This is a genomic window from Thauera carbonicopians (assembly GCF_025699485.1).
GTDB lineage: Bacteria > Pseudomonadota > Gammaproteobacteria > Burkholderiales > Rhodocyclaceae > Thauera.
The window spans coordinates 56,916-105,332 of sequence record NZ_JANUXN010000015.1 but is presented as its reverse complement, the minus strand read 5'-3'; the positions used below and the strand labels follow the sequence as shown (position 1 = coordinate 105,332).

The 48,417-nt window shown below is 66.9% G+C and carries 42 protein-coding genes (1 of these 42 cut by a window edge); 16 read left to right on the top strand and 26 right to left on the bottom strand.

Annotation, left to right across the window (positions count from 1 at the left end; genetic code table 11):
- Positions 1-450: 450 nt before the first annotated feature.
- Genes NX068_RS16585 through ahbB (NX068_RS16565) form a run of 5 tightly spaced genes read left to right on the top strand, consistent with a single transcriptional unit; the run spans position 451 to position 4,233 of the window.
- The gene (locus tag NX068_RS16585) at positions 451-837 is read left to right on the top strand and encodes a c-type cytochrome (RefSeq protein ID WP_263462367.1); all 387 of its coding nucleotides are present in this window, start codon (positions 451-453) and stop codon (positions 835-837) included.
- Positions 838-892: 55 nt separating this feature from the next.
- The gene (locus NX068_RS16580; protein ID WP_263462366.1) at positions 893-2,134 is read left to right on the top strand and encodes a cytochrome D1 domain-containing protein; all 1,242 of its coding nucleotides are present in this window, start codon (positions 893-895) and stop codon (positions 2,132-2,134) included.
- A complete protein-coding gene (gene ahbB, locus NX068_RS16575) occupies positions 2,134-3,168 on the top strand; it encodes a siroheme decarboxylase subunit beta (RefSeq protein ID WP_263462365.1) in 1,035 nt (344 codons plus the stop codon). The genes NX068_RS16580 and ahbB (NX068_RS16575) overlap by 1 nt, the downstream gene beginning before the upstream one ends.
- The gene (locus tag NX068_RS16570; protein ID WP_263462364.1) at positions 3,161-3,667 is read left to right on the top strand and encodes an Lrp/AsnC family transcriptional regulator; all 507 of its coding nucleotides are present in this window, start codon (positions 3,161-3,163) and stop codon (positions 3,665-3,667) included. Before ahbB (NX068_RS16575) ends, NX068_RS16570 begins: the two co-directional genes overlap by 8 nt.
- 44 nt (positions 3,668-3,711) lie before the next feature.
- Entirely contained in the window at positions 3,712-4,233 is a 522-nt protein-coding gene (gene ahbB, locus NX068_RS16565; RefSeq protein WP_263462363.1) for a siroheme decarboxylase subunit beta, read from the top strand.
- Between the two features lie 52 nt (positions 4,234-4,285).
- On the opposite strand, the gene NX068_RS16560 is transcribed toward ahbB (NX068_RS16565), so the two are convergent.
- The 7 genes from NX068_RS16560 to NX068_RS16530 form a co-directional block, all read right to left on the bottom strand.
- The gene (locus tag NX068_RS16560; protein WP_263462362.1) at positions 4,286-5,182 is read right to left on the bottom strand and encodes a DUF364 domain-containing protein; all 897 of its coding nucleotides are present in this window, start codon (positions 5,180-5,182) and stop codon (positions 4,286-4,288) included.
- 24 nt (positions 5,183-5,206) lie between these two features.
- Entirely contained in the window at positions 5,207-6,241 is a 1,035-nt protein-coding gene (locus NX068_RS16555) for a class I SAM-dependent methyltransferase (RefSeq protein WP_263462361.1), read from the bottom strand.
- A 38-nt stretch (positions 6,242-6,279) separates the two neighbouring features.
- Positions 6,280-7,353, bottom strand: coding sequence for an ABC transporter substrate-binding protein (locus tag NX068_RS16550; RefSeq protein WP_263462360.1), 1,074 nt, complete (start codon positions 7,351-7,353; stop codon positions 6,280-6,282).
- Between the two features lie 80 nt (positions 7,354-7,433).
- Positions 7,434-9,590: a TonB-dependent receptor gene (locus NX068_RS16545; RefSeq protein ID WP_263462359.1), complete on the bottom strand. Its 2,157-nt coding sequence runs from the start codon at positions 9,588-9,590 to the stop codon at positions 7,434-7,436.
- Positions 9,591-9,605: 15 nt separating this feature from the next.
- Complete coding sequence (locus NX068_RS16540; protein WP_263462358.1) at positions 9,606-10,397, bottom strand: ABC transporter ATP-binding protein; 792 nt, start codon at positions 10,395-10,397, stop codon at positions 9,606-9,608.
- Positions 10,394-11,440, bottom strand: a complete 1,047-nt coding sequence (locus NX068_RS16535; RefSeq protein ID WP_263462357.1) for a FecCD family ABC transporter permease — start codon at positions 11,438-11,440, stop codon at positions 10,394-10,396. Before NX068_RS16535 ends, NX068_RS16540 begins: the two co-directional genes overlap by 4 nt.
- Before the next feature lie 61 nt (positions 11,441-11,501).
- Positions 11,502-12,068 (bottom strand): DUF2478 domain-containing protein, encoded by a 567-nt coding sequence (locus NX068_RS16530; protein ID WP_263462356.1) that lies wholly within the window; start codon positions 12,066-12,068, stop codon positions 11,502-11,504.
- A gap of 330 nt (positions 12,069-12,398) precedes the next feature.
- On the opposite strand from NX068_RS16530, the gene NX068_RS16525 reads away from it, so the two are divergent.
- Positions 12,399-13,589 (top strand): MFS transporter, encoded by a 1,191-nt coding sequence (locus NX068_RS16525; protein WP_263462355.1) that lies wholly within the window; start codon positions 12,399-12,401, stop codon positions 13,587-13,589.
- A gap of 76 nt (positions 13,590-13,665) precedes the next feature.
- Here NX068_RS16525 and NX068_RS16520 read toward each other — a convergent pair whose 3' ends face one another.
- Complete coding sequence (locus NX068_RS16520) at positions 13,666-14,304, bottom strand: pyridoxamine 5'-phosphate oxidase family protein (protein ID WP_263462354.1); 639 nt, start codon at positions 14,302-14,304, stop codon at positions 13,666-13,668.
- A gap of 138 nt (positions 14,305-14,442) precedes the next feature.
- Between NX068_RS16520 and pdxR the strand changes: the two genes are divergently transcribed.
- Complete coding sequence (gene pdxR / locus NX068_RS16515) at positions 14,443-15,945, top strand: MocR-like pyridoxine biosynthesis transcription factor PdxR (RefSeq protein ID WP_263462353.1); 1,503 nt, start codon at positions 14,443-14,445, stop codon at positions 15,943-15,945.
- On the opposite strand, the gene NX068_RS16510 is transcribed toward pdxR, so the two are convergent.
- The 12 genes from NX068_RS16510 to NX068_RS16455 form a co-directional block, all read right to left on the bottom strand.
- Positions 15,875-17,161, bottom strand: coding sequence for a DUF4857 domain-containing protein (locus tag NX068_RS16510; protein ID WP_263462352.1), 1,287 nt, complete (start codon positions 17,159-17,161; stop codon positions 15,875-15,877). The two genes, pdxR and NX068_RS16510, sit on opposite strands and share 71 nt — an antisense overlap.
- On the bottom strand, positions 17,158-17,850 hold the full coding sequence (locus tag NX068_RS16505; protein ID WP_263462351.1) for a hypothetical protein: 693 nt from the start codon (positions 17,848-17,850) through the stop codon (positions 17,158-17,160). Before NX068_RS16505 ends, NX068_RS16510 begins: the two co-directional genes overlap by 4 nt.
- Before the next feature lie 10 nt (positions 17,851-17,860).
- Positions 17,861-18,775: an ABC transporter ATP-binding protein gene (locus tag NX068_RS16500; RefSeq protein ID WP_263462350.1), complete on the bottom strand. Its 915-nt coding sequence runs from the start codon at positions 18,773-18,775 to the stop codon at positions 17,861-17,863.
- Between the two features lie 2 nt (positions 18,776-18,777).
- Complete coding sequence (locus NX068_RS16495) at positions 18,778-21,684, bottom strand: TonB-dependent receptor (protein ID WP_263462349.1); 2,907 nt, start codon at positions 21,682-21,684, stop codon at positions 18,778-18,780.
- A 218-nt stretch (positions 21,685-21,902) separates the two neighbouring features.
- On the bottom strand, positions 21,903-22,934 hold the full coding sequence (locus tag NX068_RS16490) for a FecR family protein (RefSeq protein ID WP_263462348.1): 1,032 nt from the start codon (positions 22,932-22,934) through the stop codon (positions 21,903-21,905).
- The gene (locus NX068_RS16485) at positions 22,931-23,521 is read right to left on the bottom strand and encodes an RNA polymerase sigma factor (RefSeq protein WP_263462347.1); all 591 of its coding nucleotides are present in this window, start codon (positions 23,519-23,521) and stop codon (positions 22,931-22,933) included. The genes NX068_RS16490 and NX068_RS16485 overlap by 4 nt, the downstream gene beginning before the upstream one ends.
- A gap of 130 nt (positions 23,522-23,651) precedes the next feature.
- Positions 23,652-23,987 carry a lysozyme inhibitor LprI family protein gene (locus NX068_RS16480; RefSeq protein ID WP_327084832.1) on the bottom strand — a complete coding sequence of 112 codons (336 nt, stop codon included), beginning with the start codon at positions 23,985-23,987 and terminating at the stop codon, positions 23,652-23,654.
- A 77-nt stretch (positions 23,988-24,064) separates the two neighbouring features.
- The gene (locus NX068_RS16475; RefSeq protein ID WP_263462345.1) at positions 24,065-24,424 is read right to left on the bottom strand and encodes a 5-carboxymethyl-2-hydroxymuconate Delta-isomerase; all 360 of its coding nucleotides are present in this window, start codon (positions 24,422-24,424) and stop codon (positions 24,065-24,067) included.
- A 79-nt stretch (positions 24,425-24,503) separates the two neighbouring features.
- Positions 24,504-25,601 carry an NADH:flavin oxidoreductase/NADH oxidase gene (locus NX068_RS16470; RefSeq protein WP_263462344.1) on the bottom strand — a complete coding sequence of 366 codons (1,098 nt, stop codon included), beginning with the start codon at positions 25,599-25,601 and terminating at the stop codon, positions 24,504-24,506.
- Positions 25,602-25,679: 78 nt separating this feature from the next.
- Positions 25,680-26,819, bottom strand: a complete 1,140-nt coding sequence (locus NX068_RS16465) for an ABC transporter permease (RefSeq protein WP_263462343.1) — start codon at positions 26,817-26,819, stop codon at positions 25,680-25,682.
- An 11-nt stretch (positions 26,820-26,830) separates the two neighbouring features.
- The gene (gene rbbA / locus NX068_RS16460; RefSeq protein ID WP_263462342.1) at positions 26,831-29,650 is read right to left on the bottom strand and encodes a ribosome-associated ATPase/putative transporter RbbA; all 2,820 of its coding nucleotides are present in this window, start codon (positions 29,648-29,650) and stop codon (positions 26,831-26,833) included.
- Positions 29,647-30,714 (bottom strand): HlyD family secretion protein, encoded by a 1,068-nt coding sequence (locus NX068_RS16455; RefSeq protein WP_263462341.1) that lies wholly within the window; start codon positions 30,712-30,714, stop codon positions 29,647-29,649. Before NX068_RS16455 ends, rbbA begins: the two co-directional genes overlap by 4 nt.
- 320 nt (positions 30,715-31,034) lie before the next feature.
- Here NX068_RS16455 and NX068_RS16450 point away from each other — a divergent pair, with 320 nt between their 5' ends.
- Genes NX068_RS16450 through NX068_RS16435 form a run of 4 tightly spaced genes read left to right on the top strand, consistent with a single transcriptional unit; the run spans position 31,035 to position 34,590 of the window.
- Entirely contained in the window at positions 31,035-32,162 is a 1,128-nt protein-coding gene (locus NX068_RS16450; protein ID WP_263462340.1) for an MlaE family lipid ABC transporter permease subunit, read from the top strand.
- 47 nt (positions 32,163-32,209) lie between these two features.
- Entirely contained in the window at positions 32,210-33,010 is an 801-nt protein-coding gene (locus tag NX068_RS16445) for an ABC transporter ATP-binding protein (protein ID WP_263462339.1), read from the top strand.
- 21 nt (positions 33,011-33,031) lie between these two features.
- Positions 33,032-33,970 carry an MlaD family protein gene (locus NX068_RS16440; protein ID WP_263462338.1) on the top strand — a complete coding sequence of 313 codons (939 nt, stop codon included), beginning with the start codon at positions 33,032-33,034 and terminating at the stop codon, positions 33,968-33,970.
- On the top strand, positions 33,967-34,590 hold the full coding sequence (locus NX068_RS16435; RefSeq protein ID WP_263462337.1) for an ABC-type transport auxiliary lipoprotein family protein: 624 nt from the start codon (positions 33,967-33,969) through the stop codon (positions 34,588-34,590). Before NX068_RS16440 ends, NX068_RS16435 begins: the two co-directional genes overlap by 4 nt.
- An 86-nt stretch (positions 34,591-34,676) precedes the next feature.
- On the opposite strand, the gene NX068_RS16430 is transcribed toward NX068_RS16435, so the two are convergent.
- Positions 34,677-36,200, bottom strand: coding sequence for a DASS family sodium-coupled anion symporter (locus tag NX068_RS16430; protein ID WP_263462336.1), 1,524 nt, complete (start codon positions 36,198-36,200; stop codon positions 34,677-34,679).
- Positions 36,201-36,364: 164 nt separating this feature from the next.
- On the bottom strand, positions 36,365-39,715 hold the full coding sequence (locus NX068_RS16425) for an error-prone DNA polymerase (RefSeq protein WP_263462335.1): 3,351 nt from the start codon (positions 39,713-39,715) through the stop codon (positions 36,365-36,367).
- A gap of 212 nt (positions 39,716-39,927) precedes the next feature.
- On the opposite strand from NX068_RS16425, the gene NX068_RS16420 reads away from it, so the two are divergent.
- The 4 genes from NX068_RS16420 to NX068_RS16405 all read left to right on the top strand — a co-directional run bounded on the left by NX068_RS16420 (position 39,928) and on the right by NX068_RS16405 (position 43,036).
- Positions 39,928-40,899 (top strand): ABC transporter substrate-binding protein, encoded by a 972-nt coding sequence (locus tag NX068_RS16420; protein ID WP_263462334.1) that lies wholly within the window; start codon positions 39,928-39,930, stop codon positions 40,897-40,899.
- A gap of 75 nt (positions 40,900-40,974) precedes the next feature.
- Positions 40,975-41,865 carry an ABC transporter permease gene (locus tag NX068_RS16415; protein WP_263462333.1) on the top strand — a complete coding sequence of 297 codons (891 nt, stop codon included), beginning with the start codon at positions 40,975-40,977 and terminating at the stop codon, positions 41,863-41,865.
- A gap of 1 nt (position 41,866) precedes the next feature.
- A complete protein-coding gene (locus NX068_RS16410; protein WP_263462332.1) occupies positions 41,867-42,661 on the top strand; it encodes an ABC transporter ATP-binding protein in 795 nt (264 codons plus the stop codon).
- An 87-nt stretch (positions 42,662-42,748) separates the two neighbouring features.
- On the top strand, positions 42,749-43,036 hold the full coding sequence (locus NX068_RS16405; protein WP_263462331.1) for a type II toxin-antitoxin system PemK/MazF family toxin: 288 nt from the start codon (positions 42,749-42,751) through the stop codon (positions 43,034-43,036).
- Between the two features lie 84 nt (positions 43,037-43,120).
- Here NX068_RS16405 and NX068_RS16400 read toward each other — a convergent pair whose 3' ends face one another.
- Together NX068_RS16400 and NX068_RS16395 are read right to left on the bottom strand one after the other, a co-directional pair.
- The gene (locus NX068_RS16400) at positions 43,121-44,368 is read right to left on the bottom strand and encodes an MFS transporter (protein ID WP_263462330.1); all 1,248 of its coding nucleotides are present in this window, start codon (positions 44,366-44,368) and stop codon (positions 43,121-43,123) included.
- Complete coding sequence (locus tag NX068_RS16395) at positions 44,365-45,444, bottom strand: methyltransferase (RefSeq protein ID WP_263462329.1); 1,080 nt, start codon at positions 45,442-45,444, stop codon at positions 44,365-44,367. The genes NX068_RS16400 and NX068_RS16395 overlap by 4 nt, the downstream gene beginning before the upstream one ends.
- A gap of 134 nt (positions 45,445-45,578) precedes the next feature.
- On the opposite strand from NX068_RS16395, the gene NX068_RS16390 reads away from it, so the two are divergent.
- Complete coding sequence (locus tag NX068_RS16390) at positions 45,579-46,550, top strand: helix-turn-helix domain-containing protein (protein ID WP_263462328.1); 972 nt, start codon at positions 45,579-45,581, stop codon at positions 46,548-46,550.
- A gap of 136 nt (positions 46,551-46,686) precedes the next feature.
- Here the strand turns inward: NX068_RS16390 and NX068_RS16385 are convergent, their stop codons facing one another.
- Entirely contained in the window at positions 46,687-47,730 is a 1,044-nt protein-coding gene (locus NX068_RS16385; protein WP_263462327.1) for a hypothetical protein, read from the bottom strand.
- On the bottom strand, positions 47,723-48,417 hold the 3' portion of the coding sequence (locus tag NX068_RS16380; protein WP_263462326.1) for an MFS transporter. Its footprint extends 499 nt past the window's final position; the window shows 695 of its 1,194 coding nt (coding positions 500-1,194); its start codon lies beyond the right edge, outside the window — the gene reads right to left on this strand; its stop codon occupies positions 47,723-47,725. The genes NX068_RS16385 and NX068_RS16380 overlap by 8 nt, the downstream gene beginning before the upstream one ends.

The following is a 48,417-nucleotide window of genomic DNA, read 5'->3' as shown; positions in this document are numbered from 1 at the left end:
ATTGATGGAGCCAGCGACGAAGCATGCTTAGAAATGATTCAGCACCGATGAAAGCGATTTATTCAGCGCTTCCTTAACAAATGAAATCACGGGTAAACAGCCCTCTTTGTCATTTGTTAGGGATTCTTACTCAATAGAGCTGCGTTGAGGAAAAAGTGAGGTTGAAGTAATCAGTGTTTCCCGTCGGCTCTGGACGGTAGGGACTGATCCAGGTGAAGTGGCCCTTGTTACCGTGTGTGCTGCTGCAGGCCGATTCGTGATCGATCGACGATCTGGTGGAAAACTTCGTTGCGGCATCGGAAAGCGGTTGCGCGGCTTGGTGGTGGTGCTTGTGGGTACAGCGGTGGAAATGTTCTGGCGTGGCCTCCGAGCATGGGTTGATGCGAGTCAAGGCGCGGCCTTGCCCATATCGCCATCCTGTCGCTCATAACCCTGCCAACGGAATGCGTGATGAAAATCCCACCACTGTTTGCTCATGTTGCCGTCTTCATCGGCGCCGCCTTGGTCGCAGCCTTTGCCTCGGCATCAGCGCAGGAAGCGCAGTCGGCAGTGGCCGCCCCCGAGGCTCAACGCGCGCGCGAGCTGATCCACATCGTGCGCCAGGACTGTGGCTCCTGTCATGGCTTGACCCTGGCAGGCGGCTTGGGCCCGGCGCTGACGCCGGACGTGCTGGCCGACAAGCCTTTCGAAGGCCTCGTTGCCACCGTCTTCAGCGGCCGGCCGGGCACGCCGATGCCGCCTTTCCGCAGCATCGTCAGCGAGGCCGAGGCCCAATGGATCGTCGATCAACTGATGCGCGGCTTCCCGCCCGACGAAGGCCTGCCGCCGGCCCGCTGAACCGCAAGCCCGCCGCAGCCAAGCCCAGCATTCAACTCGCAACCGGAGTCTTCCGATGTCCTCGCAAAGCACGGTACGTCTCGCGCCGCCCCTCCTGTGGGCGGCGATCCTGCCGGCGATCGTCTGGCTGTTGTCTGCCTGCTCCACGGTCACACCTGCCGCCGCGCCGGGCGCTGCTGCCTCGGACTCCTCGCTGCGCGGCACCGGCGATCTGGGCGTGGTCATCGAGCGTGCCGACGGCCGGGTCAAGATCGTCGAGACGAGCGGCCGCTCGGTGCTTGCCACCGTCGAAGGCCTGGGCGACCTATCGCACGCTTCGGTGGTGTTCTCGCGCGATGCGCGCCATGCCTTCGTGTTCGGCCGCGACGGCGGGTTGACCAAGGTCGACCTGCTGCAGGCAAGGATCGTCGGCCGTGTGCTGCAGGCGGGCAACTCCATTGGCGGTTCGATCTCGCACGACGGCCGCCTGATCGTCGCCCAGAACTATGCGCCGGGCGGCGTCAAGGCCTTCGACGCCGACACCCTCGAACTGCTCGCCGAAGTGCCGGCGATCACCGAAGGCGGCCTGCGCTCCAAGGTCGTCGGCCTGGCCGACCTGCCGGGCAGGCGCTTCATCTATTCGCTGTTCGAGGCGGGCGAGATCTGGATCACCGATTTCTCCGATCCGAAGAACCCGCAGACGCAGCGCTTCGCCGGTGGCAATCAGCCCTACGATGCGCTGGTGACGCCCAACGGCCGCCACTACATCGCCGGCCTGTTCGGTGAAGACGGCCTGGCGATGCTCGACCTGTGGAACCCTGAGCAGGGCAGCCGCAAGATCCTCGCCGGCTACGGCAGGGGCGAGGAGCCGCTGCCGGTGTTCAAGATGCCCCACCTGCGCGGCTGGTCGGTGGCGGGCGGCAAGGCTTACCTCCCGGCCATCGGCCGCCACGAGGTGCTGGTGGTCGATACCGAGAGCTGGCAGGAAGTGGCCCGTGTGCCGGTTCGCAGCCAGCCGGTGTTTGTCATGGCGCGTCCCGACGGCCGCGAGATCTGGGTGAATTTCGCCTTCCCCGACAACGGCTGGGTGCAGGTCATCGACACCGTCAGCGGCAAGGTCACGCACACGCTGCAACCGGGGCGCGGCATCCTGCACATGGAGTTCCTGTCCAAGGGGCACGAAGTCTGGCTGTCGGCGCGCGACGACAACAAGGTCGTCATCTACGACACCGCCACCAAGCAGCAGATCGGCGGCTTCGATTCCGCCAGCCCCAGCGGCATCTTCTTCACCACGCGCGCTGCACGGACGGGCTTCTGATGCCGCGCGCCATCACCCTGCCAGGCGCGGTCGACGCGACCGCCTTCCGCCTGCTCAACGAATGGCAGCGCGGCTTCCCGTGCGAGCCGCAGCCCTTCGCCCGCATCGGCGAAGCCGTCGATCTGGACGAAGCCGAAGTGATCGCCGCCTACCGCCGCCTGATCGGCGAAGGCGTGGTGAGCCGCGTCGGTGCCGTGTTCGCACCGCGCCGGCTGGGCGCCAGCGCATTGGCTGCGCTGGCCGCAGCGCCCGGGCGGCTCGAAGAGATTGCCGCCCGCGTCAGCCGCGAGGCGGCGATCAACCACAACTACCAGCGCGAACACCACTACAACCTGTGGTTCGTCGTCACCGCCGCATCGGAGCAGCATCTGCACGAGGTGGTCGCAGGCATCGAGCGCGACACCGGCTGCAGCGTCATCGTGCTGCCGCTGGAAGAGGAATACCACATCGACCTCGGCTTCGATCTCGGCGCCGAAGGGCAGCGGCGGGCAGCCTGCCATTCCGCTGCATCGGCATTGCCGCCGGCCGCAGCTTGCTCCCTGTCCGACATCGAGCGAAGGCTCGCCACCGTGCTGCAGGCCGGCTTGCCTTTGGCGCCGCGTCCCTATGCCGAATTGGGCGAGCAGGCCGGAGTCACTGAAACCATGGCGATCGAACTGATCGAAGGCTGGCTGGCCAATGGCCTCGTCCGCCGCCTGGGCGTGGTGGTGCGCCACCATGAGCTCGGTCTGGGCGCCAACGCGATGTGCGTGTGGGACATCCCGGACGAGCAAGTCAGCGAACTGGGCCGCCGCCTGGCGCGCGAGCCGGCGGTGACGCTGTGCTACCGCCGCCGCCGGGTGCTGCCGGACTGGCCCTACAACCTGTTCTGCATGATCCACGGCCACGCCCGCGACGAAGTGCTCGCCGCCCGCGACGACATCGCCGCCCGCCTGGGCCTGGATGCGGCGCCGCACGACGTGCTGTTCAGTTGCCGCCGCTTCAAGCAGACCGGTGCGCGCTACCTGCCCGAAAAGGAAGCCGCCCATGTCTGAACGGCTTGATGCCGGTGCCGCCAGAGGCCGCCGCGGCGTCGCTGCCGCGCGCGAGCCCGACGCGCTCGACCGGCGCCTGATCAACGCGCTGCAGGGCGGATTTCCGCTGAGCGCGACGCCTTTCGCCGACGTCGCCGCCACGCTCGGGCTGGACGAAGCCGAAGTCATCGCCCGCATCCGCGCGATGCTGGACGACCGCGTGCTGACCCGCTTCGGGCCGATGTTCCAGATCGAGCGCATGGGCGGCGCCTTCTGCCTGGCGGCGATGGCGGTGCCCGAGGCGGAGTGGGGCGCGGTGGTCGAGGCGGTCAACGCCTTTGCCGAAGTCGCGCACAACTACCGGCGCGAACATCGCCTGAACATGTGGTTCGTGCTCGCCACCGAACGGCCGGAGGGCATTGCCGATGTGGCCCGGCGCATCGAAGCCGCCACCGGCCTGCCGGTGCGCCTGTTCCCGAAGGAACGCGAATACTTCGTCGAGATGAAGCTGGAGGCCTGATGACGATGCCCAAGCGTAGGCCCAAAGCTGCTGCCGCCATTGCCATGCCAGCCGCTGATCCAGTGCCGGATGCGGCGTCGCTGGACGAACTAGACCGCCGCATCGTCCTCGCCACCCAGGACGGCCTGCCGCTGGTGGCGCGCCCCTACGCGGCGCTGGCCGAGCAGATCGGCTGCGACGAGGCAGCGCTGCGCGAGCACCTGGCGCGCATGCTGGAAAGCGGCCGCATCCGCCGCATCGGCGTGGTGCCCAACCATTACGCCATCGGCTACACCGCCAATGGCATGAGCGTATGGAACATCGACGACGCCGTCATCGACGCCGTAGGCGAGCGGGTCGGCGCGCTCGAGTTCGTCACCCACTGCTACCGCCGTCCGCGCCATCTGCCGGACTGGCCCTACAACCTGTTCGCGATGGTGCACGCCGCTTCGCGCGATGCGGCGCTGGTTCGCGTGGCCGAGATCGTCGCTTTGCTGGAGCGGGAATTCCGCGGCGCCTGCAAGGGGCGTGACGTACTGTTCTCGGCGGGAATCCTCAAGAAGACCGGGCTGCGGATCGGCGTGTGAGCGGCATGCCGGGCATGCACCAGTCAATGGAGACTGGTGCATGAAGTGAAGCTCAGGCAGGCTGCCGCTCAGAACCTGACAAACGCAGCGTGACGCGCTCCACCGTCTTGCCGAACAGGTGGTAACCCGATCCGCCTTCGGCCAGCAGTTCGAGCAGTTCGTCCGCCTCACGCACACGCGTGCCGCCGAGCACGGTGACGCCGCGGCGGGCGAAAGGCTCGGCGATCAGCGTCGCGGTCGGGCCGATCACCGCCGCCTCCGCTCCCGGCCGCAACAGGCGCAGCAGGCCGTCGAGCGTGTCGTTGATCAGCGTTGTGCCGGTGGTGATGAAGACGTCCGCCTGCGGCACGACTTCCGGCGCGCGCTCGCCCGGCACGTAGAACGGCATTTCCTCGGGTTTGAGGGTTTCCGGTGACAGCTCCAGTACGTTGAAGGGCTGGCCGCGGCGGCGCAGCTCGCGCATGTAGGGCGGGAAGGCGCCCACCAGGGCGACGCGCCGGCCGGGCGGAATCACCAGTGCATCGAAGGCGTCGCCTTCGCGTACTTCCGCGCTGGCCGGTCCGCCGTCGCGCAGCCACAGGGTTTCGGCCAGTGCATTGAGCGTGGCGATGGCAAGCGCGCGGCGCAGATCCTGCGGCCGGTAAAGGTCTTCCAGCACCTGAACGGCCGATCGCCCTGCGATCTTGCCCGGCGTCGGCATGGCCTTGGCCGAACTCGGGCAGCACACCGCTTCGGGGACACGCTTGATCGGCGTCGCGCACAAGCCGCCCGCAGCGTTCGACAGCTTCACGCCGGTGAAGAAGATGCCGAGCACGGCACGTTCGATGATCAGGCCGCGGGCGTCGTCGCCGAGGCGTTCGAGCACCGTGGCGTGCAGGTCGGCGAGCAGGGTGTCAGGCCGCTCGTTCCGAACGGGTGCCGGTGTGGAGACGAGTGTTGTGTCGTTCATGGCTTGCTTTTCTCCGGTTTCGCTTCAATGCCCGTTCGGGCTGCGGGCGAAATGCAGCTTGGTGACGCCGTAGTCGCTTTCCAGGTCGGCGCGCTCGGCGCCGACCAGCCCGGCGCCTTCCAGGCGGGCGCAGAAACCTTCGACGTGGCACAGCGGATGGCTGTCGGTCAGCACTGCCTTGTCGAGGTCGCGCAGGCCGCCGGGCGCGGTTTCGCAGGCTTCGAGGCAGAACCAGTGGGCGAGCACCAGTTCGCCGCCGGGCGCAAGCAGGCTGGCCAGTATGGCCAGGGCGTCGCTCATCGCGCGCCGGATCGGGTAGAGCGCGTGGAACACCACGACCTGGTCGAACTGGCCGGCCGGCGGGTCGAGCGGCGAGCCCGGCACGACGCGGCAGCGATCGCCGATGGGGAAGGCGGCCAGCGTCCGGTGCGCGCGCTCCAGTGCGGCGGGGGCGATGACGGTGGTGATCCCGGCGTTCGGGAAATGCCGGGCCAAGGCTGCGGTGAGCAGGCCATCGCCACCGTCGAAGCACAGCAGCCGGACCGGCGGCGTGTCGCCGCGCCGTGCCGCCAGGTGGGCGGCGAGGCGGCAGGCCTCGCCGAGGAAGGGGTGCCGCGCCGGCGGTGGCGGCAGCAATGCCGTGGCGGGCGACCAGGTGTCGGACAGGAAGCGGGCAAGGCCGGACCAGCCGTTGGCGGGGGCGAACAGGTCGTCGAGCGTCCCTGCCTGGCACCAGGGACTGCTGCTGCACAGCACCTCCTTCATGCCCGATGCCAGGGCGTAGCGCTGCTCGTTGCGTGCCAGCAGGCCGAGATCCTCCAGCGCCTGCAGGAAGCCGCCCAGGTGCGCGCCGCGCAATCCGGTTGCCGCCGCGATGGTGGACTTCTCCGCCGGCCCGTGCTGCGCCAGCCAGTCGAACAGGCCGCTGGCGAAGCCTGCGCGCAGCACCTGGAAGGACTTGAAGCCATCGACGATGCGGCGGATCGTGATGGCGGTGGGTGGCATCGCCGGGTGGGCGAGGTCGATGCCAGCGGTGGTGGTGTGTTCGTCGATGTCCATGTCCGATCTCCTGTTCGATGGATGGATTGTCGGTGGCGTCAGCGGCTGCCGCCGCTGAGGACCCAGTGGATGTCCTCGTCGGAAATCTCGTACTGGAAGAAGCGCCGGTAGAAGCTGCGCATTTCGTTTTCGAGCTCGGCCCGTTCGAAGCGCCCGGGGTGGAACAGGCTTGCCGCCCACAGCACGGTGAGCGGCTGCTCGATGGTTCGCTGCCCCCAGGCATGGGCGCCGATCGGCGTGGCGTGGACCCTGCCGTGCCTGACGGCGCCGAGCCGGGCAAAGCGTTCGTCGCGGTGGATGGCTGCCACCTGCTCCGGCGAGTTGACGAGAAGCACGTCCGGGTCCCACAGCAGAAGCTGTTCATGGGTGTAATGCGCCGTGCCTTCGCCGCCCAATCCGGCGGTGACGCTCACGCCGCCCGCCTGCTCGATCCACCAGTTGGCGATGATCAAGGGGGTGGCCATGGTGTTCGGGCTGAAATAAAGCACCTTGGGCCGGTCGGCCTGCGCGATGCCGGCCAGGGTCTGGCGGATACGGCCCATGGTGTCGTCGAAGTAGCGCAGGTATTCCTCGCTTTGCGGCCGGCGGTCGAGCGCGCAGCCCAGCAGCCGCATGCTCTTTTCGATGTCGGCGGCGTCGCGCCATTCGATGAACAGGACCGGGATGCGTGCCGCTTCGAGCGCCCGTGCCCTGAGGAGATCCATCGTGATGACCAGGTCGGGCGCGAGGCCGAGCAGGGTTTCGAGGTTGACCTCGCTGCTGGCCTGCCCCTGCAGCAGCGGGCGGCCGGCGAGATGGGGCGCGATCGCCGTCTGCAAGCGCCAGCGGTCGGACTGGGTGAAGCGCGGCGGCAGGCCGTTCACGATCCTGTCGCCGGCGCCGAGGGCGAACAGGTAGCCGTTGATGACCGGTACCGAACCGACGGTGGCGATGCGCTCCACGCGGGCGGGCAGGGCGACGCTGCGCCCTGCCATGTCGGTGACGGTGCGCGTTTGCCTCGCATCGGCGCTGCAGTCCGGCGGCATTTCCGCCCAGGCCGCGCCGACGCCGGCGCTCCATGCGCATGCCGCCAGCAGCAGCGTGCGCAGGCGCGCTTTCCAGCCAGTGTTCATGTCCGCGTCTCCCGGCACCGGTGGCAGCTGCGGATATCCGCATGCCGCCGCCGGGCCTGTCGTCGCCGCAAGGCGGTGGTTCAGAAGTTGTAGATCAGCGTCGCATGGGCATTGCGTCCCGGGTAGGCGTAGGCGTCTTCCGGAACGCGGCCGAGGTAGGAGTAGGTCTTGTCGAAGAGGTTGTTGATGTCCAGCTTCAGGTCGACGCTGCGGGACGGCCCGCCCTCCCACAGGCGCTTGCGCATGCTCAGGTTGGCGACGGTGAACTTGCCGAAGCCGACCAGCGGGCCGTCGCCGACATTGGCGCGGCCGCCGTATTGCTCGCCGTAGTAGTTGAAGTTGAGGTTGCCGGAGAATTTCGACGCCGGGTGGCTGAAGCGGAAACCGTAGCTGACCGTGGTGTCCGGCATCCGCGTGATCGGCCACCACTTGCCCAGCAGGCCCGGGCCGCCGTCGTCGATGACTTCCTTCTTGCGCGTCATGTGGATGGCGTTGATGTATGGATGCAGTTCAAATCCGCCCATCCCCGGAAGCTCGCGTATCGCCATGCTGGCCTGGACTTCGATGCCTTCCTGGATGCGCCTGTCCACATTCATCATCACCCGGCCCTGGACGCCCGAACCGTCGGCGCGGACGCCGGGGTAGATATAGACGTTGTCCTTGACCTCGTAATAGAAGTAGGTGGCCGACAGCCGCCAGTCCTCGCGTGCGATGTCGAAGCCGACTTCGAAGGCGTCGGTGAATTCGGGCTTCAGCCTCGGGTCGCCGGGGGCGCCGTAGTCTTCGTAGAAGCTGCTGGCAAAGAGCTGCCGGCCGGATGGCGCATGCCAGCCCTGGGTGTAGTTGGCCCTCAGCTTGAGCCAGTCGGACGGCAGGTAGCTGATGCCGAGCGTCGGCGACACATGGTCGAAGCTGCGGCTGGTGGGTAGCTGGCTGCGGTCGGTGATGCCCCGGCTGCTGAAATAGGGCACGCGGTCGTAGTGCTCGTCGCCGACGGACTGGTCCTTGGCCCGTGCGTGCTCGTAGCGCAGGCCGCCGGACAGGTTCAGGCGCCCGTCGTCTAGCTTGAGCGTGCCCACCAGGAAGGCGCCCCACAGCGTGGTCGTACTGGTCGGATGCATCGGGAAGCCCAGGCCCGCCCATTGCGGATCGCGCCCGCCGCGCTGCAGGAAGGCGCCGCGGGCGGTGGATGAGTTCTCGATTTCGTACTTGATGTAATCGACGCCGCCGGTGATGTCGAAGCGCTCGGTCGTGTAGCTGATGCTGCCCTGGGCGCGCTTCGAGCGTGCTTCCTGCCCCTTGGGATAGCGCGAGTCGGCCTGGTAGGTCTCGTACAGATCCTTGCCCCAGCCGATGTTGCCCCGCCACGACAAGTGCCCGTCCTCGCTCGCGCCTTCGTAGTTCAGGTGCAGCAGCTGGGTTTCGCGGTCGGTGTAGCTGTTGCTGCGGATTTCACCTTCCTCGTCGACGTAGGAGGGCCGGTGCGCCTTGTCCACCGCGTAGTGGTAGCCGTCGATGCCGATGCGGTGCCGCTCGTTGAAGGTGTAGCCCAGATTGAAGCTCGCGCGCTCGGTGCCGTCGGTGCGGGTGTTATGCACCCGCTTGCCGTCGCCGTCGCGGTAGTCGCGGCGCACGCTTCCGTACTCGTAGCCGAAGGCATAGTCGAAGCCATCGGACTGGCCGCCGACATCCACGCCGGCGCGCGATGCGTCATGGCTGCCGTAGCCCAGCCGTGCGGAACCGCTGATCCGGTCGGGGCCGCCGCGCCGGGTCACGACGTTGATGATGCCGCCGGGCGAACCCGTGGAATACTTGAACATGTCCGGGCCGCGCAGGATCTCGACCCGTTCCACGTTGTGCAGCGAGATCTGCCGGGTGTTGGCCACGCCGGAGCGCCGGCCGTCGATGAGGATGAGCAGCTTGCCGTTGGCCTCGGTCATCAGGTGTTCGGTCTGGAAGCCGCGCAGCAGCGTGGTGTTCTCGCCGTGGTCGGTCGGCGTGGCCTCGACCGTGAAGCCCTGTTCGATCAGAAGCTCGCTGAGGTTCTCGGCCGACGAATGCTCGATGGTCTGCTTGCCGATCACGAAGCTGCTGGTGGATTTCTCGCGCTCCTGCTCGGAAAAGACGCCGGAATCGACCACCACCGTGGGCAGCACCGGGGTGCTGCCGGCCTGGGCGAATGCCAGTGTGGGCAGCAACAGCAGGGCTGAAGCTGCGGGTATGCGACAGGACATCATGTTCTCCCTCTCGTTTCACGCATTGAAAACCGGGTCCGGACGGGCCGGCCTGAAAGCGATGCCGCGGCCGTCGGCGCCGCGCAGCAGCTCCACCTGCACGCCGTACAGCGCATGGATCGCCGCCGGCGTCAGCACTGCGGCGGCGGCACCGTCGGCCGTGATGCGGCCCGAATTCAGCAGGGCGACGCGCTGGCAGCCGGTGAGCGGCTGGTTGGGGTCGTGGGTCGTCATCAGCACGCCGTAGCTTTGTGCGGCGAGGCTTTCCAGGCGGTCGAGCAGGCGCACCTGGTTGCCGTAGTCGAGGCCGGCCAGCGGCTCGTCCATCACCAGCAGGCGAGCGTCTTGCGCCAGTGCGCGCGTGATCAGCGTCAGTTGCCGTTCGCCGCCGGAGATCTCGGTGTAGGCCCGGCCGGCGAGATGGGCGATGCCCATGTTGTCGAGCAGGCGGTGCACGCGATCCACGTCGGCCGCAGCCGGTGCGCGGAAAATGCCGTTCGCCGGCAATCGCCCCATCAGCGCGACCTGCAGCACGGTGTAGGGGAAAGGGGCGACATGCACCTGCGGCACGTAGGCGATGAGCCGGGCCAGCTGCCGGCGGCCGTGGCCGGCCAGCGCCTTGCCGCCGAGCATGACCGAGCCGCGCGCGGCGCGCTGCAGCCCCAGCATGATCCTGAGCAGGGTGCTCTTGCCGGCGCCATTGCTGCCCAGCAGGCAGACCAGTTCGCCGGGCGCGAGCGCCAGGCTGGCGCCCGACAGTACCGGCCGCCCCGGATAGGCGAAGAAGATGTCCCGTGCGGCCAGGATCATGTCCACCCCCGGCGCACGCGGCGGAGCACGAGCAGGAAGACCGGAATGCCGAGCAGTTCGGTGACGATGCCGATCGGCAGTTCGGTGGTGAACAGGTTGCGCGCCAGGCCGTCGGCGAACAGCAGGAAGGCCGCGCCCAGGCTTGCCGCCGCCGGCAGCAGCAAGGCATTGCCCGGCCCCACCAGCAGACGGGCGATGTGCGGCACGATGAGGCCGATCCAGCCGATCATGCCGGCAATCGACACCGTCAGCGCCGAGATCAGGGTCGCGGCCGCGATCGTCACCAGCCGCACCGCCGTCACCGGCACGCCGAGCGCCCGCGCTTCGTCGTCGCCCATCGCGAGCGCATCCAGTGCGCGGCCCATCAGGCACAGCAGGACGATGCCGGCGAGCATCGGCGCGGCGGCCCAGCCGATGTCGCCGGTGGTGGCCTGGCCCAGGCTTCCCATCAGCCAATAGACGATGGCCGGCAACTGGCTGTAGGGGTCGGCGACGTACTTCACCACCGTCAGCAAGGACGCGAACAGCGCGCCGCTGAGGATGCCGCCGAGGATCAGCATGATGATCGAGCCGCCGCCGAACAGGTGGGCGATGCCCACTGCGATGCCCACCGCGGCCAGCCCCAGGGCGAAGGCGCTTGCCTGCACCAGCAGCCAGTTGCCTTCCACCAGGATTCCGAGCGCGGCGCCCGCCGACGCACCGGCCAGCACGCCGAGCAGGCCCGGCGACACCAGCGGATTGCGGAACAGCGCCTGGTAGGCGGCGCCGGAAACCGACAGCGAGGCACCGACGAGGATCGCCGCCAGCACCCGTGGCAGGCGGATCTCGATGATCAGGTTGTGCAGCAAGGCGTAGCGTTCCGGCTCCATCGGCACGAGCCCGGCGGCGGCCAGGAGGAAATGGAGGGTTTCCCAGGCCGGCACCGGATAGCGGCCGATCGACAGTGCCGTCAGGGTCGCGGCCAGCGCCAGCAGGGGCGCGGCCATCCAGCGCAGGTGCACGTGCGGCAGTGCCGGGACCGGCGGGGAGCTCGCTTCGATCATGGCCTGCTGCCGTGGTCCGATGCCACGGCCTCGCAGAGGCCAGCGTCCCGCAGGCGGTGCATCACGACTCCCGCTGCCTGCCGGTGACGCCGGCAAACCAGGCTTCGAGCGCAGGCAAGCTTGCCGGCAGCTCGGTGCCGCAGCCGCCGGTGAACCAGCGCCAGTCGAGCAGGTAGGAATCGGCGACGACGGTCAGCAGCGGCCGATTCTCGCTCATCAGCGCGAGCATTTCCGCAGCAAAGCCGCCGCCGGCCGCTTCGAGTGCGCCGAAGCGGTTGGCGATGATCAGATCGGCCCCTTCCTGCAAGGCGCGGCGCAGCGCGCCGCTGGCGGCGGCGATGCCGCCCGAATCGAGGCTGCACGAGGTCGAGCCGCCGCCCAGGCGCTGGAACAGCGGAAAGGTGGCGCCGCTGTCGAGGTCGACGAGCAGGGTGTGTTCCTTGCCCGTGCCGCCCGACTGCTGCTGGACGATACCGCCCACTTTCCAGCCGCGCTCGCGCAAGCCGTAGGCGAATTCGGCAAGCAGTTCGTCTACCGAATCGTGATGGGTATGGACGATCGCCGCCGCAGGAAGGGGCGCTGTCATCGGCGAGGCGGACGAGGTGGCGGATTCGGCGTCTTCGATCATGTCTGCCTGGCCGGTTGGGTGAGACGGAGCCAGCGGACAGTCGGATGCGCGCAACACGCAACGGCTCACTGGGTGATTCGAAATATACAGTTGTATATAACGAGGTGAATTTGATGGGGGTCAAATACGGATAGGGAAACTGCAGTCATGCCTGAACGAATGACTGCCGGCATGGCCCGTGTGACATGGACCATGCACATGCCGATGCCGGCAATCCGACTTCCAGCGTTGCACGGCTGCGGGTGTTCAGCACGACAGCCGAAGCAAGCCGCGCGCCCACCGCATAACGCGGTACATTTGCGCCTTGTATCAAAAAACAACGATTTACTTATGAAGAAGAATCTGTGGCTGCTGGCCATCGCCCAGGGCTTGTTCCTGACCAACAACGTGGTGTTCATCGCCATCAACGGCCTGGTGGGGTTGGCGCTGGCGCCGGTGGCGTGGATGGCGACGCTGCCGGTGATGGGCTATGTGGTGGGCGGGGCGATGTCGACCGGGCTGGTGGCGCGCAGCCAGCGGCGCTGGGGGCGCAAGACCTCGTTCCAGCTCGGCCTGCTGGTCGCGCTGCTGACGGCCTTGCTGTGCGCGCTGGCGCTGTATCTGCGCAGCTTCTGGCTGTTGGTGGCGGGAACGGTGATTGCCGGCTACTACAGCGCCAATGGCCAGCTCTACCGCTTTGCCGCCGCCGAGCTGGCGCCGCCGTCGTTCCGCGAGAAAGCGGTGTCGCTGGTGCTGGCGGGCGGGCTGATCGGCGCGGTGATCGGGCCGAACCTGGCGAACCACACGCGCGAGGCGATGGCCGCGCCTTTTCTCGGTTCCTATCTGGCACTGTCGGTGGTGGCGCTGGTGTCGATGGCGGTGATGGCGGGCATCCGTTTTCCGCCCGAGCCGAAGCAGGCCGCGGGTGCGGCCGGCGGTCGGCCGCTGGGCGAGATCATGCGCCAGCCGGTGTTCATCGTGTCCACCCTGGGCGCGGCGCTCGGCTATGGCGTGATGAACCTGCTGATGGCGGCGACGCCGCTGGCGATGGACGTGTGCGGCATGCCGTTCTCGGATGCCGCGCTGGTGCTGGAGTGGCACGTCATCGGCATGTTCGCGCCGGGCTTCTTCACCGGCCACCTGATCAAGCGCTTCGGTGTGCTGCCGGTGATGGGGGCCGGTGTGGTACTGAACCTGGCCTGCATCCTGATCGCGCTGTCGGGGCAGGATCTGCATCAGTTCCTCGTTGCGCTGTTCCTGCTGGGGGTGGGCTGGAACTTCCTGTTCACCGGCAGCACCACGCTGGCGATGCAGGCTTACCGCCCGGAAGAAAAGGACAAGGCCCAGGCGGCGATCAACTTCGCGGTGTTCGCGACGATGGCGCTGACGTCCTTCGCCTCGGGCGCGCTGGTGACGACGCAGGGCTGGGCGCTGCTGAACCTGGGTTCGCTGGTGCCGGTGCTGCTGACCGGTGCGGCCCTGCTGTGGCTGGGCCTGCGCCGCCGCCGCGAGGCGGTCGAAGGCGGTGCCGGGCGGGTTTGAGCCGGGGCCGGGGTGCCCGGCCCGTATGGGGTGCGTCCATGACGAGTATGGGCGGTGGTCGCACCAGGCAGGGCACTCAGCCGAGGCGCGTCTTTGGCACCTCCTGCAGCACGCTGTCCCGCTCGGCCACCGGCTCGCCGGTGATGGTGCGCAGCGGGACCACGCCTGCCCACACTGGCCAGCTCAGATCTTCCTCGTCGTCCTTGACGCCGTGGGCGCGAATCTTGGCCGAGGCTTCGGACAACGCGATGCGCAGCACGCCGGTGGCGTTCAATTCCTTGTCGCTGATGGGGCGCAGCGTATCCCAGCGGCCTGGGTAGAGGCCTTCGATGAAGGCGCGCAGGCTGCTCAGCTTGTAGCCGGGGTCGGTCACCGGCTCGAAGCGGCCGTAGATGACGACCGAACGATAGTTCATCGAATGGTGCATCGCCGAGCGCGCCAGCACCAGGCCGTCGGCCAGCGCGATCGTCACACAGGCTTCGCCCGTCGTCAGCGCCTTCAGCATGCGCGATGCCTTGGCTCCGTGGATGTACAGGTGCCCGCCTTCGCGCCAGTGGATGGTCGGGATGGCATGCACCATGCCGTCGATCTGGAAGGCGACGGTGCACAGCATCGCGGCGTCGACGATGGCGGCGACGGTGTCGGCGTCGTAGTGCGCGCGGTCCGGCAGGCGGCGGACGCGGGTGCGGGAGGAGGGAGCGTGGACGACAGGCATGGCGGTGGACCTTCGAGTCGATGGGTTGGAAAAAAGGACGCCTGAAGGTGGGAAACCCGTCAGCGTCGACGAACTCCAGACTACGGCCATCGTGGTACTGTCCATAGCGCCACGAATCGCATTATTCATGGAGCCACGATGGAGTTCGACTGGCTGCTCGCGCCGCCGCTGCCCGATGCTGTTCCGCGCCAGCGCCTACTGTACCGGCGCCTGCGCGAAGCCATCCTGTCCGGTCGCCTGCCGCCGGGCACGCGCCTGCCGGCCAGCCGCAGCCTGGCCGCATCCTTGGGCATCGCGCGCAACACGGTGCTTTTCGCCTACGAGCAACTGGCGGCGGAAGGCTGTCTCGAAGCCGACCGTCAGGGCACCCGGGTCGCGCGACTGCCCGTTCGCAGTGCTGTGTCGTTCGATGATGCAAAGACTGCGCGCGCACCGCAGCAACTGTCGGCCCGCGCGGCAGACATGCTGGAGTCGATGCCGGTGGGAGAGGAGGGCGCTCTGCCGTTCTCGCTCGGCGTGCAGGATTACAGCGCCTTTCCCTTCCGCGCCTGGCGGGCCTGCCTGGAGCGAGCCTGGCGTGATGTGAGCTGGCGGCAGCTCGGCTACACCCGGGAAGGCGGCGATCCGGTGCTGCGGGAGGCGCTGGCGGGTCATCTCACCAGCGTGCGCGGTCTGCCCGTCGATGCCGGGCAAGTCGTCATCACCAGCGGTGCGCAGGCTGCGCTGGATCTCTGTGCCCGCCTGCTTGCCGACCAGGGCGAAACGGTCTGGGTCGAGAACCCCGGCTACATCGCCGCCCGCGCCGCTTTCAGCCTGGCCGGGCTTCGGGTGCATGACGTCGCTGTCGATGCCGAAGGGCTGGCGCCGGCCGAGGGCGATTGGCGCGACCACTGCCCGCGCCTGATCATGGCTACGCCTTCGCACCAGTATCCCACCGGCCGGGTCATGTCGCTGGCACGTCGCCTGGCGCTGATCGAGCGCGCGCAACAGGCCGGTGCCTGGATCGTCGAGGACGACTACAACAGCGAGTTCCGCCGCGGCGGACCGGCGCCGCCTGCGCTGTTCGGCCTGCAGTCCGACGCACCGGTGGTCTACCTCGGCTCCTTCAGCAAGACACTCTATCCGGGGCTGCGCCTGGGCTATGCCGTGTTGCCGAGGGCTGTCGCAGCCGATTTCGCCCGTGCTGCGGCGATGGCGACGCGCGCTGGCCAGGGTGTCGAGCAGCGCGCGCTGGCCGACTTCATCCTGCGTGGGCATTACGCCGCCCATCTGCGGCGCATGCGTGCCCGCTATGCTGCGCGTCAGGCAGCACTGCGCGCTGCATTGATCGCCGCCTTCGGTGAGCAGGTGGAATTGTCGGGCGGCGAGGCCGGCCTTCACCTGGTGCTGTGGTTGCCGGACGAAGTGCCGGATGCCGAAGTGCTCCGCCATGCCGCTGCTCATGGACTGGGCGCACAGGCGCTGTCCGGCTTCACCCGGCCGCCGGCGGAATGCAATGGACTGGTGCTGGGCTACGGCAATCTGGCGGAGGGCGCGATTGCCGAAGCGATCGACCGTCTGGCTGCGGCAATCAGGGCTGCAGGGGGGCGCTCGTCATATCCTGGTGCCGGGGCATCAGCGGCCCCTGCACCGCCAGCGTGATCGCACCGAAGCAGCCGGTGAGCAGAACGAACAGAAGCTCCAGTGCATGGGGCCGACGGTCGTGGCGTCGCCGGCACCACAGGATATGGGCGCACAGCGCACTGGCAATGCCGGCCAGCGTCACCCACCACGGCGCGCCGAAGGTGTTGAAGTAGGGCTTGCGCTGGGTACGTTCGTCGATCTGGAACTCGAGCCTGAAGGGGAACAGGAAGCCCATGACCGTGGCGCGTATCGCCCGCTTTCCGGCGTCGGCATCGCCTTCATGCCAGGTGTGGCGCAGCAAAGGCTCGAACTGCCGGTCGGTCAGCACGAATTGCCGGATTCCGGTCTCATGCCCGGTGTGGGAAAACTCCCAGTGCAAGGGGGTTTCCTCGACGGCGAGGGATTCGGCTGAAGGTTCGTGGCCGTCCAGTGGCAGGCGATGTGCTGCGTGGTTTGCCCAATCGAGGAGCAGCACTCGATCCGGCAGCGTGACGATGCCGTGGTACTCACGGCTGGGCAGCTGGAGCACGCGTATCGCAAGCGCGGATGGCGGCAGCACGGTGTCCGTGCGCATCACCCGTGGTTCGCCGTGGACCCGCCAGAGATGGAAGACCCGTCCTTCGGCATCCACCAGCAGGGCGCCGTTGTCGTAGGCTTTCTGCGTGCTGGCATTGTCGCCGACCAGCCTGGCCGGGTGCGTGAATCCCGCTTCGGCCAGGGCCTGGCTGTAGCGCTGGCTCTTGGTCTCGTCGATCCGGTTCGACGCGGCGTCGATGAACTCGATGCGATCCGTCATGCGGAACATGTCGGGCGGAGTCTGCAGACCCTTGGCGCCCGGCATCGATTCCATCAGCGTGTAGAGCGAAAAATCGGGCTTGTCCAGCTGGCGCGGCATCAGCCGCATGCGGGTTCCGTGCCTGGCGGCCGCCTCGGGATCGAAGCGCCAGCCGGCAACTTCAGCGGGCAGTTTGCCCAGCCTTTCCAGTTCGTGGATATGGGCGAAGGGCAGCGCCGCGCGCATTTCGTCCTCGCTCAGCGGATTGCCCCGCTCGTCGCTGTAGGACCAGTTGCCGCTGCGGTAGTGCTTGAATATCAGGCCTTCCTGGTCCGCACTGTAGGCGATGAGGACGGTCTCGTAGTCCCGCGGAAACACCTGCCCGACGTAGCCGGGCAGTAGTCTTGCCAGCGCGAGCACCGACAGGATCGCCAGTGCCAAGCGTGAGATCAGCATCATGACCGGCCTCTCTTCACGCGGTCGAGCACGTTGCTGATGGCGACGAACCAGAGCACGGCGATCAGACCGAACCACGGCAAGCCGTCGATGTGGCTGCCATAGCTGCGGCCGTCGATCAGCGCCAGCACGAATACCGTGGCAATGCCGGCATGCCACAGCCGCCGTACAACCGAGGTCTCGATGAAGATCAGTGCAGTGGCGGCGTAGGCGATGAAACCCGCCAGGCACCAGGGGGCGAGCGTGAGGATCGACAGCCTGGCTGCTTCCGCGGGCATGAACAGGCCGGTGATGCTGACCTGGGCAAGGCACAGGATGCCGATCAGCAGCGACAGCAGGCCGGCACCCAGTCCGAGGATGAGGAAGAGGGCCTTGTGCTCGTTGACCGGCAGGTGGAAGAACAGCCGCAGCCGCCGGTTGCGGCATTCGGATGCGAACTGGGCTGCGGCCAGCCAGACGCCGGAGAATAGCGGCAGGTACCGCATCGCCTCGAAAGGCATGTGCGAACGGAAGATCACCGCATGCCACAAGGCCTGTCCGCCATTGGCCGACTTCAGGCCGTGCATGTCGTAGAACGAATTACCCAGTGCGATCAGCAGTAGCGCAAAGGGCAGCAGCCCGAGGTAGCGCAGCTTAATCCATTCCTTGTACAGCAGGCCCCGTACGGCCATCGTTGCATGCATATCTCTCATGATCCTGCGCTCAGTATTTTCCGGTCAGGCTCAGGAAGGCGTCTTCGAAGCTCAGAGGGATCTCCTGCCAGTCTTCTGGCATGACACCTTTTTGCAGCAAGGCCTGGCGCACCTGCGCTTCGTCGTGGAAGGAGCAGACGATGCTGTGTCTGCCGATATGCTCGACGCTGGTCAGCACCGCCGTCCTTTCCAACTGGTCGGCCTGCGGACTGCGCTGGAAGCGCCATTGCCTGAGCGATTCGAAGAAACGACCCCGTACGGCCGAATACAGCAGGCTGCCGTTCTGGATGATGAACATGTGGTCGATCAGGCGCTCGAGGTCCTGCACCACATGCGAGGTCAGCAGGATCGTCGTGCCGTATTCCTCGGCATAGGCGTGCAGGTAGTCCAGCAGCAGCCGGCGGTAGCCGGCGTCCAGGCCCATCGAGTAATCGTCCAGGATCATCAGCTCGGGCAGTTGCGCCATGATCAGCGCCAGGCACACCTGCGAGCGCTGGCCGAACGAAAGCTTCGACAGCCGCCGGCTGGACGGTACCGGCAGCTTCTGCACCAGTTGCGTGAATACCTGTGGCTGCCAGTGCGGATAGAAGTGGCGGTAGAACTTCTCCAGCTCCGCGATCGTCATGAAGTCGTGCTGGGTGAAGCCTTCATGCAGCAGCCCGATCTTCCGGCGCGTTTCGGGCCGCAGCAGGTGGCTGGGATCGCCCAGGACCCGGCAGCCGCCGCCCGACGGTTCCAGGAAACCCATCAGGATGTTGATCGTGGTGGTTTTTCCGGCGCCGTTCTTGCCCAGCAGGCCGTGGATGCCGCCCTTGCGGACCTGGAAGGACAGGCCGTTCAACACCTGCTTGCCGGCGTAGCTGTGCCGGAGCCGATCACATTCGATCAGCGCCGGCACGGACTGTGTTTGTGTCGAATTCGCCACGCTCAGAAGCTGTATTCCAGCTTGGCCGCGACCGAGCGGCCCGGTGCGTAGTAGTCGAAGAACACCGACTGGCCGCCGACGGTGTACGAGCCGATACCGTTCTGAATCTTGCGGTTGAACACGTTATAGACGTCTACCGTGGCCCGCAGATTCTGGTCCTTGTTGCGGTACAGGTCGACGCCCAGGGACATGTCGACGGTGAAGCGCGAAGGCAGCTTGCCCTTGGTGTAGGAGTTCACCCGCCAGCCGTCGTCGAGCGTAACCCGGGGACCGTTGACCAGCACGTCGGTTTTCTGCGTCCAGATACCGGTCGTCGTCAGATGGACACGCTCCGACAGCGCGGTGCTCCACAAGCCGACGATCTGCAGCGGACGGTTGAAGTTGCTCAGGTCCAGCTCGTTGGCGTCGATCAGCTTGCTGTTGTAGATGACGCGGGAACGATCGACCATGCCGCTCAGATCAGACCAACTGGCGCTGTCCGCCGTGTAGTCGAGATAGTTCGATTTGCTGTCGGCAAAGGTGGTGCTGAGGCGGAAGAAGTGGTTCCTGAAGTAGTCGTTGGAGATCGCGATGGTGTGGCCGGTATAGGTGTTTTCACCATCGTTGGTGGCCGCATAGCTGCCGTTCTGCTGGAAGCGGCGCATGATGCCGTCCTTGCCCTTGCGGTAGACGTAGTTGTAATTGACGAGGAAGCCGCCCTGGAGCTTCAGATCGAAGCCGAAGCTGGTCTCGTCCGAATAAGGGGTTTTCAGGTCTTCGGCTTCGTATTCCGCGCCGACAGAGCCGCTCGATATCTGCATCCAGCGGGCTAGGCCATCGGCGCCGATGGTGCCGGGAAGGCCGCGCCTGTATATGGCTGCGCCGCCCGAAGCCTGGAGCAGGGAGTAATACAGGTTGGGGCCGCCGTAGTAGCGGGCCTGCCCGGCGTGCAGCATGGCGACATTCCGGCCGAGCACGTTCCAGCTACCGGCGACACGCGGTGCGACGTTGGTGTTGCGGAACTGGTCATCATAATCGATGCGGAGGCCGGGGCGCAGCATGAAGTCGGAGAAGGCGATGGTGTCCTGCAGCCACAGCGACCAGGTCTGCACCTTGGCGTCGCGGTCGAAACCGGCGTAGACGCTCTTCTGGTAAAAATACTGGTCACGGAGCGCGCCGCCGCTGCTGGCGTTGTTGTAGCTCACGCCATCCTGGCCGGGAGCGAGCGGGCCGTTGATGGCAGCCAGGCCGAGGTTGTACTGGACGGCCTCGCCGCCGATGGCTTCGCCCTTGATGATTTCGTTGTTCAGGCCGACCGCGAAACGGTGCGTGGTGCTGCCCAGTTGCAGCTCGTTGAACTCGAAATCCAGTGCAGTCTGGAAGGTGCGCTGCTTGAAGTCCAGATCATTGGCCAGCGTGTTGCCGTCGGCGGAAAACGTGCAGCCCGAGAACAAGCCGTTGGCAAGGATGTTGGCGTTCGTGCAGGATGTGGCGGCGCCCCAGTTGGTTTCGCCATAGGTGTACCAGGGCTTGTAGACGTTGGATTCGACCTCGCGGTTGGAAATCATGTTGCCGTACTTGAATTTGGCGCTGGCCTTGCCGGCGGCCAGGTTCTTCGACAGGTTGAGCGCGAAATCGTAGGTGCGCTGCTCCTGCTCCCATTCCGAATTGATCGCGCGCGGGTTGAAGTAATTGCCGTTGTACTTGTAATAAACGCCGGTCAGGTTCACGTCCAGGCCGGATTCGGTGCGGCCGCCGATCGAGGTGAAGAAGGTTTCGGCGGAGCGGGTCTGCTCCTTGGTTTTCGCGGTTTCGGTGGAAAGCGTGTTGGCTGACAAGGCCGTGTATTTGAGCGGAATCTTCGACAGCGTCTTGTCATAGGCGACGATGGCGGCGAAGTTTTCGCTGATCGGCACGTTGAGCATGAAGCCGCCGGTGTTGCGGGTGTACTCCGGCTGGCGCAGGGCGCTGAACGATTCGTCGAAGGCCTCGCCGCGCAGCCCAAGTTCATCGTAGAAGCGCTTGTCCCAGCTGCTGCGATTGTGGCCCCAGCGGATCTTGCCGCCAAAACGGGTGGGGTCGGGCTTGCGCGTGTCGGCGGAAACGACGCCGCCGGTGAAGCCGCTGTGATTGACCGAAATGCGTGAATCCTGCAGTTCGATGTTGTCGAGCAAGTCGGGGTCCAGGTTGTAGGACTGCGCCGTGCCGAGCGGCTGGCTGCCTACCTTGATGTCGTCGAGGTAGGCAGATTGCACGCTGCCGTTCGAGGCCACGCCCGAACTGGAGGTGGGCGGTGCGACGTAGTTGTTGTTGCCCAGGCCGTTGATGACGTAGCGGTTTTCGTAAGGCTTGCCGCCCGAGATGGAAATCTGCGGCGGCTTGATCTCGCCGCCCTGCATCGAGCGTTCCGCGTTGTTGCTGGTCTGTACCTGGGAGTGGAGGGCGAGTGCACCTTCGATGGAGCTGGACTTGTTCGGCATCCTGTCCAGCAGCTCGCGATCGATGTCCCATTCGGCCTTCTCTACCACCACGACCGGCGGCAGCGTGTTCTCGCGAGATCTTGCTGCCGCCCTCAGGGTGAACGCCCCCGGCCGCGACAGACTCGCGGTGATACCGCTCCCCGCCAGCAGTTGCGCAAGGGCTTCGCCGGTGGAGTAGTTGCCCTTGAGCGCGGGGGCCCGCAGTCCGGCAACCGTCGCTTCGTCGAACAGCACCTGGGTCTTCGATTGCTGGGCGAAAGCGCGCAGGCTGCTGTCCAGCGCCTGGGCCGGAATGTCGAATTCGACGCGCGCCTCCTGCGCACCGGCCGGCGCTGCCATCACTGCCAGCGCTGATGCCACCATCAGCGAAACCGCCGCCGGCCGGAATGCTGCCGTGTATCCGCGCAGATGTGCGGCCAGCAGCCGCCCCTTGAACTTGTTTGCCTGCATTACGACTCCATCCGTGATCGAGATGAAGCGCGAACCCCGTCGCGCTTCGGACGCACGCCAGGCGAACTGGGCGTGCAGCGAAAGCGGCCGGTGGCTAGTCTGGGAGTCTTCCGTGACGTGGCTGTCAGCCGTTGGGCCGGGAAAAACCGGGCTCTGATAGCTAGAACGGTGTTTTCACCGAAATGAGAACCATGTCGGTGAAAATTTTTCGCCGCAGCTCAGCGCCTGGCGATCACATAGCTGCCGTCGTCCTGTCGCTGCACCCGCACCGGCAGCAGATCGGGCAAGGATTCGAGGAAGGCTTGCGGGGCGCGGGTGGTTGCGTAGCCGGAGACGCGCAGCTCGGCAGTGTCCTTGCCGCGCAACTCGATCGGCTGGCCGAGGTAGTGGCCAAGCTCTTCGGCGACTTCGGCGAGGCGGCTGCGGCGGAAGACCAGTTGGCCGTCGCGCCAGTCGCCGACGGTTTCGGCGAGCAGGGGAGTGGTCTGGTAGCGCCTGCCGGCCTGATCGAAGAGGAGGCCTTGTCGTGCGGCAAGCCGTACCGGCGCTTGCTTGGAGGATGTGTTGATGCGGACCTCGACCACGCCCTCGAGCACCTTGACGTTCAGCCCGGGCGGTACGGCACGGACGTTGAAAGCGGTGCCGACGACGCGTACCTCGCTGTTGCCGGTGCGCACGATGAACGGACGCTCAGGCCCGTTTTCGACGCGGAAGAAGGCTTCGCCGCGGCCGAGCCGGACTTCGCGGCGGCGGGGGTAGTAGCGAACCTGCATCTGGCTGTCCATGTTGAGGACGATGCTGGAGCCGTCGGGCAGGGCGAGTTGTTCGGTCTGGCCGTGGGCGGTGGCGAGTTCGATGCTGTAGCGTGGGATGTTGTCCCAGGCGAGCCAGCTGCCCACCACCAGCGCGATGCAGGCAGTGGCGATGGCCGGGGCGGGGAGGCCGCCGAACAGGCTGTGGAGCCAGTGCCGGCGCGGGCCGGGTGATGAGCGGGACGTGTTGACGGGTTGGCTGGCGGGCGCATCGAGTGTCCTTGCATCGATGTCTGCCGCCAGCGCCGGACGCCGGACATGGTCGAAGTCGTTCCAGGTACGGGCGAGCTTGTCGTAAGCCAGCCGATGTGCCGGATCGGCGGCCAGCCACTCGGTGAACGCCGTCTCGTCAGCCGATGTCCATGACGCCTCGCGGCGGTGCAGGAACCACTCGGCAGCGGTTTCGTGGAGTTCCACGTTCGGGGTCGGGGCGGTCATGAGTCGTCATCCACACGTCTGGACGTGGCGGGATGCAGGCGTTCCATCTGTTCCAGGCTGGCATAGTGGAGGCGGATCTCGCAATAGGCAAAGGCGCGGGCGAGGTGCTTGACCACCATCCGCCGGGAAATGCCCATGCGCTCGGCGACCTCGTCCTGCGGCAGGCCGTCGAAACGGTGAAGTATGAAGGCCTCCCGCTGGCGTTCCGGAAGTTCGTCGAGCGCCTGTTGCAGGCGTTCGAGGCGCTGGCGCTGCTCGGTACGGGAGCAGGGGCAGACGCCCTCGGTTGCGATGCCGTCTGCCGTCATTTCACAGTCGTCGTAGGCGATGACTTCGATCTGTTGCCGGGCCGGGCTGTTGCGCCACTGGTCGTGCGACAGGTTCTGCGCGATCCGCTGCAGGTAAGGTCCCTGTTCGTCGAGCGGCAGCGTCTTGCTGGCAGCCGCGAGTCGGGCGAAGGATTCCTGGGCGATATCCTCGGCATCGTCGCGGTTGCCCAGCCGCCGGAAAAGCGTCCTCAACAGCTTTGGCTGCCAGTGAGCAAAGGCGTCGGCGAGGTCGCTTGCTGATTCGGCGCGGTTGCTCATGAATAAATTTGAATGAGAAGTGATCTCAATTATCCATGGTGGCGGTGCTGCTGGCAATTCTGTCCGTGGAGAGGAGCCCTCTATGGGGGGAATACGGGAGCTTGTCTAGCTTTGATGAGGTTTTCAGGCCTCACTGCGCCAGCAACTCAAGCTCTCTCGCCTGTTGCATGGCCATTTCCAGTCCGCACTGGACCGCTCCGGGCGTGGCGAGCGTGCCCCCGTCGGGATCTGCGTAGAAGCCGCAATTCGCATCGCGGTTCTGAAGCCACAGCCGCTGCATCATGCGGAGTTCGTTCTGCCGCCCGGCAGGGAGCAAGGCCATGAGCTTCTCGTATGCCGAATCGTGTCTGGCGTCCTGCCGGGCGTGCTCCTCGCCGGCGCAGTCCTGCATTGCCGCCGTGGCGCCTGTCCATGCACTGCGTTTAGGCTGGACGATAGGGGGGCGCTTGAGTGAGCAGATACTCACAGGAAGATGAGCGACGCCGTGAGGGCGATCTTCGTTATGCGTTTTTTCCTTCCATTTGCGCCTGACTGATGAGAAAACTACGGGCGATGCTCTGCCTTCGAATACGAAGCGCGGTCGATGTCCATGATCTCCACGCAGAGCTGTACGTGCGGCCCCTGCGATCGGCAGATCTTCTGCAGCGCTTGCAGCACACTGCTAGAAAGTGCTTCCTTCACCTCTGGAGTCCGGCCACTCAGGATGGCCAGCTTTGCGTGAACGAAGCCTCTTGGCTCGAGCGCTGTGCCGATCGCGAAATCCTCGATCAGGACTGCGCGGCTCTTGATGTGCGACTCTTCGAAATGACCGGATGCGACGAGAACCTCGTTCAGCTCCCGGAGGGCGGCGCTGGTGTTCACGCCTTGTACGCCTTTCGTGTATTCGATGGTGAGATGCGGCATTGGTGACCTTGAAGCAAGCTAAGCGATGATGCAGCGCTGGCTTGAAAATTATTGTTGATGCGGTAGAGGCCTTCCGACTTCACTCGGTCCGATACCGCTCCAGCCAATGCGCATACGGCGCCGGCAGCACCCAGGTCGGGCGCTCGACCTTCAGTACCTTGGCGGCATGCATCGGCCAGTGCGGGTTGGCGAGGTGGGAGCGGCCGACCATGACGAGGTCGAGCTGGCCCCTGGCGATAGCGGCTTCGGCGAGCTCGGGGGTGCCGAAGCCCCAGGCGGAAGCGACGGGCAGGGCGGTTTCTTCGCGCACGCGGGTGGCGACCGGGGCGAGGAAGGCGGGGCCCCAGGGGATGCCGGCCTTCGGCGTGGAAAAGCCGACGCTGACGCTCAGCAGGTCGAGCCCGCCGCGCTTGAAGTTGCGGCTGAGGCCGATGGCTTCGGCCAGCGTTTCCTCGTCGCGGCCGTCGTATTCGATGACGCCGAAGCGGGCGGTGAGGGGGCGGTTCTCGGGCCAGACTTCGCGCACCGCGGCCAGGGTCTCGAGCAGGAAGCGGCCGCGGTTTTCGGCGCTGCCGCCGTAGGCGTCGTCGCGCTGGTTGGCGTGTACCGAGAAGAAGCTCTGGCCCAGGTAGCCGTGGGCGAAGTGCAGTTCCAGCCATTCGAAGCCGGCATCGAGCGCCCGGTGGGCCGCGGCGGCGAAGTCGGTGCGGACGCGGGCGATGTCCTCCGGTGTCATCGCCCTGGGGACTTTCGGCAGGTTGGCGCCGAAGGCGACGGCCGAGGGCGAGATCGTCGGCCACGCGCGCGGATCACCGTCGGCGATGTGGTCGTCGCCTTCCCACGGCAGGTTGGCGCTGGCCTTGCGGCCGGCATGGCCGATCTGGATGCCGGGCACGGCGCCGGCGGCCTTGATCGCGGCGGCGATGGGGGCGAGCGCTTCGGCCTGGGCCTCGTTCCACAGGCCGAGGCAGGCGGGGGTGATACGGCCTTCCGGCGAGACCGCGGTGGCCTCGACGACGACCAGGCCGGCGCCGCCACGCGCCAGCGCGGGGTAGTGCACCCGGTGCCAGTCGTTGGCGACGCCGTCGACGGCCATGTACTGGCACATCGGCGGGACGGCGATGCGGTTGCGGAGGGTGGCGTCCTTGAGCGTGAAGGGCTGGAAAAGTGCCGACATGGAGCGGGTCCTTTGGTCCGGGCGAGGAGTGCGATGAAGGAAATCGGGGGCCGCTGAAGTGCTGGCGGCGCGGCCGGTTCAGCTCTGCATCTTGCCGATGGTGCTGCGCAGGCGATGGAGGGCGAGGGCGAAGAAGACGCCGCCGATCAGCGCCACCATGGCGAAGGCGGGCCACACCACGTCGAGGCCGGCGCCGCGGAACAGGATGCCCTGGGCGAGGCTGACGAAGTGGGTGGTGGGGGTCAGCGACATCAGCCACTGCACCAGCTCGGGCATGCTTTCGCGCGGTGTCAGCGCACCCGACAGGATCTGCAGCGGCAGCAGCACGAGGATGGTCATGAGGCCGAACTGCGGCATGTTGCGCGCCAGCGTGCCCATGAAGATGCCGATCGAGGCGGCGGCGAACAGGTAGAGCAGCGAGGCCGCGCCGAACAGCAGCGCCGAGCCGGGCACGACGACGCCCAGCACGCCCTTGACCATGACCTGCAGCGAAAAGGACGAGGCCAGCAGCACGACCACGCCCATCGACCAGACCTTGGACAGCATGATCTCGAAGGGCGTCACCGGCATCACCAGCAGATGCTCGATGGTGCCGTGCTCGCGTTCGCGGATCAGCGCGGCGCCGGTGAGCAGGATGCCGAGCATGGTGATGTTGTTGATGATCGCCGTCACCGCCGCGAACCAGCCGCCGCTGAGATTGGGGTTGAACATCGCGCGCTCGACCAGTTGCACCGGCTGCGCGGCGGTGCTGCGGTAGCGCTGCACGAAGCTGCGGATCTCATCGTTGACGATGTTCTGGATGTAGCCGGTGCCGGTCTGCGCCTGGCTCTGGCGGGTGGCATCGACGTTGAGCTGCAGCGCCGGCGAGCGGCCGGCCAGCACGTCGCGCTGGAAGTTGGGCGGAATGTCGAGCACGAAGGTGTGCCGGCCGGCGTCCATCGTGGGGTCGATCTCCGCCAGTTCGATCCGCTCCGGGTCGATGAACTGCGGCGGGTGCAGCGCGGCGATGATGCGGCTGGACAGCTGCGACTGGTCCTCGTCGACCACCGCGATCGAGGCCCGGTGCAGGCTTTCGGGCTTGGCGGTGGCGTCGGCATACACCGACACGGTGAACATGAACACGATCATGAACAGCATCGGCCAGTCGCCGAGCAGGCTGTGGAACTCCTTGATGCCCAGGTGCCAGGTGTTGTGCAGGGTGCCGTTGCGTGTGCCCATGGTCTTCCTCTTCAGCGGGCCTGTTTCTTCAGCAACAGCGCGGACAGCAGCGTCAGCACCGGAATGGCCATCAGCAGCGGGATGAAGGCGCCGCCCAGGTCGCCGAAGTCGAGCGCCTTCGAGAAGGTGCCCCGGCTGATGGTGAGGAAGTGCGTGGTCGGATACATTTCGCCGATCAGCGCGCCGCCGCCTTCGAGCGAGGACACCGGATCGAGCATGCCGGAGAACTGGATCGCCGGCAGCAGGGTGCCGATCGAGGTGCCGGCCATCGCCGCGATCTGGCTGTTGGTCAGCGTCGACATCAGCAGCCCCAGGCCGGTAGTGGCGGTGACGTAGAGCAGCGCGCCGGTGAAGAAGGCCGTCAGGCTGCCCTTGAACGGCACGTCGAACAGGGTGATCGCGAGCACGAACATCAGCACGCAGTTGAACATCGACAGCGCGATGTAGGGCAGTTGCTTGCCGAGCAGGAATTCGAGCTTGGTGACCGGCGTGGTGTAGACGTTGAGGATGGAGCCCAATTCCTTCTCGCGCACCACGCCGAGCGCGGTCAGCATCGCCGGGATGAAGACCAGCAGCATCGGGATCACCGCCGGCACCATCGCGATCAGGCTGCGCATGTCCGGGTTGTAGCGGTAGCGCACGGCGATGTCGGCGAGCGGCGCGGCGGAAATGCCGGCGCTGGCCATCGCCTCGGTCAGCGTCTGCGCATGCACGCCCATGACGTAGCCGCGCGCGACCTCGGCCCGCATCGGCATCGCGCCGTCCAGCCAGACGCTGATCTCGGGCCGCGCGCCGCGCGCGAGGTCGCGGCCGAAGTTGGGCGGAATCTCCAGCGCCATCGCCAGTTCGCCGGCGCGCATGCGGCGGTCGATGTCGGCATGGCTTTCGAGCGGCGGCTGTTCCTGGAAGTAGCGCGAGCCGGAGATGTTGAGGGTATAGCTTTCGCTCGCGGTGCTGCGGTCGAGATCGAGCACGGCATAGCTCAGGTCCTCGACGTCGGTGGTGATGCCGTAGCCCATCACCAGCATCAGGATCACGGTGCCGAGCAGCGCCAGTGTCAGGCGGAAGGGATCGCGGCGCAGTTCGGTCGCCTCGCGCGTGCTGAAGCTGAGCAGGCGGGCGAGGCTGAAGCGGGGCGGGCGCGAGTGCGAGGTGCTGCCGGCCCGTTCTCCCTCTCCATTCGCCGGAGCAAGCTGGGGAGACGGGGCGTTGGTTTCAGCCGGGGCGTTTGTATCGGCCCCTCCGCCAGAGCCTCCGAGCTTCACCCCGCTCGCCTCGGCCAGATAGCCGACGAAGGCATCTTCCAGCGAGGCGGCGCCGCGCTGCGCAGCCAGTTCGTCGGGCGCGCCGCTGGCCAGGATGCGGCCGGCGTGCATCAGCGAGATGCGGTCGCAGCGCTGTGCCTCGTTCATGAAGTGGGTGGTGATGAAGATCGTCACGCCGTCCTTGCGCGACAGGTCGATGATCAGCTCCCAGAAGTGGTCGCGCGCGACCGGGTCGACGCCCGAAGTCGGTTCGTCGAGGATCAGCACGTCGGGCCGGTGCAGCACCGCGACCGCCAGTTGCAGGCGCTGGCGGATACCCAGCGGCAGCGCCTCGGGCACTTCGTCCATGACCGGCTCGAGATCGAAGCGGCGCGCCAGTTCGGTGATGCGGGCTTCGCCTTCGGCCTTCGGCAGATGGAACAGGTCAGCGTGCAGCTGCAGGTTGCGCCGCACCGACAGCTCGGCGTACAGCGAGAACGCCTGCGACATGTAGCCGACCCGGCGCCGGGTGTCGATGTTGTGGGCATCGAGGACTTCGCCCAGCAGCAGCGCCTCGCCGCGGGTGGGCGGCAGCAGGCCGGTGAGCATCTTCATCGTCGTCGACTTGCCGCAGCCGTTGGAGCCGAGGAAACCGAAGATCTCGCCGCGCCGTACCTGCAGGTTGACGTCGTCGACCGCGACGAAGTCGCCGAAGCGCATCTGCAGCTTGCGCGCCTCGATGACGGTCTCGCCGGCTTCGAGCGGCGGAATCGTCAGCGGCGTGTGATCGCCCAGCCGTTCGGGTGGCAGCAGGGCGAGGAAGGCGTCTTCCAGCGTGTCGGCGCCCGTCCGTTCACGCAGTTCCGCCGGGCTGCCGGTCGCCAGCACGCGGCCGGCGTCGACCGCGACCAGCCAGTCGTAGCGTTCGGCTTCTTCCATGTAGGCGGTGGCGACGAGCACGCTCATGCCCGGGCGCCGCTCGCGGATGCGATCGATCAGTTCCCAGAACTGGCGGCGCGACAGCGGATCGACGCCGGTGGTGGGTTCGTCGAGGATCAGCAGGTCGGGGTCGTGGATCAGCGCGCAGCACAGGCCGAGCTTCTGCTTCATGCCGCCGGACAGCTTGTTGGCCGGACGGTCGGCGAATTCGGCAAGGCCGGTCGAAGCCAGCAGGTCGGCGATGCGCTCCTCGCGTTCGGCACGCGACTGGCCGAACAGGCGGCCGAAGAAATCGACGTTCTCGAACACCGACAGCGTCGGGTAGAGGTTCTTGCCCAGGCCTTGCGGCATGTAGGCGATGCGCGGGCAGACGTCGCGGCGGTGGCGGGCGCTGGCCATGTCGCCGCCGAGGACTTCGACCTTGCCTTGCTGGATCTGGCGCGCGCCGGCGATCAGGCCCAGCCAGGTGGATTTGCCGACGCCGTCGGGGCCGATGAAGCCGACCATGCAGCCGGCCGGAATGTCGAGCGTGACATGGTCGGCGGCGAGCGTGTCGCCGTAGCGGTGCTCGACATCGACGAGGCGAACGACGGGTGGGCGGACGACCGGCGCCGTGGAAGGCGCCGCCGGTCCGGTCGCGGAATTCACGGCAGCCTCGTCTGCAGCTCGTCGGGCCAGGGCTTGCTGTCGTCGAGGCGGACGTGGGCGACGCCGGGCAGGCCGGTCTTGACGTGCTCGGGATACTTTGCGAGCAGTTCGGGGTCGATGCGGGCCTTGACGCGGAACACCATCTTCTGCCGTTCGCTCTGGGTTTCGACCGTCTTCGGGGTGAACTGCGCGACGCTGGCGACGTAGGAGATGTGCGCCGGAATCACGTAGTGCTGGGCGGCATCGAGCACGATGCGCGCTTCGGTGCCGATGGCGACGCGGCCGGCGGCCATTTCGGGCAGGAAGAAGGTCATGTAGACGTCGCCGATGTCGACCAGGCTGACGATCTTGCCGCCACCGCCGACGACTTCGCCCGGCTGCACGATGCGGTACTGCACGCGGCCGCCGCGCGGCGCCTTCAGTACGCCGTCCTCCAGCTCAGTCTCCAGTCGGGCGACGACGGCGAGCGTGGCCTGGATCGCGGCTTCGGCCTGCTCGACCTGTGCTTCGGCGGCCTTGACGCCGGCCTGGGCGGCAGCGATCTGGGCCTGGGCGACGTTGATGTTGGCTTCGGCGTTGCGCACGCGGGCGAGATTGTCGTCGGCGACCTGCTCGGAGATGGCGCGGTCGGCGCGCAAGGCCTGCGAGCGGGCGCTGGTCTTGCGCGCGATGTCGAGTTCGGAACGGCGCTGCACCAGCGTCGCCTCGGCCATGGCGACGTCGGCCTTGCGCTGGGCGACCTGGGCGAGGGCGGTTTCGCGCGCGCTGCGGGCATTGGCGGCTTCCGCGCGGGCCTGGGCGAGCTGGGCTTCGACCGTCTTCATGTCCATGCGGGCGATGACCTGGTCGGCGGCGACGAAGTCGCCTTCGTTGACCAGGATGTCCTGCACGCGTCCGGCAGCCTTGGCGGCGACGTCGACTTCGGTGGCTTCGATGCGGCCGTTGCCGTGGACGAAGCTGCCGTCGTCACCGTTGCGGCCGAGAACTTGCCACGCGATGACGGCCGAGACGGCGAGGAGGGCGGCGACGATCCATGCCGCCTTGTTCTTGATGTCGATTTTCATGGCATTTTTCCGCTCATCGGGCCACTCTCCGGGCCACGTTTCGGGTTGAGGCGCGGTCCGGATGCCCGCAGCAGCCGTCCCAAGCCGGCGTTGTGCAACCTATGCGGACAGGCAAGAAAAATGCTGCGGTGCACTTGCATTCCAACATTTGCCGAATATCATCGTCAAGCGCCGCGTCGTTGTAATAGCTGGCTTTATATGACGATAAAGTGGCACATGATGCCGGATGGCAATCACCAGGAAAGGACATGGCAAGGGCGGGCCCGCAATGCCCGGCGGCGCCAGGGATAGTGGAGCATGGGACGTTTTTGGGTGACTCGATGAGCGGTTTCGCGGACTTGTCCGGCACTGGCGGCGAAAGCCGGCTCGTGCTGGGCGGCGACTGGACGCTTGCGCACTACCGCCCGCTGGCGGGCCGCGTCGCTGCATTGCGGGAGACGATCGGACCGGGCACGCGCGTCGATGCCGCCGGCCTGGGTGCGCTCGACACCGCCGGTGTCGCATTGCTGCACGAACTGCTGGGGCCGGAGCGCCTGCAATGGCTGGCGGGTGAGCAGAGTCCGCTGGGGTCGGAACGCCGTGCGCTGCTGAAGACGGTGTCGGACGCGCTCGCCACCGAACAAGTCCCGCCCGTGAAACAGGGCAACGCGCTGGCCGACGTGCTCGAGCATATCGGCCAGTCGACGACGGTGTTCTGGAATCACGTGGTCGGCATCCTGGGCTTCATCGGCATCACGCTGCAAACCGCGTTCGTCGTGCTGCTGCAGCCGCGGCGCTGGCGCATCACCTCGCTCGTCGCCAACCTGGAGCAGACCGCGCTCAATGCGGTGCCGATCGTTGCGCTGCTGACCTTCCTGGTCGGCGCGGTGATCGCCTTCCTCGGCTCGACCGTGCTGTCGGCCTTTGGCGCCAGCATCTTCACTGTGGACCTGATCGCGTTTTCCTTCCTGCGCGAGTTCGGCGTGTTGCTGACGGCGATCATCGTCGCCGGCCGCACCGCCAGCTCCTTCACCGCGCAGATCGGCTCGATGCGTGCCAACGAAGAGGTCGATGCGATCCGCGTGCTGGGCCTCGATCCGATCGAGCTGCTGGTGTTGCCGCGGGTGTCGGCGCTGATGCTGGCGCTGCCGATGCTGACCTTCGTGGCGATGATTTCAGGCATTGCCGGCGGCATGCTGGTGTGCGCGGCCAAGCTCGACATCTCGCCGGTGATGTTCCTGTCGGTGGTCGAGAACGACGTCAGCGTCAAGCACTTCATCGTCGGCATGGCCAAGGCGCCGATCTTCGCCTTCCTGATCGGCATCATCGGCTGCCTGGAAGGCTTTCGTGTCAGCGGCAGCGCGCAGTCGGTCGGCGAGCACACCACGTCGTCGGTGGTGCAGTCGATCTTCATCGTCATCGTGGTCGATGCGGTGGCGGCGCTGTTCTGCATGGAAATGGGCTGGTGAGGTGGGGATGGTGAGATGGGGACGATGACGGGGGGGCGGGTGACGCGATGACTGCGGCCGTGGAGAACATCATCGAGGTGCGCGGCGTGCGCAACCAGTTCGGTGCGCAGGTAGTGCATGACAATCTCGATCTCGACGTGCGCCGCGGCGAGATCCTGGGCGTGGTCGGCGGCTCGGGCACCGGCAAGTCGGTGCTGCTGCGCACCATCGTCGGCCTCAACCGGCCGGCGGCGGGCAAGGTGAGCGTGTTCGGCCAGGACCTGCTGACCTTGCCGGAGGCGCGGCGCGCGCAGGTGGAACGGCGCTTCGGCGTGCTGTTCCAGCAAGGCGCGCTGTTCTCGTCGCTGACGGTGGCGGAGAACGTGGCCTTGCCGCTGATCGAGCATGCCGGGCTGAAGGCGGCGGAGGCGGCGGAGCTGGCGCGGCTGAAGATCGCGCTGGCAGGCCTGCCGGCCAACGCCGGCGACAAGTACCCGTCCGACCTGTCCGGCGGCATGGTCAAGCGCGCCGCGCTCGCGCGTGCGCTGGCGCTCGACCCCGACATCCTGTTCCTCGACGAGCCGACCGCCGGCCTCGATCCGATCGGCGCCGCCGCCTTCGACCAGCTCATCCTCACGCTGCGCGACGCCCTCGGCCTGAGCGTGTTCATCGTCACCCACGACCTCGACACCCTCTACACCATCACCGACCGCATCGCGGTGCTGTCGCAGAAGAGGGTGCTGATCAACGACACGCTCGAAGCCGTGGCGGCGACCGACGACGCCTGGATCCGCGAGTATTTCCACGGGCCGCGCGGCCGTGCCGCGGCGGACGCCGCGCAGGCGCTGCACCACGTCCCGCAAACCTGATTCAACCCGGAGCAACCCGAAATGGAAACACGTGCCCATCACGTGCTGATCGGCCTCTTCACCCTGCTGGTGGTCGGTGCGGCGCTGGTCTTCGCGCTGTGGCTCGGCAAGAGCCACAGCGACACCCAGTTCCATGCCTACGACATCGTCTTCCAGGAGGCCGTCAGCGGCCTGTCGAAGGGCAGCACGGTGGAATTCAACGGCATCAAGGTCGGCGACGTCTCGAGCCTGCGGCTCGATCCGAAGGACCCGCACCGGGTCATCGCCCGCGTCCGCGTCGACAGCGAAGCGCCGGTGCGCAGCGATACCCAGGCGCGGCTGGTGCCGGCCGGCATCACCGGCATCTCGATCATCCGCCTGAGCAGCGGCGACGATCCGAACAGCGTGCCGCTGCCGGCCGGGGACGAGGTGCCGGAGATCATCGCCACGCCGTCGCCGCTGACCAAGCTGATGGCCGACGGCGAGGACGTGATGCTCAACATCAACGGCGTGCTGTTCCAGATGCGCCAGCTGTTCTCGGAAGAGAACATCGCCAGCATCGCGCAGACGCTGAAGAGCCTGGAACAGACTTCCGGCGCGATCGCCGCCGAGCGCGAGGGGATCACGGCCGCGGTGCGCCAGCTCGCCCTGGTCGGCGAGCAGGCGACGCTGGCGCTGGGCGAAGCGTCGAAGCTGGTCGGCAGCGCCAATCGGCTGATCGACGTGGAGGGCCAGCAGACGCTGCAGAGCGCGCAGCGTTCGATGGCCGCCTTCGAGCGGGCGATGGCCACCGTCGATACGCTCGTCAGCGAAAACCGCGGCCCGCTCAACAGCAGCATGCGCGGCCTGGCCGAACTCGGCCCGGCGCTGGCCGAGCTGCGCGATACCCTGGCCTCGATGCGTGCCATCACGCGCCAACTGGAAAACCGACCGACCGATTACCTGCTCGGCCTCGAACCGGTGAAGGAGTTCACACCATGAAACCCCGCAAGTCTGCGATGCGCGCCCTGCACCGTGCCGGCCTGGCCGCTTCGCTGCTGATCCTGTCGGCCTGCTCGGTGCTGCCGCGCCCGGAACCGGTCGATACCTACCGGCTGCCCGCCGCCGAGTGGCGCAAGGCCGAAGGCGCGGCGCTGCCGCTGTCGCTGCGCATCTCGCGGCCGGCGGCCGGTACCAGCCTGTCCGGCCAGCGCATCGTGGTCGTGCCCGAGAGGGACCGGCTCAGTGTCTACAAGGGCGCAAGCTGGAGCGACCCCGCGCCGGTACTGGTGCGCGAGCGCATCATCGATGCCTTCCGCGCCGATGGCCGCATCGCGGCGCTGAGCAGCGACGAGATCCGCCTGCAGGCCGACTACGAGATCGTCAGCGATTTGCTGGCCTTCCAGACCGAATACCGCGACGGCAGGCCCGAGGTGGTGGTTAGGCTCGACGCCCGCCTGGTGCAGCGCGACGGCCGCCGCATCGTCGCCGCACGCCAGTTCGAGGCCCGTCATCTTCCGGCAGGCAGCGACGTGCCACAGGTGGTCGACGGCTTCGGCCAGGCGTCGGCGACGGTGGCGGGGCAGGTGGTGGAGTGGGCGACGGCCGAATTGGCCCGCTGAGCGTTTCCGTAGGAGCGGCCTCGGCCGGGGGCGCCGCTGGCAAATAGTTGGGCTGGCGATCTTCAGGAACGCCAGCCCTTTCAGCCTCAGTCCGCCGGCAATGTCATGTAGCCCATCCACGACCAGTAGGTCAGCGCGAACACCACCAGCAGCACGGTGGCTGCCACGGTAAGCACCAGGCCGGTGCGGATGTAGTCCTTGATGTCGAAGGTATCCGTGCCGTAGGCCAGCATGCCCTGGGGCGAATTCACCGGCAGGATGAAGCCGAAGCTCACCACGAACTGCAGCAGCATCGTCATGCCGATGGGGTTGATGCCCGGGGTTTCCACCGCCTGCAGCACGCTGATGATGATCGGGATCATGGTCGATGCCAGCCCGGTCGCGCTGGCGAAGCCGAGGTGGATGACGATCAGGAACAGCGACAGCAGCATGAAGATGGCGAAGGCCGTCGCGTTCGCCAGCCCGAGGTGTTCGACGATCAGGCGCGCCAGCCAGGGCGCGGCTTCGGTCCTGAGCAGGGCCGAGCCCATCGCGATGCCGACCGCGAACAGCAGCACCGTGCCCCACGGAAAGCCTTTCTGCGATTCCTTCCAGTCCATCACACCGATGCGCGGCAACAGCATCAGCGCCACCGCGACGATGGTGGATGAGGTGGTGTCGATGCTATGCAGCACGCCTTCGGTGGCCCAGAAGCCCAGCAGCACCACGGTGATGGTGAGCAGCTTCCATTGCTTGGGCGTGGTCGGGCCGAGGGCGTCGAGCTGCTGGCGGATGGCTTCGCGCCCGCCGGCGATGTGATCCATCTCGGGCCTGAGCATGCGCGTCATGATCAGGTAGAGCAGCACCGTCAGCACGGCCGAGAACGGAGCCCCGGCGATGAACCACTCGCCCCAGGTGATGGTCTGGCCGAACTGCCTTTCGATGAAGCCGATCGCCACCATGTTCTGCGCGGCGGCGGTCTTGATGCCCACGTTCCAGACGCTGGCCGTCTGTGCCGCGGTGATCACCACCAGCGCGGCGAACTTGCTGCGGCGGTCGGCGCCGAAGGCGGTCAGGAAGCCCAGCATGATCGGCATCAGGCAGGCCACGCGCGCGGTGGCGCTGGGGACGATGAAGGAGAGCAGGAAGCCCACCACGATCGCGCCCATCGCCACATGGTTGGCGCGAGCCGGCACGTAGGACAGCACCTGCAGCGCGATGCGCTTGTCGAGCTGGGTGGCGGTCATCGCCGAGGCGATGAAGCACGCCGCCGCCACCAGCACCGCGGCGCTGTTGCTGAAGCCCGACAAGGCGTAGGGCAGCGCGCCGCGGGTGCCCATCACCGCGTCCGTCGCATCCTGGCCCGGCGCGGGGCTGAGGGCCAGCAAGGCGATCATCAGTGCGCCGATCACCAGCGCCGAGACCGAATAGTCCAGCGCCTCGGTCATCCACAGGATCACCGCGAAGGCCAGGATGCCCAGCATCATCTGCCCCGCCTGCGGCAGGCCGGGCAGCGGGGGCATGAACACCACGATCAGCAGCGCGGCAGTGGCCGCCACCAGGCCGGCGCGCTGCGTGAAGCTGAGGGATGGGGAAGGCGGTACCTTGGCGGCGGCAGGGCTCGATGACATGGATGGCTCCTTGCTTGTTCTGCCAAACATTGTGCGACTGCAAAATGCCATGTCATTTTGATGAAGATCAAAAATGGAAGCCATTGCCCGGCAGCGCTGGACAGTCGTTTCCGGTTAGCGGATGTGCCGGAGTCCGGCATCTGTCGTGCTGCAGCGGGCAGGTTTCAATGGAAATCCCTGCTCCGTGCCGCCAGGCCCTGCAGCAGCCCGGAGTGGTCCACCACCCGGTTCGCGATCAGATGCACGACCAGGCCCTGGCGGCTGATCTGGCCATAGACGCCGAGCAGGTGGGCGCCGAGCAGAGGGCGGCGCTGGCGCTCGAGGAGTTCTGGGCGGACGATGACGTTGGTGAGGCCGGTCTCGTCTTCCAGCGTGATGAACATCGTGCCCTTGGCGGTGCCGGGGCGCTGGCGGCAGGTGACCAGGCCGGCGCCGCGGGCCAGCATGCGGTCGGGGGCGGCGGCGATGTCGGCGGCGGTGATGAAGCGCAGCCGGGCGAGCTCGCCGCGCACGAAAGACAAGGGGTGGCGGCCCAGCGTGAAGCCGAGGCGGGCATAGTCTGCGCGCAGATCCTCGGCCGCCGCCGGGGCGGCGAGCCTGGCCTCGGCATCGCCGCCGGGGGCCGCGGCCAGCAGGCCGGGCAGCGGCGCGGCGCCGGTGGCCTGCCACAAGGCCTGGCGGCGGTGGCCGGCCAGCGTGGCGAGGGCGCCGCCGGCGGCCAGCACGCGCAGCTCGCCGGCATCCAGCCGCGCGCGGACGGCGAGATCCCGGGTATCGGCGAAGGCGTGCTGGCGCCGGGCGGCGGCAATGCGCAACGCGGTGTCCTGCCCCAGGCCGTGGATCATGCGCAGGCCGAGGCGTACGGCGGGCTGGGGAGGCGTGGCCTGCTGCACCGTCTCCGAAGACGGTTTGCCGCCGCGGCTGGCGGTGCGCTCGGCCGGAGCCGTGGCGGCCACCGTTTCTTCGAGCGTGCATTCCCAGTCGCTGGCGGTGACGTCGGCCGGGCGTACTTCGACACCGTGGCGGCGGGCGTCCTGGATCAGTTGCGAGGGAGCGTAGAAACCCATCGGCTGGCTGTCCAGCAGCGCGGCGAGGAAAGCGGCCGGCTCGAAGCGCTTCAGCCATGCCGAGGCATAGACCAGCAGCGCGAAGCTGGCGGCATGCGACTCGGGAAAGCCGTATTCGCCGAAGCCTTCGATCTGCTGGCTCAGGCGCTGGGCGAAATCGGCGTCGTAGCCGTTGCGGGCCAGGCCTGCCAGCAGCTTTGCCCGATGGCGTTCGAGTTCGCCCTTGCGCCGCCAGGTGCCCATCGAACGGCGCAGCTGATCGGCCTCGCCGGCGCTGAAGTCGGCCGCGGCCACGGCAAGCTGCATGACCTGCTCCTGGAAGATCGGCACGCCCAGCGTGCGCGCCAGCGCGGCGTGGATTTCGGCGCGCACGTCCGCCATCGGGTTCTCGCCGCGCGCGACGCGTTCGCGTGCGCGCAGGTAGGGATGGACCATGCCGCCCTGGATCGGGCCGGGGCGCACGATGGCGACCTGCACCACCAGGTCGTAGAAGCGCTGCGGCTTGAGGCGCGGCAGCATGCTCATCTGCGCACGCGACTCGACCTGGAACACGCCGATCGCGTCGGCGCGCGACAGCATTGCATAGACTTCCGGCCGTTCGCGCTCGATGCTGGCCAGGCTCAGCGGCCGCCCGCGCCAGTTCGATGCCAGTGCCAGGCCGCGGCGCAGCGCCGACAGCATGCCGAGCGCGAGCACGTCGATCTTCATCAGCCCGACGGTGTCGAGGTCGTCCTTGTCCCACTGGATCACGGTGCGCTCGGGCATCGCGGCGTTTTCCACCGGCACCAGTTCGTCGAGCCGGCCGCGGGCGATGACGAAGCCGCCGACGTGCTGCGACAGGTGGCGCGGGAAGCCGATCAGTTCCTCGGTGAGCGCGGCCAGCCGCCGGCTGATCGGGCTGTCGGGATCGAGCCCGGCGGCGGCGAGACGTTCGGGCCGCACGCGGCGGCCGTCGAACCAGTGGTGCTCGCTCGTGATGCGGTCGACCTGGGCCTCGCCCAGGCCGAGGGCGCGGCCGACGTCGCGCAGCGCGCTGCGGGCGCGGTAGGTGATGACGGTGGCGGCAAGCGCGGCGCGGTCGCGGCCGTACTTGCGATAGACGTACTGGATGACTTCCTCGCGCCGCTCGTGCTCGAAATCGACGTCGATGTCGGGCGGCTCGTTGCGTTCGCGCGAGATGAAGCGTTCGACCAGCATGATGCCGAGCCCCGGATCGACTTCGGTGATGCCCAGCGCCCAGCACACTGCCGAATTGGCCGCCGAACCCCGCCCCTGGCACAGGATGCCGACGCTGCGGGCGAAGCGGACGATGTCGTGCACGGTGAGGAAGTAGGGCTCGTAGTCGAGCTCGGCGATCAGCGCCAGCTCGTATTCGATCTGTTTGCGCACGGTTGGTGGTACAGGGTCCGTGGCTGGAGGCGGCGGGGCAGCGCGAGCGGCAGGGCGGGCAAGGGCATGGATTGCGGGCGAATCATCGGCCTGGGTGGCCGGACGGCCGCCGTCCTGCCGGTAGCGCCAGGCCAGGCCGCCTTCCACCAGGCGGCGCAGCCAACTGGCGGGGGTCTCGCCGTCGGGCACGAGTTCGGCCGGGTATTCGTAGCGCAACTCGTCGAGGCTGAAAGTGCAGCGCGCGGCCACGGCCAGGGTTTCGGCGAGCAGCGCGGGCGGGTAGCGGCCGGCGAGCGTGGCACGGTCGTGCAGCCGGCGTTCGGCATTGGGGGCGAGCGCCAGGCCGGCTTCGGCCACGCTGCAGTGCAGCCGCAGCGCCGTCATCACGTCGGCCAGCGGACGGCGGCCGGCATCGTGCATCAGCGCACCGCTGGCGGCCACGGCCGGGATGCCGGCGTCCCGGGCGATGCGGCGCAAGCAGGTGATGCGCTGGCGGTCGCGGCCGTCGAGCCGCACCGTGACCGCCATCCAGGCGCGACCGGGAAAACGCTGTGCGAGCCAGGCGGCATCGGCTTCGAGCGTGGCAGCGGAGTCGGTGGTGGCAGAGCCGGCGGCAGGCGGCTCGGCACGCGCCGGGACAGGCCAGTCCGGCGGCGGAAAATCGGCGGGCGGGATCAGCAGGGCCAGGCAGTCGGGGCAGGCGCCGTCGAGCATCGTCCGCGTGAGCTTGTATTCACCCTTGCCGGCGGCGCGCCGGGCGCGGGTGATGAGCCGCGACAACTGCCCGTAGCCGGCGCGGCTGCTTGCCAGCAGCACGATGCAGGGGCCGTCGGCCAGTTGCAGTTCGCTGCCGATGATCAGCCTGGGCCGGCCCTGTTCGGGTTGCTCCTGCAGCGCACGGTGGGCCCGCACCACGCCGGCCAGCGAACATTCGTCGGTGATCGCGATCGCGGCATAGCCGAAGGCGGCCGCCTGGGCGACGAGTTCCTCGGGATGCGAGGCGCCGCGCTGGAAGCTGAAGTTGCTGAGGCAGTGGAGTTCGGCATGGTCGGGAAGCATGCAGTTGACTGTAAAAAAATACAGTCAATCATGCAATCCTGCCGCCTGCCTGCCGTGAAAGCGCACACGAACGCCATGAGATTGCCGGGCTCCGGGCTTGCGGCAGTCGCCTAAAGCATCGATGACCGGTAGACTCCGGGAGTTTCGTTCTGCTGAGGCAGGGCGAGTCTTGCCCAACTTTCCTGGCCGAGATGGCCGCTGAGGAGTCCTGAATGCCTTTCATCAAGTCCCGCAACACCCTGTTCGGTGCGCTGGCGCTGGCTTTCGCAATCGCGGCCCCGGTCCATGCCCAGCAGAAATCCGTCGCCGTCACCGCGATCGTCGAACACCCGGCGCTGGATGCGGTGCGTGACGGCGTCAAGCAAGGCCTGGCCGAGGAAGGCTTCGAGGAAGGCAAGAACCTGAAGTGGCAGTACCAGAGCGCCCAGGGCAACACCGGCACCGCGGCGCAGATCGCACGCAAGTTCGTCGGTGACAAGGTCGATGCCATCGTCGCCATCGCCACGCCTTCGGCGCAGGCCGTCGCCGCCGCGACCAAGAACATCCCGCTGGTGTATTCGGCCGTGACCGATCCGGTTGCCGCCAAGCTGGTGCCGTCGATGGCGCCGTCGGGCACCAACGTCACCGGCGCTTCGGATGCGCTCGAACTGGACAAGCAGATCGACCTGATCAAGCGCGTCGCGCCCGATGCCAAGCGTGTCGGTATGGTCTTCAACCCGGGCGAGGCGAACTCGGTGGTGGTGCTCGAGCAGATGCGCGAAGCGCTGCCCAAGCACGGCATGAGCCTGGTCGAAGCCGCCGCGCCGCGCTCGGTCGACGTCGGTTCGGCGGCGCGCAGCCTGATCGGCAAGGCCGACGTCTTCTACACCAGCACCGACAACAACGTGGTGTCGGCCTACGAGGCCCTGGTCAAGGTCGGCATGGACGCCAAGATTCCGCTGGTCGCGGCCGACGTCGACAGCGTCGTGCGCGGCGCGGTGGCCGCCTACGGTATGGACTACCGCGGCCTGGGCGTGCAGACCGGCAAGATCGTCGCCCGCATCCTCAACGGCGAGAAGCCGGGCGACATCGCTTCCGAGACGAGCACCAAGCTCGAACTCCACGTCAATCCGGAAGCAGCGCGCAGGCAGGGCATCACGCTGTCCGACGAACTGGTGCAAGCTGCCGCCAAGGTCATCCAGTAAGCCCCGCGGCGGGCATGCCGCCGGCGCGCAGCCGGCGGTGCCTGCCGTTGCCTTCCAGCCAACGGTCGTTCCCTCATGTCTTTCTACACCCTGCTCGGGGCCCTGGAGATCGGGCTGATCTTCAGCCTCGTCGCCCTCGGCGTCTATATCTCCTTCCGCCTGCTGCGCTTTCCCGATCTGACCGTCGACGGCAGCTTTCCGCTCGGCGGCGCGGTGGCCGCCACGCTGATTGCAAGCGGTACCGATCCCTTCGTCGCCACGCTCGCGGCGACGGCCGCCGGCGCCGTGGCGGGCCTGACCACCGGCTGGCTCAACGTGCGGCTGAAGATCATGGACCTGCTCGCCAGCATCCTGATGATGATCGCGCTGTACTCGATCAACCTGCGCATCATGGGCAAGCCCAACGTGCCGCTGATCATGGAGCCGACCGTCTTCAACATCCTGCAGCCCGAGGCGCTGGCCGACTACGTGTTCCGGCCGCTGCTGCTGGTCTTCGTGGTGCTGGCGATGAAGTTCCTGCTGGACGGCTTCTTCGCCACCCAGAGCGGCCTGGCGATCCGCGCCACCGGCTCCAACGCGCGCATGGCGCGGGCGCAGGGCGTCAATACCGGGCTGGCGGTGCTGGCCGGCATGGCGCTGTCGAACGCGCTGGTCGGGCTGGCCGGCGCGCTGTTCGCGCAGACCCAGGGCGGGGCGGACATCTCGATGGGCGTGGGCACCATCGTCATCGGCCTGGCGGCGGTGATCGTCGGCGAAAGCCTGCTGCCCTCGCGCAAGCTCTACCTGGCGACCATCGCGGTGATCGTCGGCGCCATCGTCTATCGCTTCTTCATCGCGCTGGCGCTCAATTCCGACTTCATCGGCCTGCAGGCGCAGGATCTCAACCTCGTCACCGCCTTGCTGGTGACGGTGGCGCTGGTGGTGCCCAGGCTGCGCCAGCACTGGTCCGGAAAGAAGGCGAACTGACATGCTGAAAGTCCAGGATCTGCACCTCACCTTCAACCCCGGCACGCCGATCGAGACCCAGGCCCTGCGCGGCATGTCGCTCGAGATCCCGTCCGGGCAGTTCGTCACCGTGATCGGCTCGAACGGCGCCGGCAAGTCGACCTTCCTCAATGCCGTGTCCGGCGAGCAGAAGATCGACAGCGGCAGCATCGAGATCGACGGCATCGACATGACCCGCCAGCCGGTGTGGTCGCGGGCGCGCCACGTCGCGCGCGTGTTCCAGGACCCGCTGGCGGGTACCTGCGAAGACCTGACCATCGAAGAGAACATGGCGCTGGCGAAGATGCGCGGCCGCCGCCGCGGCCTGTCCTTCGCCGTCAAGCCGGCGCTGCGCGAGGAATTCCGCGCCCAGTTGGCGACACTCGGCCTCGGCCTGGAAAACCGCTTGTCCGACCGCATCGGCCTGCTCTCCGGCGGCCAGCGCCAGGCCGTCAGCCTGCTGATGGCGGCGCTGCAGCCTTCGCGCCTGCTGCTGCTCGACGAGCACACCGCCGCGCTCGATCCGCGCACCGCCGCCTTCGTGCTCGAGCTGACGGTGCGCATCGTCGCCGAGCACAAGCTGACGACGATGATGGTGACCCACAGCATGCGCCAGGCGCTCGACGTCGGCCAACGTACCGTGATGCTGCACCAGGGGCGGGTCGTGCTCGACGTCTCGGGCAAGGAGCGCGAAGGGATGGACGTGCATCACCTGCTCGCGATGTTCGAGAAGGTGCGCGGCGAAGTGCTGGACGATGACAAGCTGTTGCTGAGCTGAGCGCGGGCTGCGAAATCCGTTGCATGTCACAGCCATACAGCAGTTCATGGATGAGGCCTTGGCAGACGTGGACGGCTGGACGGATTGATGCGAGGCGACCTCGTCACCATCGCCATGCAGGGTGACTTTGGCAAGCCTCGTCCCGCTTTGGCGATTCAGGCCAACCAGTTCAGCGAACACACGAGCGTTACGGTGCTGCCCGTCACCAGCACGCTCGTTGCTGCGTCATTGCTGCGCATCACCGTGCAGCCGAATTTGCTCGAGCGAGATTGTAAGATCGGCGACCACGTCCGGTCTGAGAATGCTGATGGTGTAGAAAAACATCATTGGCAGGCACGTCGCCATCACTATCAGATTGGAGAGTCCGGCCAGTGAAGTGGCATGCGGGCCAGCTCAGGTCATCGGTCAACTCCGGACGGTGGTAAGGATGACGGGGCCGAGGGGAGGCCGCCGCCATCTTCAATCCACCTCGCCGGCCAGCACAGCCCTTGCCGAATCCCCCACCTTGCCGCGCACCTGCCAGGCCAGGCCGAAGGCGAACAGCACGCCGAGCGTCAAGCCCACCAGCATGCCGTTGTAGCCCAGGCGGTCGAGCAGCATGCCGGCGGCAATCGGCACGGCCATGCGGGCGGCGGTGAACAGCGTGGTCTGCAGGCCGTAGTCCGAGGCGTTGCGCTGGCGGCGGGTGAAGAACATCGTCAGGCCGAACATCAGCGCCGATACGGCCCCCATGCTCGCGGCCACGCAGATTGCGCTGGCGATGAGCCAGCCGGGGCCGAGCTTGGCCCACACCACAACGGTCAGTAGCAGCAGCGAGCACAGGGCCGCCAGCAGGTACAGCACGATGGCGCGTGCCGTGCCCAGCACCGGCACGAGGCGTCCGCCGATCAGGCTGAACAGGGCGCCGGTCACGCCGCCGACGATGCCGACGATGAAGGCCACCCGTTCCAGCGGCATGCCCATGTCCAGCATCAGCGGCTTGAGGTACAGCCACGCCGCGCCGATGAAGGGGAAGCTGGTCAGCAGCATCAGGCTCCATTGCCGCGCGCCCGGCTGCTTGAAGAAGCCTGCCCAGTCGGCGACCACGCCGGGCAGCGGCGCATCGCCGCCTGCCGCAGGCTCGGGCAGCGCCGCGCGCGAACGCAGCAGCACGAAGGGCAGGCAGCCGAGCAGCAGGCCGGCGCCCATGATCCAGAAAGGCATCTGCCAGCCCATGCGCGACTGCACCACGATCATGACGCCGCCGCCGATGATCGCGCCGAGGAACAGGGCGGCCGAGCGGATGCTGCCCGCGCGCAGTTGCTCGCTGCGGGGCAGCCATTGCACGGCCAGTGCATTCAGCGGAATGTCCGCCCACGTCGCAGCGATGCTCATGGCAAAGGTCAGCGTGAACAACGGCACGCGGTCCTCGATCAGGTTCTGCCGCCCGATCAGCCAGTACAGCGCCAGCATCGACATGCTGAGCAGCAGCAGCCAATGCACGAAATGTCCCCGTCCCAGCCGCACGCGCTGCACCGGCACGGCAAACAGGAACTTGAAGATGGCAGGCAGCGCCGCCAGCTGGAACAGCCCGATCTCGGTGCCGCTCCAGCCATGCTGGCGCATCACCAGCGGCATGCCGAACATCAGGTAGATGCTGGGAATGGCCAAGACCAGGTTCATCCAGCCGAACATCAGTTGCAGGCCGAACAGGCGGGCTTTGGTCATGAAAGGTCTTCTCCTTTTCGTGCCGCCAGGACGGTGACGGGCGCCACCGGGAAATCCACATCGGTGTGGGTCGTCACCTCGCTGAATCCCGCTTCGTGCAGCAGCTTCGCCAGTTCGCCTTCGGCCAGGACCTGCCGGCCCTGCATCCGCATGCGCAGGTAGTACTGCAGCACGCGGCGCCCGCCGGCTTCGGCATGGGCGCACAGCAGCACGCCGCCGGGGTTCAGCGCCGCATGGAGGCGCTTCAGGATGGGCATGGCGTCCGGCACGAAATGCAGCACCGAAGAGCACCAGATCAGGTCGTAGCCGTGGCCGAAATCCTCATGCGCCAGGTTGCCGCCGACGCCGCGCAAGCGTTGCTGCAGGCCGGCCGCTTCGATGTTCTGCTGCGCCACCGCGGCCACCGCCGGGTAGTCGAACACTACGCCGGACAGTGCCGGCAGGTCCTGCGCCAGCGCGATCGCCACCAGGCCGGGGCCGCCGCCCAGGTCCAGCATCGTCCGCCAGCCTTGGCGGTCGGCAAGCTGGCCCGCGATCCGGCGTGCCACCGGCACGGTCACGGCGCGCTGCTCCTGCGCGATCTGCACCTGCGCGGCCCTGGCCCAGGCCTGTTGCGCAATCTCGTCGGGCACGTCTTCCTTGTCCGGGGGCCCTTCGCGCAGCAGGGTTTCGAGCTGGTTGCGGCAGCGGCACAGCACCTTGTGGCGGAACTGCAAGGCATCGCCGAGATAGAGCGGCGAAGCCGGATGAAGGTAGGGTTGCATCTCGGGATGGGTCCGGTAGCAGTTGGACGGAAATGCCGGTGAATCCATGTGTGCAGGCCCTTGCTCCAGCATGCCCATGCTGCCCAGCATTTCCAGGAACAGACAGGTATTGGCCGGCGCCAGCCCCAGCCGCGCCGCAACTTCTTCGGGCCTGGCAAATTCATCCAGATGGGCGAATAGCCCCAGCTCCAGCGCCAGGCTTAGCACGTCGGCATCCTGACAGGCCAGTTGGGTGTCCCAACAGGACTGCATCCGCGCTGGGATCGGGGACGAGGGCAGGGCGGCAAACTGTTCGTGGCTGATGTGAGTCATGGTCGATATCCGGGTTGTGCTTCCCTGATCTTGGTCGGCTGTGAGCGATGGGCTATATTAGTGAGAATGATTCCCATGCTCAGTATGCGAAGAGCACGAATATCTATGCGAAAGACGGGAGAGGCGGAACAGAGATGGGTGTGCGCAACAACTGCTGCCGGCTGAGGCTGGACGACCCCCGCATCTGCAGCGCCCTCGGCGGAGGCAGGACCCGGCTGCAACTGCCGGAGGAACTGGGGCATTGCCACCAGGATTTCGTCGAACTGGAGCCCGGGCTCGGCCTGAGCCGGCTCAGCTACACCCCCAGCGTGCCACTGATCGAAGAGAGCAACGGGCCGCACGACGGCCGGGTCATGGTCATCACCCTGGGCATGAAAGGCCGCTCGTGCTACGAGGGGCAGGACTCCACCAATCTGGAGTTCCAGCAGGGCCATACGACCATTTCGTCGTTCCGTGCCATCCCGGGCGTGCGGCGCTACGAGGCGGGAGAAACCGTGTCGCAGCTGCGGGTCGTGGCGCACGAGTCGCTGATCTGCAAATACGTTGGCCAGCAGCGCGCCGCCGAAATCCTCGGCTCCAGGCAGCTCAGCCGCCTGGCCTTCCGTGCCAGCACGCCCGCTGCCATGGCACACGCCAAGGCGCTGCTCAGCCACCTGCTGCCATGCCAGAGCCAGCTATCGCGCCTGGACCTGCACATCCACACCCTGAGCCTGCTCAACGAACAGTTCAGCCTGCTGGCGCCCCAGCACAGCGGTCAGGCGTCCCCATTCTCGCCGTCCGAAATCGAACGCATCGAGCGTGCCCGGCAGACCATGAGCGAAAACATCGACAAGCCCCTGACGCTCGATTACCTCGCCACGCTCGTCGGCATCAACAAGAACAAGCTCAAGGACGGCATGCTCTACCTCTACAACGCCACGCCGGCCGAACTGCTGCTCGAACTGCGCATGGTCAAGGCCGCTGCGCTACTGGAGTCCGGCCAGCGGGTCTCTCAGGTCGCCTGGCAAGTGGGCTACAAATACGCCAACAACTTCACCGTCGCCTTTACCCGCTACCATGGCAAATCGCCCAAGGCGATGTTCGGCAAGCGGGCGATAGAGAGCTGAAAAGCCGTCTCATCGGCCTTGCCGTATCTCACATGGCAGCCGTATGCCAGCCGGATGGGAGTGGTGCGCAGGCTGAACCACGTTCGGATATAGCCGGAAAGGTGCTCAAGATTTCTCCGGCCATGAAAGATCCGGGTTAAGTATTCCCGTGCATGCTGAGCAGGGCTTCCAGCAGGAAGAACGTGGCGCATGCGGATTCGACCAGTTGCTCGCCATCGGTGCCGGTGTGGTAGAGATGGCCGACGAATTGGCCGGTTTCGGCGATCTTGCTGGAGAAAAGTATCGAAGCAATCTGTGCATGCGATTGGCGGAGCAGCCAGTGCTGATCAGGTACCAGGGGGTACAGTCTGAGCATCGCGACGGCGGCAATGGCATGCGCAGACGGGTCGTCCAGTATCTTCGGTGGTGTATTTTCCGTGTGCTGATCGCGTCCCCAGCGCTGCATCCAATAGTTGCACGCCTGCAATGCTGCATTTCGGTAGGAGGGGCCATACAGGCGGACGGCCTCGGCCATACCCAGCATTCCCCAGGCCTGGCCGCGCGGCCAGATTCCTGCCTCATCCCTGGAAATCGTGCCGTCTGCATTCCGAACCGCGTTGGTTCGCCAGGCGCCATGGTCCGTCGCCAGGTGACGCAGGCAGGTCTGCAGGTGTCTGTTTGCTTTCGTGGCTCCGTCGGCATCGCCATAGCCGTGCAGCAAGGCCAGTGTCGGAGCCAACGCATCGACGTTGATTCGATGGACTCCTGCGTCGCCGGCTCCCATGCCCGGCCCTACGGGCCAGGCTTCCATCGACGGATCGAAATCCACTGCGATCGCTTGTGCGGCCCGGCTTGCAAGTTGCCGAATGGCATTCCCGGTGTTGCATGCGCGGTTGCTGGCAGCGCCGTACCAGAAGACGAAGCTGCGGTTTACCGATGCTTCGGACAAGGATGACTCCAGTCGCGCGGACCAGGTTCTGGCGATGTCGAGATCATTTTGCTTGCCGTAATAGGCTGCGCGAAGCCACCACAGGCCCGCCCAGAAGCCGCCGAGCCATGAGCCTCGCCTGGATAGTGTCCATTGCGTGCTTTTGTCTGCCCGGAACAAGGGAAAGCGGTCGCCGCATTGCTCAGCGATACCATCCATGCGTTCGAAAAGAGCGTGAATGGCGTCTTGATGATTGGCGTTTTTGTCATTCATGGATGTGTCCCGGAACTTCCTTGCGCAGATGCCATAACAGCAGGCACAAAAGGCCTCCTGTCAGCAGAATGGCGATGAGGCCCAGCCAGGCGACGGCAAAGCCTTCGCGTGCCAGCAGCCAGCCGAATGCCGGTGGGCCGAGTGCGAAGCCGCCGAAGAAACCTGCCGACAGCATGGCGGCGGAAGCGGCGGCGGCACCGAATCGCTGATCACGCAGCAACATGCTCATGGCGATCGCGTTGGTGGCGACCACGGTCAGCCCCATGCCGATCACGCTGGCCCACACCAGCCAATGCTGTTCGGCACTGGCTTGCCGCATCGCTGCCAACGCAGCACTGGCGAGAACGAACAGCGCGCCCAGCAGCGCGCTTTCGTCCCGCAGCCTGGCGCCGAGCGGTGTCAGCAAGACCCGGGACAGGATGCCCATGATGCCGAAGCACGCCACCAGCGCGCCGATGGCCCGGGCCGATATTCCCAACTGATCGGCATACACGCCGAGAAAAGTCATGAATGAGGACAAGGCCAGTCCGGCGCAGAGCTGAATGGCCATCAGCGTCGCCAGCCAGCTGTTGGGCAACTGCACGGACAGGGCAGGAGGGCGATCTGCCGCTGGCGATGCCGGCACCAGGCGTGCTGCCGATACGGCCATCAGCAGTGCCAGGGGAACCCACACGGCGAGGGCGCCGC

What these genes read in the sequence shown, in the direction of transcription:
- NX068_RS16435 (WP_263462337.1), top strand. Translation starts at nt 33,967, where the DNA reads ATGAAACCCCGCAAGTCTGCGATGCGCGCCCTGCACCGTGCCGGCCTG.
- NX068_RS16420 (WP_263462334.1), top strand. Translation starts at nt 39,928, where the DNA reads ATGCCTTTCATCAAGTCCCGCAACACCCTGTTCGGTGCGCTGGCGCTG.
- NX068_RS16580 (WP_263462366.1), top strand. Translation starts at nt 893, where the DNA reads ATGTCCTCGCAAAGCACGGTACGTCTCGCGCCGCCCCTCCTGTGGGCG.
- NX068_RS16400 (WP_263462330.1), bottom strand. Translation starts at nt 44,368, where the DNA reads ATGACCAAAGCCCGCCTGTTCGGCCTGCAACTGATGTTCGGCTGGATG.
- NX068_RS16450 (WP_263462340.1), top strand. Translation starts at nt 31,035, where the DNA reads ATGAGCGGTTTCGCGGACTTGTCCGGCACTGGCGGCGAAAGCCGGCTC.
- NX068_RS16395 (WP_263462329.1), bottom strand. Translation starts at nt 45,444, where the DNA reads ATGACTCACATCAGCCACGAACAGTTTGCCGCCCTGCCCTCGTCCCCG.
- NX068_RS16470 (WP_263462344.1), bottom strand. Translation starts at nt 25,601, where the DNA reads ATGTCGGCACTTTTCCAGCCCTTCACGCTCAAGGACGCCACCCTCCGC.
- NX068_RS16390 (WP_263462328.1), top strand. Translation starts at nt 45,579, where the DNA reads ATGGGTGTGCGCAACAACTGCTGCCGGCTGAGGCTGGACGACCCCCGC.
- NX068_RS16555 (WP_263462361.1), bottom strand. Translation starts at nt 6,241, where the DNA reads ATGGACATCGACGAACACACCACCACCGCTGGCATCGACCTCGCCCAC.
- NX068_RS16570 (WP_263462364.1), top strand. Translation starts at nt 3,161, where the DNA reads ATGTCTGAACGGCTTGATGCCGGTGCCGCCAGAGGCCGCCGCGGCGTC.
- NX068_RS16440 (WP_263462338.1), top strand. Translation starts at nt 33,032, where the DNA reads ATGGAAACACGTGCCCATCACGTGCTGATCGGCCTCTTCACCCTGCTG.
- NX068_RS16545 (WP_263462359.1), bottom strand. Translation starts at nt 9,590, where the DNA reads ATGATGTCCTGTCGCATACCCGCAGCTTCAGCCCTGCTGTTGCTGCCC.
- NX068_RS16535 (WP_263462357.1), bottom strand. Translation starts at nt 11,440, where the DNA reads ATGATCGAAGCGAGCTCCCCGCCGGTCCCGGCACTGCCGCACGTGCAC.
- NX068_RS16405 (WP_263462331.1), top strand. Translation starts at nt 42,749, where the DNA reads ATGCGAGGCGACCTCGTCACCATCGCCATGCAGGGTGACTTTGGCAAG.
- NX068_RS16530 (WP_263462356.1), bottom strand. Translation starts at nt 12,068, where the DNA reads ATGATCGAAGACGCCGAATCCGCCACCTCGTCCGCCTCGCCGATGACA.
- NX068_RS16520 (WP_263462354.1), bottom strand. Translation starts at nt 14,304, where the DNA reads ATGCCTGTCGTCCACGCTCCCTCCTCCCGCACCCGCGTCCGCCGCCTG.
- NX068_RS16425 (WP_263462335.1), bottom strand. Translation starts at nt 39,715, where the DNA reads ATGCTTCCCGACCATGCCGAACTCCACTGCCTCAGCAACTTCAGCTTC.
- ahbB (WP_263462365.1), top strand. Translation starts at nt 2,134, where the DNA reads ATGCCGCGCGCCATCACCCTGCCAGGCGCGGTCGACGCGACCGCCTTC.
- NX068_RS16455 (WP_263462341.1), bottom strand. Translation starts at nt 30,714, where the DNA reads ATGAAAATCGACATCAAGAACAAGGCGGCATGGATCGTCGCCGCCCTC.
- NX068_RS16495 (WP_263462349.1), bottom strand. Translation starts at nt 21,684, where the DNA reads ATGCAGGCAAACAAGTTCAAGGGGCGGCTGCTGGCCGCACATCTGCGC.
- NX068_RS16485 (WP_263462347.1), bottom strand. Translation starts at nt 23,521, where the DNA reads ATGAGCAACCGCGCCGAATCAGCAAGCGACCTCGCCGACGCCTTTGCT.
- pdxR (WP_263462353.1), top strand. Translation starts at nt 14,443, where the DNA reads ATGGAGTTCGACTGGCTGCTCGCGCCGCCGCTGCCCGATGCTGTTCCG.
- NX068_RS16550 (WP_263462360.1), bottom strand. Translation starts at nt 7,353, where the DNA reads ATGAACACTGGCTGGAAAGCGCGCCTGCGCACGCTGCTGCTGGCGGCA.
- NX068_RS16540 (WP_263462358.1), bottom strand. Translation starts at nt 10,397, where the DNA reads ATGATCCTGGCCGCACGGGACATCTTCTTCGCCTATCCGGGGCGGCCG.
- NX068_RS16585 (WP_263462367.1), top strand. Translation starts at nt 451, where the DNA reads ATGAAAATCCCACCACTGTTTGCTCATGTTGCCGTCTTCATCGGCGCC.
- NX068_RS16560 (WP_263462362.1), bottom strand. Translation starts at nt 5,182, where the DNA reads ATGAACGACACAACACTCGTCTCCACACCGGCACCCGTTCGGAACGAG.
- NX068_RS16465 (WP_263462343.1), bottom strand. Translation starts at nt 26,819, where the DNA reads ATGGGCACACGCAACGGCACCCTGCACAACACCTGGCACCTGGGCATC.
- NX068_RS16490 (WP_263462348.1), bottom strand. Translation starts at nt 22,934, where the DNA reads ATGACCGCCCCGACCCCGAACGTGGAACTCCACGAAACCGCTGCCGAG.
- NX068_RS16430 (WP_263462336.1), bottom strand. Translation starts at nt 36,200, where the DNA reads ATGTCATCGAGCCCTGCCGCCGCCAAGGTACCGCCTTCCCCATCCCTC.
- NX068_RS16445 (WP_263462339.1), top strand. Translation starts at nt 32,210, where the DNA reads ATGACTGCGGCCGTGGAGAACATCATCGAGGTGCGCGGCGTGCGCAAC.
- NX068_RS16410 (WP_263462332.1), top strand. Translation starts at nt 41,867, where the DNA reads ATGCTGAAAGTCCAGGATCTGCACCTCACCTTCAACCCCGGCACGCCG.
- NX068_RS16385 (WP_263462327.1), bottom strand. Translation starts at nt 47,730, where the DNA reads ATGAATGACAAAAACGCCAATCATCAAGACGCCATTCACGCTCTTTTC.
- NX068_RS16525 (WP_263462355.1), top strand. Translation starts at nt 12,399, where the DNA reads ATGAAGAAGAATCTGTGGCTGCTGGCCATCGCCCAGGGCTTGTTCCTG.
- NX068_RS16505 (WP_263462351.1), bottom strand. Translation starts at nt 17,850, where the DNA reads ATGAGAGATATGCATGCAACGATGGCCGTACGGGGCCTGCTGTACAAG.
- NX068_RS16475 (WP_263462345.1), bottom strand. Translation starts at nt 24,424, where the DNA reads ATGCCGCATCTCACCATCGAATACACGAAAGGCGTACAAGGCGTGAAC.
- ahbB (WP_263462363.1), top strand. Translation starts at nt 3,712, where the DNA reads ATGCCAGCCGCTGATCCAGTGCCGGATGCGGCGTCGCTGGACGAACTA.
- NX068_RS16415 (WP_263462333.1), top strand. Translation starts at nt 40,975, where the DNA reads ATGTCTTTCTACACCCTGCTCGGGGCCCTGGAGATCGGGCTGATCTTC.
- NX068_RS16510 (WP_263462352.1), bottom strand. Translation starts at nt 17,161, where the DNA reads ATGATGCTGATCTCACGCTTGGCACTGGCGATCCTGTCGGTGCTCGCG.